51 protein-coding genes (2 of these 51 only partly in view) are annotated in these 57671 nt (G+C 55.7%); 43 read left to right on the forward strand and 8 right to left on the reverse strand.

Translation table 11 applies throughout. The features are described 5' to 3' along the window. The 17 genes from topA to brnQ all read left to right on the forward strand — a co-directional run. Positions 1–1270 carry the 3' portion of a type I DNA topoisomerase gene (topA, locus tag G340_RS0108305; RefSeq protein WP_020073187.1) on the forward strand. 812 nt of this gene lie to the left of the window's left edge, so 1270 of the gene's 2082 nt are visible here — the last part of the coding sequence; its start codon lies beyond the left edge, outside the window; its stop codon occupies positions 1268–1270. Beyond that, positions 1267–2613, forward strand: a complete 1347-nt coding sequence (trmFO, locus tag G340_RS16625; protein ID WP_020073188.1) for a methylenetetrahydrofolate--tRNA-(uracil(54)-C(5))-methyltransferase (FADH(2)-oxidizing) TrmFO — start codon at positions 1267–1269, stop codon at positions 2611–2613. Before topA ends, trmFO begins: the two co-directional genes overlap by 4 nt. Beyond that, the gene (plsX, locus tag G340_RS0108315) at positions 2597–3589 is read left to right on the forward strand and encodes a phosphate acyltransferase PlsX (protein WP_020073189.1); all 993 of its coding nucleotides are present in this window, start codon (positions 2597–2599) and stop codon (positions 3587–3589) included. Before trmFO ends, plsX begins: the two co-directional genes overlap by 17 nt. A gap of 39 nt (positions 3590–3628) precedes the next feature. Continuing rightward, a complete protein-coding gene (gene rnc, locus G340_RS0108320) occupies positions 3629–4318 on the forward strand; it encodes a ribonuclease III (protein WP_020073190.1) in 690 nt (229 codons plus the stop codon). Continuing rightward, positions 4315–5343 (forward strand): elongator complex protein 3, encoded by a 1029-nt coding sequence (locus G340_RS16630; RefSeq protein WP_020073191.1) that lies wholly within the window; start codon positions 4315–4317, stop codon positions 5341–5343. Before rnc ends, G340_RS16630 begins: the two co-directional genes overlap by 4 nt. Before the next feature lie 194 nt (positions 5344–5537). Next, the gene (gene smc / locus G340_RS0108330; RefSeq protein WP_020073192.1) at positions 5538–9113 is read left to right on the forward strand and encodes a chromosome segregation protein SMC; all 3576 of its coding nucleotides are present in this window, start codon (positions 5538–5540) and stop codon (positions 9111–9113) included. 115 nt (positions 9114–9228) lie between these two features. Beyond that, positions 9229–10146: a signal recognition particle-docking protein FtsY gene (gene ftsY / locus G340_RS0108335; protein ID WP_020073193.1), complete on the forward strand. Its 918-nt coding sequence runs from the start codon at positions 9229–9231 to the stop codon at positions 10144–10146. Next, entirely contained in the window at positions 10143–10727 is a 585-nt protein-coding gene (locus G340_RS0108340) for an XTP/dITP diphosphatase (protein WP_020073194.1), read from the forward strand. Before ftsY ends, G340_RS0108340 begins: the two co-directional genes overlap by 4 nt. A gap of 18 nt (positions 10728–10745) precedes the next feature. Then, positions 10746–11051: a YhbY family RNA-binding protein gene (locus G340_RS0108345; RefSeq protein WP_020073195.1), complete on the forward strand. Its 306-nt coding sequence runs from the start codon at positions 10746–10748 to the stop codon at positions 11049–11051. A gap of 110 nt (positions 11052–11161) precedes the next feature. Next, positions 11162–11791 (forward strand): nicotinate-nucleotide adenylyltransferase, encoded by a 630-nt coding sequence (gene nadD, locus G340_RS0108350; RefSeq protein WP_326522357.1) that lies wholly within the window; start codon positions 11162–11164, stop codon positions 11789–11791. Further along, positions 11784–12356: a bis(5'-nucleosyl)-tetraphosphatase (symmetrical) YqeK gene (gene yqeK / locus G340_RS0108355; protein ID WP_020073197.1), complete on the forward strand. Its 573-nt coding sequence runs from the start codon at positions 11784–11786 to the stop codon at positions 12354–12356. The genes nadD and yqeK overlap by 8 nt, the downstream gene beginning before the upstream one ends. Positions 12357–12393: 37 nt before the next feature. Beyond that, positions 12394–12753 carry a ribosome silencing factor gene (rsfS, locus tag G340_RS0108360; RefSeq protein WP_027103927.1) on the forward strand — a complete coding sequence of 120 codons (360 nt, stop codon included), beginning with the start codon at positions 12394–12396 and terminating at the stop codon, positions 12751–12753. Positions 12754–12765: 12 nt separating this feature from the next. Beyond that, positions 12766–15174, forward strand: a complete 2409-nt coding sequence (gene leuS, locus G340_RS0108365; RefSeq protein WP_020073199.1) for a leucine--tRNA ligase — start codon at positions 12766–12768, stop codon at positions 15172–15174. 374 nt (positions 15175–15548) lie between these two features. After that, positions 15549–16859, forward strand: coding sequence for an APC family permease (locus tag G340_RS0108375; RefSeq protein ID WP_020073201.1), 1311 nt, complete (start codon positions 15549–15551; stop codon positions 16857–16859). Positions 16860–17083: 224 nt separating this feature from the next. Continuing rightward, the gene (locus G340_RS16635; RefSeq protein ID WP_020073202.1) at positions 17084–17872 is read left to right on the forward strand and encodes an ADP-ribosylglycohydrolase family protein; all 789 of its coding nucleotides are present in this window, start codon (positions 17084–17086) and stop codon (positions 17870–17872) included. Positions 17873–17886: 14 nt separating this feature from the next. Beyond that, positions 17887–18354 carry a hypothetical protein gene (locus G340_RS0108385; RefSeq protein WP_020073203.1) on the forward strand — a complete coding sequence of 156 codons (468 nt, stop codon included), beginning with the start codon at positions 17887–17889 and terminating at the stop codon, positions 18352–18354. 95 nt (positions 18355–18449) lie between these two features. Beyond that, positions 18450–19814, forward strand: coding sequence for a branched-chain amino acid transport system II carrier protein (brnQ, locus tag G340_RS0108390; protein WP_027103928.1), 1365 nt, complete (start codon positions 18450–18452; stop codon positions 19812–19814). Between the two features lie 103 nt (positions 19815–19917). Here brnQ and G340_RS0108395 read toward each other — a convergent pair whose 3' ends face one another. After that, on the reverse strand, positions 19918–20790 hold the full coding sequence (locus G340_RS0108395; RefSeq protein ID WP_020073205.1) for a DegV family protein: 873 nt from the start codon (positions 20788–20790) through the stop codon (positions 19918–19920). A gap of 571 nt (positions 20791–21361) precedes the next feature. On the opposite strand from G340_RS0108395, the gene G340_RS0108400 reads away from it, so the two are divergent. The 4 genes from G340_RS0108400 (at position 21362) to G340_RS0108415 (ending at position 26367) form a co-directional block, all read left to right on the forward strand. Beyond that, positions 21362–21730: a GntR family transcriptional regulator gene (locus tag G340_RS0108400; protein ID WP_020073206.1), complete on the forward strand. Its 369-nt coding sequence runs from the start codon at positions 21362–21364 to the stop codon at positions 21728–21730. Further along, positions 21730–22428, forward strand: coding sequence for an ABC transporter ATP-binding protein (locus tag G340_RS0108405; RefSeq protein WP_020073207.1), 699 nt, complete (start codon positions 21730–21732; stop codon positions 22426–22428). The genes G340_RS0108400 and G340_RS0108405 overlap by 1 nt, the downstream gene beginning before the upstream one ends. Continuing rightward, positions 22422–23207, forward strand: a complete 786-nt coding sequence (locus G340_RS0108410) for a hypothetical protein (RefSeq protein ID WP_020073208.1) — start codon at positions 22422–22424, stop codon at positions 23205–23207. Before G340_RS0108405 ends, G340_RS0108410 begins: the two co-directional genes overlap by 7 nt. 271 nt (positions 23208–23478) lie before the next feature. Then, positions 23479–26367: an SH3 domain-containing protein gene (locus G340_RS0108415; RefSeq protein WP_020073209.1), complete on the forward strand. Its 2889-nt coding sequence runs from the start codon at positions 23479–23481 to the stop codon at positions 26365–26367. A 278-nt stretch (positions 26368–26645) separates the two neighbouring features. Here G340_RS0108415 and G340_RS0108420 read toward each other — a convergent pair whose 3' ends face one another. Next, complete coding sequence (locus G340_RS0108420; RefSeq protein WP_020073210.1) at positions 26646–27209, reverse strand: epoxyqueuosine reductase QueH; 564 nt, start codon at positions 27207–27209, stop codon at positions 26646–26648. Between the two features lie 165 nt (positions 27210–27374). Further along, entirely contained in the window at positions 27375–28907 is a 1533-nt protein-coding gene (locus G340_RS0108425) for a YifB family Mg chelatase-like AAA ATPase (protein ID WP_027103929.1), read from the reverse strand. A 218-nt stretch (positions 28908–29125) separates the two neighbouring features. On the opposite strand from G340_RS0108425, the gene G340_RS0108430 reads away from it, so the two are divergent. From G340_RS0108430 to G340_RS0108455, 6 genes are all read left to right on the forward strand, one after another. Beyond that, complete coding sequence (locus G340_RS0108430) at positions 29126–29737, forward strand: sigma-70 family RNA polymerase sigma factor (RefSeq protein WP_020073212.1); 612 nt, start codon at positions 29126–29128, stop codon at positions 29735–29737. A 104-nt stretch (positions 29738–29841) separates the two neighbouring features. Beyond that, positions 29842–30120, forward strand: coding sequence for a zinc-ribbon domain containing protein (locus G340_RS0108435; protein WP_009064159.1), 279 nt, complete (start codon positions 29842–29844; stop codon positions 30118–30120). A 127-nt stretch (positions 30121–30247) separates the two neighbouring features. Then, on the forward strand, positions 30248–30451 hold the full coding sequence (locus G340_RS0108440; protein ID WP_020073213.1) for a DUF1858 domain-containing protein: 204 nt from the start codon (positions 30248–30250) through the stop codon (positions 30449–30451). Between the two features lie 199 nt (positions 30452–30650). Then, positions 30651–31346 carry a class I SAM-dependent methyltransferase gene (locus tag G340_RS0108445; protein ID WP_020073214.1) on the forward strand — a complete coding sequence of 232 codons (696 nt, stop codon included), beginning with the start codon at positions 30651–30653 and terminating at the stop codon, positions 31344–31346. Then, the gene (locus tag G340_RS0108450; protein ID WP_020073215.1) at positions 31343–32119 is read left to right on the forward strand and encodes a Nif3-like dinuclear metal center hexameric protein; all 777 of its coding nucleotides are present in this window, start codon (positions 31343–31345) and stop codon (positions 32117–32119) included. Before G340_RS0108445 ends, G340_RS0108450 begins: the two co-directional genes overlap by 4 nt. A gap of 12 nt (positions 32120–32131) precedes the next feature. Continuing rightward, on the forward strand, positions 32132–33865 hold the full coding sequence (locus tag G340_RS0108455; protein ID WP_020073216.1) for an Rqc2 family fibronectin-binding protein: 1734 nt from the start codon (positions 32132–32134) through the stop codon (positions 33863–33865). Positions 33866–34018: 153 nt separating this feature from the next. Here G340_RS0108455 and G340_RS0108460 read toward each other — a convergent pair whose 3' ends face one another. The 4 genes from G340_RS0108460 to G340_RS0108475 all read right to left on the reverse strand — a co-directional run bounded on the left by G340_RS0108460 (position 34019) and on the right by G340_RS0108475 (position 38487). Further along, a complete protein-coding gene (locus tag G340_RS0108460) occupies positions 34019–35401 on the reverse strand; it encodes an MATE family efflux transporter (RefSeq protein ID WP_020073217.1) in 1383 nt (460 codons plus the stop codon). A gap of 573 nt (positions 35402–35974) precedes the next feature. Beyond that, positions 35975–36484 (reverse strand): hypothetical protein, encoded by a 510-nt coding sequence (locus tag G340_RS0108465; protein ID WP_020073218.1) that lies wholly within the window; start codon positions 36482–36484, stop codon positions 35975–35977. Further along, entirely contained in the window at positions 36456–38174 is a 1719-nt protein-coding gene (locus G340_RS0108470; RefSeq protein WP_020073219.1) for a recombinase family protein, read from the reverse strand. Before G340_RS0108470 ends, G340_RS0108465 begins: the two co-directional genes overlap by 29 nt. A 49-nt stretch (positions 38175–38223) precedes the next feature. Next, entirely contained in the window at positions 38224–38487 is a 264-nt protein-coding gene (locus G340_RS0108475) for a DUF6870 family protein (RefSeq protein ID WP_027103930.1), read from the reverse strand. Positions 38488–38790: 303 nt separating this feature from the next. Between G340_RS0108475 and cax the strand changes: the two genes are divergently transcribed. After that, on the forward strand, positions 38791–39855 hold the full coding sequence (cax, locus tag G340_RS0108480) for a calcium/proton exchanger (protein WP_027103931.1): 1065 nt from the start codon (positions 38791–38793) through the stop codon (positions 39853–39855). Positions 39856–40078: 223 nt separating this feature from the next. Next, complete coding sequence (locus G340_RS0108485) at positions 40079–40567, forward strand: prolyl-tRNA synthetase associated domain-containing protein (protein ID WP_020073222.1); 489 nt, start codon at positions 40079–40081, stop codon at positions 40565–40567. Between the two features lie 125 nt (positions 40568–40692). Here the strand turns inward: G340_RS0108485 and G340_RS0108490 are convergent, their stop codons facing one another. Then, entirely contained in the window at positions 40693–42756 is a 2064-nt protein-coding gene (locus G340_RS0108490) for a HelD family protein (RefSeq protein WP_020073223.1), read from the reverse strand. A gap of 592 nt (positions 42757–43348) precedes the next feature. On the opposite strand from G340_RS0108490, the gene G340_RS0108495 reads away from it, so the two are divergent. From G340_RS0108495 to G340_RS0108560, 14 genes are all read left to right on the forward strand, one after another. After that, positions 43349–44356 carry a LacI family DNA-binding transcriptional regulator gene (locus G340_RS0108495; protein ID WP_020073224.1) on the forward strand — a complete coding sequence of 336 codons (1008 nt, stop codon included), beginning with the start codon at positions 43349–43351 and terminating at the stop codon, positions 44354–44356. A gap of 24 nt (positions 44357–44380) precedes the next feature. After that, positions 44381–45379 carry an ABC transporter substrate-binding protein gene (locus tag G340_RS0108500; RefSeq protein WP_020073225.1) on the forward strand — a complete coding sequence of 333 codons (999 nt, stop codon included), beginning with the start codon at positions 44381–44383 and terminating at the stop codon, positions 45377–45379. A gap of 69 nt (positions 45380–45448) precedes the next feature. Then, positions 45449–46957: a sugar ABC transporter ATP-binding protein gene (locus tag G340_RS0108505; protein ID WP_020073226.1), complete on the forward strand. Its 1509-nt coding sequence runs from the start codon at positions 45449–45451 to the stop codon at positions 46955–46957. Continuing rightward, positions 46954–48000, forward strand: a complete 1047-nt coding sequence (locus tag G340_RS0108510) for an ABC transporter permease (RefSeq protein ID WP_020073227.1) — start codon at positions 46954–46956, stop codon at positions 47998–48000. The genes G340_RS0108505 and G340_RS0108510 overlap by 4 nt, the downstream gene beginning before the upstream one ends. Positions 48001–48048: 48 nt before the next feature. Beyond that, positions 48049–49104 (forward strand): Gfo/Idh/MocA family protein, encoded by a 1056-nt coding sequence (locus G340_RS0108515; RefSeq protein ID WP_020073228.1) that lies wholly within the window; start codon positions 48049–48051, stop codon positions 49102–49104. Continuing rightward, a complete protein-coding gene (locus tag G340_RS0108520; RefSeq protein WP_020073229.1) occupies positions 49101–50015 on the forward strand; it encodes a sugar phosphate isomerase/epimerase family protein in 915 nt (304 codons plus the stop codon). The genes G340_RS0108515 and G340_RS0108520 overlap by 4 nt, the downstream gene beginning before the upstream one ends. A gap of 136 nt (positions 50016–50151) precedes the next feature. Next, positions 50152–50970 carry a sugar phosphate isomerase/epimerase family protein gene (locus tag G340_RS0108525; RefSeq protein WP_326522371.1) on the forward strand — a complete coding sequence of 273 codons (819 nt, stop codon included), beginning with the start codon at positions 50152–50154 and terminating at the stop codon, positions 50968–50970. A 130-nt stretch (positions 50971–51100) separates the two neighbouring features. Beyond that, positions 51101–52078: a Gfo/Idh/MocA family protein gene (locus G340_RS0108535; RefSeq protein WP_020073232.1), complete on the forward strand. Its 978-nt coding sequence runs from the start codon at positions 51101–51103 to the stop codon at positions 52076–52078. Next, a complete protein-coding gene (locus G340_RS18465) occupies positions 52068–52367 on the forward strand; it encodes a hypothetical protein (protein WP_020073233.1) in 300 nt (99 codons plus the stop codon). Before G340_RS0108535 ends, G340_RS18465 begins: the two co-directional genes overlap by 11 nt. Positions 52368–53117: 750 nt before the next feature. Beyond that, the gene (locus G340_RS0108545; RefSeq protein WP_020073234.1) at positions 53118–53381 is read left to right on the forward strand and encodes a DUF6870 family protein; all 264 of its coding nucleotides are present in this window, start codon (positions 53118–53120) and stop codon (positions 53379–53381) included. A gap of 166 nt (positions 53382–53547) precedes the next feature. Then, the gene (locus G340_RS0108550; protein ID WP_020073235.1) at positions 53548–55215 is read left to right on the forward strand and encodes a recombinase family protein; all 1668 of its coding nucleotides are present in this window, start codon (positions 53548–53550) and stop codon (positions 55213–55215) included. A 1-nt stretch (position 55216) separates the two neighbouring features. Continuing rightward, positions 55217–56563: a recombinase family protein gene (locus tag G340_RS17105; RefSeq protein WP_020073236.1), complete on the forward strand. Its 1347-nt coding sequence runs from the start codon at positions 55217–55219 to the stop codon at positions 56561–56563. Continuing rightward, positions 56541–56888, forward strand: coding sequence for a hypothetical protein (locus tag G340_RS17250; RefSeq protein WP_020073237.1), 348 nt, complete (start codon positions 56541–56543; stop codon positions 56886–56888). Before G340_RS17105 ends, G340_RS17250 begins: the two co-directional genes overlap by 23 nt. Beyond that, positions 56885–57671: the start of a recombinase family protein gene (locus tag G340_RS0108560; RefSeq protein WP_020073238.1), read on the forward strand. The gene runs 827 nt beyond the window's last position; only the first 787 of its 1614 coding nucleotides appear in the window; it begins with the start codon at positions 56885–56887; the stop codon falls past the right edge of the window. The genes G340_RS17250 and G340_RS0108560 overlap by 4 nt, the downstream gene beginning before the upstream one ends.

Genomic DNA, 57671 nt, shown 5'->3' on the forward strand with positions numbered 1-57671 from the left:
GGCACGCCGCACGATGAAGGCGGCACAGGAGCTGTACGAGGGCGTTGAGATCGAGGGCATGGGCGCCATCGGTCTGATTACCTATATGAGAACGGACTCGCTGCGTATTTCGGAGGATGCGATCCACGACGCCACCGCCTATATTGAGGAGCGCTGGGGCAAAAAGTACCTGCCGGACGCTCCCCGCCACTTTAAAACAAAGGCCAACGCGCAGGACGGCCATGAGGCGATTCGCCCCTCCACTCCCAGCATTACGCCCGAGCAGGTAAAAGGCAGCCTGTCGAACGACCAGTACAGACTCTATAAGCTGATCTGGGAGCGCTTTATCGCCTGTCAGATGGCCAACTGCCTGCAAAGCACAACGCAGGCGGATATTACCGCCGGGGAGTACCTCTTTAAGGCCTCCGGCTATACCGTCACGTTCGACGGCTTCACCGTGCTGTACGAAGAGGGCAAGGATGAAGAAACCGAGCAGGGCGGCGCGCTGCCCGTGCTCACGCAGGACATGCCGCTGAAAAAGAAGGAGCTTGCTGGCAACCAGCACTTTACCCAGCCGCCACCGCGCTATACGGAGGCGTCGCTGATCAAGGCGCTGGAAGAAAACGGAATCGGCCGCCCGTCCACCTACGCCGCGACCATTTCCACCATCACGAGCCGCGAATACGTCGTGCGCGACGGAAAGGCGCTGCACCCCACCGAGCTGGGCGAGGTCACCACGCAGCTGATGCGTGAGCGCTTCCCGAAGATCGTCAACGTCAAATTCACCGCGCAGGTGGAAAAGGATCTGGACAGCGTTCAGAGCGGAGAAACCGACTGGGTGCAGACCCTGCACAATTTTTACAGCGATTTTGAAAAGACCCTGAAAAAGGCCAAAGAGGATATGGAAGGGGTCAAGATTCAGCTCAAAGAGGACGAAACCGACGTTATCTGCGAAAAATGCGGACGGAACATGGTGATTAAGATGGGGCGCTACGGCAAATTTTTGGCCTGCCCCGGGTATCCCGAGTGCAAAAACGTGAAGAAGCTCGTTGTGGAAAACGGCGCGGAGTGCCCCAAGTGCGGCGGCAAGGTGGTGGTCAAGAAAACCAAAAAGGGCCGCGTGTTCTACGGCTGCAGCGAATACCCCAACTGTGACTTTGTTTCGTGGGATGAGCCCACGATGGAGAAGTGCCCGCGGTGCGGCAAAACACTGCTGCGCAAAAAGGGAAAAACACCGAAGCTGTATTGCGTCACGCCCGACTGCGGCTATGAGAAACTGGAGGAGCAATGAAACTGTCTGTCATAGGGGCCGGTTTGGCCGGTTGTGAGGCGGCCTGGCAGATTGCATCCAGGGGAATCCAGGTGGATTTGTACGAAATGAAGCCGCTTCATTATACTCCCGCCCACAAAAATCCCGGCTTTGCGGAGCTGGTTTGCTCAAACTCCCTCAAGGCCGAGCGGATTTCGAGCGCCGCCGGTCTGCTGAAAGAAGAAATGCGCCGGCTGGGCTCTTTGCTGATGCAGTGTGCGGACAAGTCCCGCGTGCCGGCCGGCGGGGCGCTGGCGGTGGACCGCGACATCTTTTCCGCGCTCGTTACCGAGCAGATCCGCAGTCACCCCCTCATTCGCGTTCACGCGGAAGAGGTGCAGAGCATCCCGGACGGCGGCATCCGCGTGGTCGCCACCGGGCCGCTCACGGCGCAAGCCCTTGCCGATGATATCGCGATCTTCTGCGCCGGCAGCCTCAGCTTTTACGACGCGGCCGCGCCCATCGTAACGGCGGAAAGCCTCGACATGGACGCGTGCTTTTCCGCCTCGCGGTATGATAAGGGCGGCGACGACGCGTATCTGAACTGCCCGATGAACAAAGAGGAATACGACCGCTTTTACGACGCGCTGGTATCCGCCGAGCGCGCACCGGTGCACGGCTTTGACGTGGCCGACCCCAAGGTGTACGAGGGCTGCATGCCGGTAGAGGTGATGGCCGGGCGCGGGCGCGACACGCTGCGGTTCGGGCCGCTCAAGCCGGTTGGCCTGCGCGACCCCAAAACGGGGCACCGCCCCTGGGCGGTGGTTCAGCTTCGCCGCGAGAACGCCGCCGCCACCCTGTATAATCTGGTTGGCTTTCAGACCAACCTGAAATTCTCGGAGCAGAAACGGGTGTTCGGGCTGATCCCCGCGCTGAAAAATGCCGATTTTGTCCGCTACGGTGTAATGCACCGCAACACGTTTGTCAATTCGCCGAAGATTCTGTATCCCGATTTCAGCCTGAAAGCGGACCCGAATCTGTTCTTCGCGGGCCAGCTTACCGGAATGGAGGGCTACATGGAGTCCGCGGCCTCGGGCCTGATGGCCGGTTGGAACGCCGCACAGCGCCTGCTGGAGCGGGAGACCGTGGTTCTGCCGCACGAAACGATGATCGGCGCGCTGTGCCGGTACCTGGTGGAATGCGATCCGGCGCATTTTCAGCCCATGGGGGCGAATTTCGGCATTCTTCCGCCCCTTGGGGAGCAAATTCGCGATAAAAGAGTGCGGTACGAGGCATTGGCGCAGCGATCTTTGGACATGCTTCTACCGTATACCAAGAGAGATGCTGCTGTGATGGGAGGTTTTTCCGATGAAAATCATTGTTGATGCGTTCGGAGGCGACAATGCGCCGCTCGAAATCCTGAAGGGCTGTGAGGCCGCCGTAAAAAGTCTGGACATCGATATCATTCTCACGGGCCGGGAAGAGGAAATCCAAAAGGTTGCCGAAGAAAACGAGATTTCTTTGGAGCGCATGGAAATTGTGGATACCCCTCAGGTGCTCACAATGGAGGATCATGCGGGCGCGATCATGAAGGAAAAGAACGATTCCTCCATGGCGGAGGGCCTGCGCCTTGTCGCCCAGGGGAAGGGCGACGCCTTTGTGTCCGCGGGCAACAGCGGCGCGCTGGTGGTTGGCGCCACCATGATCGTCAAGCGGATCAAGGGGATCAAACGCGTTGCGTTCGCCCCCATGGTACCCGGCAGCAAGGGCTTCTTTATGCTCATCGACAGCGGCGCCAATGTGGACTGCCGCCCCGAAATGCTTTTGCAGTTCGGCATCATGGGCTCCATTTACCTCGATAAGGTGATCGGCGTGAAAAAACCCCGCGTCGCGCTCGCGAATGTCGGCACGGAGGACCATAAGGGCGGCGAGCTGCAGCATGCGGCGTTTGCCATGCTCAGGGATTCCAGCCTGAACTTTATCGGCAACATCGAGGCGCGCGACATTTCAAATGACGGCGCGGACGTTGTTGTGGCGGACGGCTTTACCGGCAACATCATTCTGAAAATGTACGAGGGCGTCGTCTCGATGGTCATGGGCAAGTTTAAGGAAGTATTCACCAAAAATTCCAAAAACAAATTGGCGACGGCTTTGCTGCTGGGCGACATGACCGCGCTGAAAAAATCCATGGATTACAATGAATACGGCGGCGCGCCGGTAATCGGCGCGGCAAAGCCGGTGTTCAAGGTGCACGGCAGCGCAAAGGCGCGCACGGTAGAAAGCGCCCTGCGCCTGACCAAGGCATATGTGGAAAAAAATGTGACGCAAGAAATCAGCCGCGCCGTCTCCGAACAGGAGTAGGCCGGCGTCTTTAGGTATCATAGGGGAAGGAGTGCGTGTATGCAAAAGCCGAATTTAAAAGATTTAGAAGAAAAACTGCAGTATCATTTTCACAACCCACAATATCTGATTACCGCTATGACCCATTCCTCTTATGCGAATGAGGTAAAATCGGCCGGTCACAGCAACGAGCGCCTGGAGTTTTTGGGCGATTCCGTACTGAGCATCGTGGTGGCGGATTACCTGTTTAAGCACTGCCCGAATCTGCCGGAAGGCGAGCTGACCAAAAACCGTGCAGCGCTGGTGTGTGAAAAGGCGCTTTGCGGATTTTCCCGCCAGCTGGGGGTCGGGGAATATCTTCTGCTCAGCCGCGGCGAGCAGAATTCCGGCGGGCGCCAGCGGCCGTCGATTCTCGCGGACGCGTTCGAGGCCCTGATCGCCGCCATCTATCTGGATGCCGGACTGGAAAAGGCGAGGGAATTCATCCTGCGCTTTGTTCTGCCGGTTCTGCAAACCACCCGGCCCAAAGCGTTTAAGGATTATAAAACCGCTTTGCAGGAAATTATCCAGCAGAATCCCGAAGAGCAGCTCGAGTATGTGCTCATCGGCGAAAGCGGCCCTGACCACGACAAGCACTTTACCGTTGAGGTGTGTCTTAACAGCAACGTGATCGGCAAGGGCGGCGGACGCAGCAAAAAAGAGGCGGAGCAGCAGGCTGCCCGCGAAGCGCTGGAGCTGATGGGCTATTGAAGCACGCAAACGTGGCGATTTTTGTTCCCCACGCGGGCTGCCCGCAGCGCTGCTCTTTCTGCAGCCAGCACAGCATCACGGGCCAGGAACGCCTCCCCACGCCGGGGGAGGTGCGCGAAACCCTGAAAACAGCCGAAGAAAATCTGAAAGAAAAAAGCCGTTTCGCAGAAATCGCTTTTTTCGGCGGCAGCTTCACAGCAATCGACCGTGGCGACATGCTCGCTCTGCTGGAAGCCGCCGCTCCTTCTGTCAGGGATGGGGTCTTCTCAGGAATCCGTATTTCCACCCGGCCCGATGCGATTGACGCAAAGGTGCTGGAACTGCTCTCCCGGTACGGGGTGACGACGATTGAGCTCGGCGCGCAGAGCATGAACGACGTCGTGCTGCGGCAAAACCGGCGCGGCCATACGGCGCGGCAGGTGCGGCAGGCGTCGGAGCTGATTCGGAGCGCGGGCTTTTCTCTCGGCCTTCAGATGATGACGGGCCTTTGGGGCGACACCGCCGCGGGCGCGATGCAGACGGCGTGTGATCTTGCCGGGCTCAAACCCGACTGTGTGCGGATTTACCCCACCGTTGTGATGAAGGGCACGGAGCTGGCTCTAAGGTACCGGTCGGGCGAATATGTTCCGATGGCTCTGCAAGAAACGGTGGAGCTGTGCTGTGATCTGCTCGAGTTCTTTGGAGAACATTCCATCCCGGTGATCCGCCTGGGGCTTCACAGCTCGCCCGAAATGCAGCGAGACCGCGTTGCGGGGCCATGGCACCCGGCGTTCCGCGAGCTTTGCGAAAGCAGGCTTTTTCTGCGCCGGCTTCTTGCCTTTCTGGAGCGGGAGCAAATTTTGCCGGGGCGTGTCGAGATTCATGTTTCTCCGCAGTGGGTTTCCAAAGCGGTGGGGCAGAGCAGGTGCAATCTGCTGGAGCTCTCCCGGCGGGGGTATCAGGCGCGCGTGGTGCCGGATTCGTCGATGGGCCCATCCGAATTTCTGGCGTTTTCTCCCGATAACCGGCTCCCGGCGAAAGCGTGAACACAAGAAGGAAAAGCCGCTTTGAAAAGGCCGCCGGTTTCTCCCTCGCTGCAGGCGGAGAAGAAATCGATCAGGCCGTTTAAAATGAATTGAGTATACTCCCCCTGCTCCGCCGCAGGCGAAGCAAAATCAGCGGGCGTTGGGCCGCTGTTTTGGGGAAAGCTCAGGATCAATCCGAAAGCAGGTGAACACGAGTGCTGTTAAAGTCTTTGGAGCTTCAGGGCTTTAAGACCTTTCCCGATAAAACGGTGCTGCATTTTAACCGCGGCATCACCGCCGTGGTGGGGCCGAACGGCAGCGGAAAAAGCAACGTCAGCGACGCCATCCGCTGGGTGCTGGGCGAGCAGTCTGCCCGTGTGCTCCGCTGCTCGAAAATGGAGGACGTGATTTTCGGCGGAACCCCGGCGCGCAAGGCGCAGGGCTACGCGGAGGTCACTCTCACCTTTGACAACACCGACCGCCAGCTTCAGTTCGACAGCGATCAGGTCGCCGTTACCCGCCGATATTACCGCTCGGGGGACAGCGAGTACCTGCTCAACAAAAACACCGTGCGCCTGCGCGACATTCACGAGCTGTTTATGGATACCGGCATGGGGCGCGACGGCTATTCGATGATCGGGCAGGGCAAGATCGACAGCATTGTGGCCGCCCGCAGCGAAGACCGCCGCGAGATTTTTGAGGAAGCCGCGGGAATCTCCCGCTTTCGGTACCGAAAAGGCGAATCGGAGCGTCGGCTACAGCAGGCACAGGAAAATCTGGTGCGCCTGCACGACATTTTCTCCGAGCTCGAAGCCCGGGTTGGCCCCCTGCGTGAGCAGGCGGAAAAGGCCAACCAGTATTTGAAATTCGCCGAGGAAAAGCGGACGCTCGAAATTGGCCTGTGGCTGAATACACTCGGGCGCTCCGGTCAGATTCTGCGCGACTACGAAGACAAGCTTCTTCTGGCCCGCGGCCAGCAGGAAGAAATCGACAAGCGTGCCGCGGAGCTGGAAAAGCAGATTGAAGAAAACTACCGGGCGGTCAACGCCTGTACCGCCCGCATGGACGAGGCGAGAACGCTCGCTTCCGCCAAAGAGGAGGAAGCCGCCCGAAAGGACGGCGAGGCGGCCGTTTTAGAGAACGACCGAGAACATAACCGGCAGAATCAGGAAAGAATTCTGCACGAGCTGGAAAACTCCTCCCTTTCCGATGAAGACCTGCGGAAAGAGATCGAAGAAAAAAAGCGCGGGATCGAGGAAAAAGATCAATTTGTACTGAGCCGGCAGGAGGAGGTCGCCGGCGTATCCAAACGGCTGGAGGAGCTGCGCGGCTCGATGGAGCAGTATTCCGGCCAGATGGAGGAGCAGACCCGCCGCCTGACACAGCTGACGGCGGATGCTTCGCAGGCAAAAATCCGCGAGATGACGGCGGTTACCGCCATTTCTGAAATCGAGCTGCGCCGCGCCGCCGTGCAGCAGGCCCTGCAGTCGCGGGAGCGGCAGAAGCAGGAGCTGGAGTCGGAGGAGCGCGAATGCGCCGCCCTGCTGCAAAAAGCGGAGGATACCATCGCCGCGCTGACCAACACGGCGCGCGGCTTTGAAATGCGGCTGGATTCCCGGCAGAAGCGCCTGGAGGTAGCCCGCGGAAAAAGTGAGAGGCTCCGGCTGGACGCCGGGGAGCAGGCTCGGCGCGTGAAGCTGCTGGAGGAGATGGAGCGAAATCTCGAGGGCTTTGCACACAGTGTCAAAACGGTGATGAAGGAGGTCGGGCATGGCAGCCTGACCGGAATCCACGGCCCGGTTTCGCGTCTGCTGCGGGTTCCCGCCGAGTACGCCACCGCAGTGGAAACGGCTCTGGGGGCCGCCATGCAGAATATCGTGGTGGAAACCGAGCAGGACGCAAAGCGGGCGATCACCCTCTTAAAACAAAAGGATTCAGGGCGCGCCACCTTCCTGCCGATCTCGACGATTCACGGGAATCTTCTGCAGGAGCAGGGGCTTTCCGACTGCTCGGGATTCGTCGGCGTCGCGTTCTCCGTTTGCGGGTGCGACTCAAAGTACGAGGGCGTCATGCGCTCACTGCTTGGGCGCATCGTGATTGCGGAAGACCTCGACAGCGCCGTCGCGATTGCAAAGCGCTTTTCCTACCGGTTCCGCGTGGTTACGCTGGACGGTCAGGTGGTCAATACGGGCGGTTCGCTCACCGGCGGTTCTCTGGCGAAAAACGCCGGGCTGTTGAGCCGTACGGCGCAGATGGAGCAGGCCAAAAAACAGGCCGCGGCGCTGGCGCAGAAGGCGGAGGAGGCCGAGGCCGCGCTCAAAGCGGCGCAGGCGGAGTTTTCCGCCGCGCAGGCTTCGCTCTCCGCCGCGCAGGCCGAGCTGAGCACGGCCAAAGAGGACCGTGTGAATCTGCAGGCCGAATACGGGCGGATGCGCGCCGAGCGGCAGTCGCTGGAAAGCGGCGCAAAAGAGCTGGCGGCGGAGCAGGAAAAAGCCGGGCAGAGGCTTCTGGAACTGCGGCAGCAGAAGGAGCAGGCCTTGCGCGACGCCGAAGCGCTGGAGGAGCAGATTACCGCCCTTCGCCAAAGCGTGAGCCGGATGACCGGCGACCGCGAGGAGCTGGACAAACGCTGCCGGGCTTTGACGGACGCTTTGCAGGAGGCGCGCATGACGGCACTCTCCGCCGAAAAGGAAAAGGAAGCCCTCGCCGCCGCCGCGCAGGAATTGGAGAACCGCCGCCTGAATTACGCCGGGCTGGCGGAGCGCCTGAATCAGGAGCTTACGCAGCTTCGCGAAAACGACCGCGCGCTCGAGCGGCAGGCACAGCAGCTTCGGCTTCAGGCAACGGAGCTGCGGGCTGCCGCAGCCGCTTCCCGCGAGAGCGTGGAGGGCATTGCCAAACAGCGGGCCGATTTGGAAACGCAGGCCGCGCGCCTGAGGGCGGAGGAGCGCGAGCAGTCCTCCGCGCGAGACACCATCGGGCAGGAGATGGCCCGGCTGGAGGAGCGGCGCGCCAACATACAAAAGGAATACGATGAAATTATTTCCCGTTTGTGGGAAGAATACGAACTGACCCGGCGGGAGGCCGAAGAGATCAGCCCGCGCCTGGAGGACGTTTCTACCGCGAAAAAACGCCTGAACGAGCTCAAGGGCAGAATCAAAGCGCTCGGCACGGTGAATGTGGCCGCGGTGGAGGAATACAAAGAGGTCTCGCAGCGGTATGAATTCCTGAAAGAGCAGATCAAAGACGTGGAGAAATCCCGCGATGAGCTGCGGCGCCTGATCGGCGAGCTGACCCAGAAAATGCAGGAGCTGTTTTTGCAGCGGTTTGAAAAAATCCGGCAGAATTTTTCTGAAACATTCCGCTCGCTGTTTGGCGGCGGTACTGCCCAGCTGACATTAAGCCAGCCGGAGGATGTGCTCACCTCGGGAATCGAAATTTCCGTTCAGCCGCCGGGCAAGATCGTCACGCATCTGGAGTCGCTTTCAGGTGGCGAAAAGGCGCTGGTGGCCATCGCGCTGTATTTCGCCATCATGAAGGTAAATCCGCCGCCGTTCTGCGTGCTGGATGAAATCGAGGCCGCGCTCGACGACGTGAATGTGGGTCGCTTTGCCGGCTACCTGCGCGGCATGAACCAGAACACGCAGTTTATCATCATCACGCACCGCCGCGGCACCATGGAAGAAGCGGATGTGCTGTACGGCGTCACCATGCAGGACGAGGGCGTTTCAAAGCTGCTGGAGCTGCGCGCCTCCGAAATAGAGCAGAAGCTTGGAATCAGGCAGAGATAACGGGTTCCATTGAAAGCAATTTTATATGAGATTAATTGCGCCTTTCCCCGTCGCAGGCGGGGGAAGAAACCAATAAATTGTTTTAGCAGAAAGCCGGAATATAAAGGAGTTTGCGATGGGATTTTTTGATAAGATCAAAGAAGGACTGAAAAAAACACGCGACAGCATCACCGGGCAAATCGATTCGATGCTCAACAGCTTTACGAAAATCGACGAAGAGCTGTTTGAAGAGCTCGAGGAGCTGCTCATCATGGGGGATGTCGGCGCCGCCACCTCCGCCAAAATCTGCGAGGAGCTGCGCGTCCGCGTGAAAAAGAACGGCGTGACCGATCCCGCCGAGGTGCGCGGTCTGCTGCAGGGAATCGTGTCTGAAATGCTCAGCGGCGGCGAGGAGCTGCGGCTTACAACCAAGCCGTCCGTGATCCTGATCATCGGCGTGAACGGCGTGGGCAAAACGACCACCATCGGCAAGCTTGCCGCAAAGCTTTCGCGCGAGGGCAAAAAGGTCATCCTCGGCGCGGCGGATACGTTCCGCGCCGCGGCGATCGACCAGCTGCAGGTATGGGCGGACCGCGCCGATGTGCCGATGGTTAAGCACGCGGAGGGCTCCGACCCCGCGGCCGTGGTGTTCGACACCATCGCGGCAGCCAAGGCGCGCGGTATGGATGTTGTGATCTGCGATACCGCCGGGCGTCTGCACAATAAAAAGCACCTGATGGACGAGCTGTCGAAGATCAGCCGCATTATCGACCGCGAGCTGCCGGACTGCGACAAAGAGGTTCTGCTCGTGCTCGACGCCACCACCGGGCAGAACGCCGTGAACCAGGCGAGGGAGTTCCAGAACGCGGCGGGTCTGACCGGCATTGTGCTCACAAAGCTCGACGGCACGGCGCGCGGCGGCGTGGTGCTGCCCATCCGGCAGGAGCTTCATCTGCCCGTCAAGCTGATCGGCCTTGGCGAAAAAATAGACGATTTGCAGCCGTTTGAGGCGGACGAGTTCGCCGCGGCTCTGTTTGAGAGGGAAGCGAAATGACATTTGTAATCGCGACACATAACGCAAAAAAGCTGAAAGAGCTCGAAAGAATCCTGGAGCCCCTGGGCTTTGACGCCGTCATTCGGGAAGATTTGCCCGAGGTGGAGGAAACCGGCACCACCTTTGCCGAAAACGCTCTGCTCAAAGCGGAATCCGCCATGAGGGCGACCGGCATGCCAGCGATTGCGGACGACTCCGGCCTTGTGGTGGATGCGCTCGGCGGCGCGCCCGGCGTTTACTCCGCACGCTACGCGGGCGAGGGCGCGACCGACCGGCAGCGATACGAAAAGCTGCTGGAGGCGCTCCGCGGGGTTCCCGCGGAGCAGCGCACGGCGCGGTTTGTCAGCGCGGTCTGCTGTATATTCCCGGATGGAAAGATCCTTACGGCGCAGGGCGCCTGCGAGGGCTCCATCGCGTTCGGGCCGAAGGGTGAGGGCGGCTTTGGCTACGACCCGATTTTCCTTGTGGGGGAGCGCTCCTATGCGGAGATGACCGCCGAAGAAAAAGACGGTATCAGCCACCGCGGCCGTGCGCTTGCAAAATTGGCGCGGGAGCTGGAAAACTGGAAGAAAAATGGTTAAAATAAAGGAGTATATTGCATGATCACAAGTAAGCAGCGGGCGTTTCTGCGCTCTATGGCGAATCCGCTCGACACGATTCTCATGATTGGAAAAGACGGCATGAGCGCCGATATCATAAGGCAGGCAGACGACGCGCTCACCGCCCGCGAGCTGATCAAGGGCAAGGTGCTGGAAACCGCGGGGATCACCGCGCGTCAGGCGGCGGACGAGCTGGCGGCTCCTCTTTCGGCCGAGGTGGTGCAGGTCATCGGCGGAAAGTTTGTTCTGTACCGCAAAAATCAGAAGGAACCGAAAATCATTCTGCCGAAGCCCGCGAAAAAATAATGGAACAAAGTGAATTCCGTACGCATTTACGGTACAAAAACACGAAAAATAAATTTCTTTCTTCCGCCGGGAACGGGGAGGAGAGAGAAAACCGGTGCGTTTGCCTCGATTTGGAAACGGGAGGGCCCATGAGAAAGCTGGCGATGTTCGGCGGAACCTTCAACCCGATTCATAACGGGCACCTGCATTTGGTGCAGGGCTTTCGTGAGCGTCTGGGGCTCGACCGCGTGCTGCTCATTCCCTCCCGCGTGCCGCCCCATAAGGCGGCGGCCGATCTGGCGGACGCGAAGGATCGGCTCGAGATGTGCCGTCTGGCGGCGCAGCCGTACGGCCTTGAGGTGTCGGATGCCGAGCTTCTGCGGCAGGGCCCGAGCTATACGGTAGACACCCTGCGGCAGCTGCACCGGGAAAACCCGGGCGCAGAGCTGTACCTTTTGATGGGGGCGGATATGTTTTTGACGCTGGAGCACTGGTACCAGAGCGGGGAGCTGTTCCGTCTGGCCCGCATGTGCGCGGCGCCGCGGGACGAAAACGGCCGCGGCGAGCTTTTGGCCTATGCAGAACGCATCGAGAGCCTTGGCGCAAAAACGCATGTGGAGGAGCTTTCGCTTCTTCCCGTTTCCTCCACGCTGGTGCGCGGGCGCATCGCGCGGGGCCTTCCCATTGCCGGGCTGGTTCCGAAGGCCGTGGAGGCGTATATCACGGCGCATCATTTATACGGGGGGATTTCCAATGGATGAAAAGCAGTATGAAGAAATTGTTCGCGGCCGCTTGTCCGAAAAGCGCTTTCAGCACAGCAGGAATGTTGCAAAGGCGGCGCAGGAGCTGGCGGCTCTGAATGGGGTCGATCCTCAAAAAGCCAGGCTGGCCGGGATCCTTCACGACATCATGAAGGAGGCGCCGCCCGAAGAGCAGTTGAAAATCATGGACGATTCTGGTATAATGCTCACAGATGTGGAGCGCTCCGCGCCGAAGCTGTGGCACGCCATGGCGGGCGCGGCTTATTTGCGGGATGTTCTGGGCATTGACGATCAGGAGATTCTGGATGCCGTGCGGTACCATACCACAGGGCGCGCCCATATGTCTTTGTTGGAAAAGATCGTGTTCGTGGCGGATTTTATTTCGGACGAACGGGATTACGAGGGCGTGCGGGAGCTGCGCGAGGCGGCTCGCCACGGTTTGCAGGATGCGGTAATGGCCGGGTTGATTTTCACAATTCAGGATTTATCGCAGAATCAAAAGCCGATACACCCTGACAGTTTCGACGCGTATAACGCAGAGGTTCTTGCCCGCGGCAATCAATAAAATACATTAAAATTTCAATAGAAATGGTGGTTACCAGATGACATCATTAGAGCTGGCCCAAAGGGCTGCAGTGATTTTAGACAATAAGAAAGCCAATGAGCTGAAGGTGCTTGGAATTAGGGAGCTGTCTGTATTGGCAGATTATTTCGTTCTGGCAACCGGTACCAGCAATACACACGTTAAGGCATTGGCCGACGCGGTAGAGGTTCAGCTCAAGGAAGAGGGGACTATGCCCGACCATGTGGAAGGGTACCGTTCCAATTCCTGGATTCTTCTGGATTACGGTCATGTCGTCATACACGTTTTTACCGCAGAAGCACGCCGGTTTTATGATCTGGATCGCCTGTGGCAGGACGCGGAAAATATAGAGCTCAACTTTTTGAGCGAAGCGGAATGAGGGGGAGCACCAGTGAAATACGAACATAAACCGATTGAAGAACGGTGGCAGAAAAAATGGGAGGAAGCAGGCGTTTTTCATGCGTCTGCGTCTACGGACAAGCCGAAATTCTACGCGCTGATTGAATTTCCTTATCCCTCCGGGCAGGGCCTGCATGTCGGGCATCCCCGCTCCTATACGGCGCTGGATATCGTTTCGCGCCGACGCAGATTGATGGGTTATAATGTTCTGTATCCCATCGGCTGGGATGCGTTCGGTCTGCCGACCGAAAACTTCGCGATCAAAAATCACGTGCATCCGGCGATTGTAACCCAGAAAAATATTGCCCGTTTCAGGCAGCAGCTGCAGGCGCTGGGCCTTTCCTTCGACTGGTCCCGCGAAATCAATACCACAGACCCATCCTATTACAAGTGGACGCAGTGGATCTTTTTGCAGATGTTCCGGCGCGGGCTTGCCTATAAAAAAGAAATGTCCGTCAACTGGTGCACCTCGTGCAAATGCGTTCTGGCCAACGAAGAGGTGGTGAACGGCGTCTGCGAGCGCTGCGGCAGCGAGGTTGTGCACAAGGTCAAATCCCAGTGGATGCTGAAAATCACCGAGTACGCCCAGCGTTTGGTGGATGATCTCGATCTGGTGGATTACCCCGAGCGCGTCAAGGCGCAGCAGAGAAACTGGATCGGCCGTTCCACCGGCGCCGAGGTTCGCTTTCGGACCAGCCACGGGGAAGAGCTGACCGTTTATACCACCCGGCCCGACACGCTCTACGGCGCGACCTACATGGTTCTCTCTCCGGAGCATCCGTACCTCGAAACCTGGGCTGACAGCCTGCGCAATCTGGATGAAATCCGCGCTTACCAGCAGGAGGCTTCCAAAAAGTCCGACTTTGAGCGCACCGAGGTGGCCAAGGAGAAAACCGGTGTGCGCCTGGACGGCGTGACCGCGACGAACCCGCTGACCGGGAAGGAAATTCCGATCTTTATTTCCGATTATGTTCTCGTGTCCTACGGCACCGGCGCGATTATGGCGGTGCCCGGCCACGATACCCGCGACTGGGAATTCGCGAAAAAGTTCAATTTGCCGATCATCGAGGTTGTACAGGGCGGCAACGTGGAACAGGAAGCGTTTACCGACTGCGAAACCGGCGTGATGGTCAATTCCGGCATCCTGAACGGCCTGACCGTTGAGGAAGCGAAGAAGAAGATCATCGCGTATTTGGCGGAGCAGGGCATCGGCGAGCAGAAGGTCAACTTCAAGCTCCGCGACTGGGTGTTCTCGCGCCAGCGTTACTGGGGCGAGCCGATCCCGATCGTTCACTGCGACAAATGCGGCTTTGTGGCTCTGCCGGAAAGCGAGCTGCCGCTGACTCTGCCGGAGGTCAAATCCTACGAGCCGACCGACAACGGCGAATCCCCGCTGGCGCATATGACAGACTGGGTCAACACCACCTGCCCGCACTGCGGCGGCCCCGCCAGGCGCGAAACGGATACCATGCCCCAGTGGGCGGGCTCCTCCTGGTACTTTCTGCGCTATATGGATCCCCACAACGACAAGGCGCTGGCCGGCAAAGAGGCGCTCGAATACTGGTCGCCGGTCGATTGGTATAACGGCGGCATGGAGCACACCACGCTTCACCTGCTGTACAGCCGCTTTTGGCACAAATTTCTGTATGACATCGGCGTGGTTCCCACGCCCGAGCCGTACGCCAAGCGCACCAGCCATGGCATGATTCTGGGGGAGAACGGCGAAAAGATGAGTAAATCCCGCGGCAACGTCGTCAATCCGGATGAAATTGTGAACGAGTACGGCGCGGACACCATGCGCCTGTATGAAATGTTCATCGGCGACTTTGAAAAGGCCGCCCCGTGGAACACCGCGAGCATCAAGGGCAGCCGCCGCTTTTTGGAGCGCTACTACGCGCTGACGGAGCGCCTGGTGCCGGGAGATCAGATCACTCCCGCGCTGGAGCGGCCGTTCCACAAGACGATCAAAAAGGTCGGCGAGGATATAGAAAACCTGAAATTCAACACGGCGATCGCGTCGCTGATGGCTTTGATCAACGATATTTCCGACGCCGGCTCCATCAACCGTGAGGAGCTGCGCGTCTTTACCCTGCTGCTCAATCCCTTTGCCCCCCATGTAACGGAAGAGGTGTGGGCGCAGGCGAAGCTCGGCACCGGGCTTGTGGCGGAGCAGAGCTGGCCGGAGTACGACGAGGAAAAATGCAAAGAGAGCATGGTGGAAATCGCCCTTCAGGTCAGCGGTAAGGTGCGCGACCGCATTGAAATTCCCGTGGAATATACCAAGGAGCAGGCGATTCAGGCGGCGAAGGATCAGCCGAAGATTGCCGCGGAGCTTTCCGGCAAGCAGATTGTAAAAGAGATCTACGTGCCGGGCAAGCTGGTCAATCTTGTGGCCAAATAAAGAGCTCGGGCCGCCGGGCGGGCTGCGCAGCCACGGCGCGGGGAACCGCTTTTGTGCCGCGTGTACCCGCAGGGATGGCGTGCGCCCGCAGGAGCGTCACGTTTGCAGGCACATACCCCAAAGCACGTTCGCTTGCTTTTGCAGATTGTTCAGCAGCACCAGGGCCGCTTGTGCGGCCGGGGTGCTGCTGTTGCTTTGCCGGTCTCACCCGCAGCGCAGGATTCTTTTCAAAAAAATCCTTTTCTATTCTTTGTGCAGCGTGTATAATAGTACAGAATCGCAGGACAGGGGCTGCTGCGGCAGAAGGCGATCCCATGCGTCCTGCGGCGCCACATCAGTTAAATTTGGAGCATAGTGAGGATTGTGGAACAATTATGGAAAAAAGCACATTGAAAAAATCGGTCACCGTTGTGGAAGCAATGGCGATTGTTGTGGGAATGATCATCGGCTCGGGCATCTTTTTAAAGCCCGGCGTTGTTCTGGGGAATGCGGGCAGCCCCGCCATGAGTATCGCGGCCTGGATCGCGGGCGGTATCATCACGCTGGCTTCCGCGCTGTCTGTTGCGGAAATCGCGTCGGCCATCCCGAAGTCCGGCGGATTGTATACGTATCTGGAAGAGCTGTACGACGAAAGGGCCGGCTTTTTGCTGGGCTGGGTGCAGACAGTGATTTCCTACCCGGCCTCCGTTGCGGCGCAGGCCATCGCGTTTTCGATTTATGCCGCTTATTTTATTCCGATCAGCGGCGTGCAGCAAAAGCTTTTGGCTGCGGGCGTTCTGATCTTTATTCTGGTCATGAACATTTTGTCCACCAAGTGCGGCGGCGTTATTCAGACTCTGGCAACGGTCGGCAAGCTGATCCCGATTGTCGCGATCATCGGCGTCGGCCTGCTTTCCCCGAGTATTCCCGGCTTTGCGGGCTCTGCGCAGGAGGCGCTGCAGGGCGCGGGCTTTGGCGCTGCGATTCTGGGCACTCTGTGGGCCTACGACGGCTGGATCGGCGTTACCAATATGGCCGGTGAGCTGAAGAACCCTTCTAAAACACTGCCGAAGGTCATCTCTGTCGGCGTGTTGTTTGTCATCGTGGTCTACGCGCTGTTTAACCTTGCTGTTTTCCGCGCGCTCCCGCTCAGCCAGATCGTGGCCTCCGCCACGCCCGGCGCAGACGCGGCGAATGTTCTGTTTGGCGAAGGCGGCGCCGCCTTTATTACCGCGGGCATCATGGTTTCGGTATTCGGCGCTCTGAACGGCTATTTGATGACGGCTGCGCGCGTGCCCCAGGCCATGGGTGAAAGAGGGCAGCTCCCGTTTTCCGCAATTTTGGGCGCGGTTCATCCGAAGCTGCGCACCCCCGCCAACGCTCTGATTTTCCAGAGCATTTTGGCGCTTGTGTATATTTTCTCCGGCACGTTTAATACTCTCACCGACATGCTGGTGTTTGTTCTGTGGATTTTCTTTACCATGGGCGTTTTGGGCGTGTTTATCCTGCGCAAAAGGCATCGCCCGGAGGAGGGGAAATACCGGGTTCCGCTGTATCCCGTCACCCCCATCATCGGTGCGGTGGGCGGCGTTTATATTTTGATCAGCACACTGGTCGACGCCCCGGCTCGTTCCGTGATCGGGATTGCGATTACCCTGTTGGGGTTGCCGGTGTACCAGTGGATGAAGAAGAAAAAGCGGCAATAGGCAAAGGGCGGCGCGCATCTCTGTCAGGTGCGCGCCGTGTCTGCCAGCTGACGCGGCAGCGTCGGTTTTAGAGAGTGACCCGCTTCTTCCTCCGCCGCGGGCAAGGGAAGAAAGCCGTACCCGCAAAGAATGGATTGGACTGAATTGATTCAGAAAGATGGAAAGAAAGCCAGATTGGCTGCCTGGCTTTCCTGTCCAAATTTATTGTAATAGGGGGGAGTGCTGTGGACGGAGCTCTTCTGGGAGATATTGCCGGCTCCCGTTATGAATTCAGCAAGCCGAAAGGGTTTAATTACAAGACCGTCCCTCTGTTTGAGAACAGCTGCTTTTATACGGACGACACCGTGATGACGGTCGCGACCAAATATGCGATTTTAAATAAAATCCCCTATCGCGACGCTTACGTCATGTTTGGAAAGCGCTACCCATACGTTGGGTATGGGCCGATGTTCAAGGAATGGATCTACGACCACCTGCACGCTCCTTACCGCAGCTACGGCAACGGCTCCGCCATGCGGGTGAGCTTTGTGGGCGAATATTTTGAAACTCTCGAAGAGGTGGAGCGCGAGGCGAAGAAGAGCGCCGAGTGCAGCCACAACCACCCCAAGGGAATCACTGGGGCGCAGGCGGTGGCGGTCAGTGTGTTTCTGGCGCGAAACGGCTTTTCCAAGCGCGAAATCAAAAAGCAGATCACGGCCCGCTACGGGTACTCTCTGAATCGCCGCCTGCTGCTGTACCGACCCTTTTCCAAGTTCGACATGAGCTGCGAGGGCTCGGTTCCGCTTGCCATCCGCTGCTTTCTGGAGAGCGACTCCTGGGAGAGCAGCATTCGCAACGTGCTGAGCGTCACCTGCGACACCGACACGGTGGCCTGCATCACCGGCGCGATTGCCGAGGCGTATTATAAAGATACCGGCTTTGACAATGCCCGGCTGCTCAGGGAATATTTGTTTGACCCCGCTGTTTCTGAGGGGGAACAGCTGCTATACCGCTGGGCAACCGCAGAAAAATAGAAGGAGGATCGTGAGTGATTATCTACACCTACCAATCTGTGAGAGTGCTGCGGATTTTGAAATCCGGCGAAATTTACCGTGCGCACCCCAGCCAGAAATACGGGCGGGCGTACGACTGCCTGATCGATATGCTGGGGCTGCACTGTGAGTGCCCGATTTTCGGCAATCTGAGGTTCCACCGGAAGAATACAGGCGGTAGCACATCCAGCAGCGTCAAGCTGATTTTGAAGGTGCCGAAGGAAAACGTCTGGCTCACGGAGTATTCCGAATGGGCGGACTTTTTGTATATGGTTCAGTTTACCTCACCCAAAGATTACTATGACCTGATCGCGGGAGAGGTGGACAACATCACCCGGGAAAAGCTGCACAGAACAATTGAATCTTTAAAGCTGCAGCGCAGCCCCTGGGCGTATCGGGTTCCGCAGGCGATTCTGGAGGAAATCCGGCCGGAATGGCTGGCGGAATATAAAGTAAAGCTGTAACAGGCCAGGGGAATTTGAGCTGCGCTGCGGGCCGCGCGATTGCCGCGGCCCCGCTTTCGCACGAAATGAATGAGAATGGGGAAGAGGAAAGAAACATGGATAAAAAGCTGTCTTTTTCATCCTATCTGCTGGTTGGCTCCATGCTGTTTGGGCTGTTTTTCGGGGCCGGCAATTTGATTTTTCCGGTTCATATGGGCCAGATGGCCGGTGCGTCAACACCGCTGGCCGCAGTCGGTTTTCTGGTAACGGCAATCGGCCTGCCGTTTCTCGGCGTGATCGCCGTGGGAATCTCCGGCAGCTCGGGTTTGTTTGATCTTGCGGGGCGGGTGCACCCTGTTTACGGCTACGTGATGACGATCCTGCTGTACATGACCATCGGCCCGTTCTTTGCGCTGCCCCGTACCGCGACGGTGTCGTTTGAAATCGGCCTTGTTCCCTTTCTCCCGCAGTCGATGCAGCGGGTGGGGCTGGCCCTGTTCACGGTGGTGTTTTTCGCCGCTGCACTGGCGTTTTCGCTGCGCCCCAACAAGCTTTTGGTTTGGGTGGGGAAGGTTCTGAATCCCCTGTTTCTGGCGGTGCTCGCAGTTTTGATTATTCTGAGTGTTGTTTCGCCGATGGGCGCCGTCTCCCAGATTCCGGTGGCGGAGTCTTACGCCGCATCCCCGTTTTTCAAGGGCTTTCTCGAGGGCTACAATACCATGGATGCGCTCGCGTCGCTGGCGTTTGGAATCATTGTGGTGAACAGCCTGAAGGAGCTGGGCGTGGGCAGCCCTCGCGGCGTCGCGCTGGCTACCGTCCGCTCGGGCGCGGTCAGCGTGCTGCTGATGGGCATGATCTATGCCTTTCTGGCGTATATGGGCGCTTCCAGCGCCGGGCAGTTTGCCGTTTCTGAAAACGGCGGCATTGCGCTGGCCCAAATCGCCCGGTACTATCTCGGGACGAGCGGGAACGTCCTTTTGGCGGTGATTGTGACGGTGGCCTGCCTGAAAACGGCGATCGGCCTGATCACGGCCTGCTCGCAGACCTTTTGTGAGCTGTTTCCGAACCGCTTGAGCTATCGCACCTACACCGTTCTCTTTACGCTGGTTTCGCTTTTGGTCGCCAACGTCGGCCTGACGCAGATCATCTCTCTGTCGATCCCGGTGCTGATGTTTCTGTACCCGCTGGCGATTTCGCTGATTCTGCTGGGAATTTTAAGCCCGCTGTTTCACAATCGGCGCTGTGTGTACCTGATTCCCACTGTTTTTACACTGTTTGCCGGTGTGGGCGATTTTCTGAACGCCCTGCCGCGGCAGGTGACGGCGCAGCCGGCTGTGCAGGCGGTTTTGGGCGTTTACCGCGAATCGCTGCCCTTCTTCTCTTTGGGGATGGGCTGGGTGATCCCGCTTGCGGCGGGCCTTGTGCTCGGCTTTGTGGTCTATCAGCTTACCAAACAAAAGAAAGCCGGACGAAGTGCCTGATTGCTTGGAGCTGATGCAAAACGGCTTCTCAAAAATATCAAAAAACATGCGTCTTGACTGGGTTTTTCAACCCGATCAAGACGCATGTTTCATTTTTACACAATCAGCGATGAACGCCCAGGAAAAACAGCGCGACGGTTCCGGGGCCGGAATGGGCGCCGATGACCGGGCCGACATAGTTGATGACGACTCCCTTTACCGAAAAACGCCGGAGTATCTCGTTGCGTACCCATTCGGCATCCTCCAGACAGTCGCCGTGGCTGATGTAGATCATTTGTTTTTCCGGGTCGACCACGGTCTCTTCCATCTGATCAACCAGAGCGTTCAGCGAGGCCTTGCGCCCGCGCGCCTTTCCCACGTTGATCAGGTGGCCCTCGTCGTCCACGTGCAGAACAGGCTTAATGCCGAGCACCGTGCCGATTAAAGCCGTGGCGGAGGAAACCCGGCCGCCCCTCTTTAGATGGTTCAGATCGTCTACGGTAAACCAGTGGCAGAGCTTGAGCTTGTTTTCTTCGAGCCAGTCGCGCACCTGATCAATGCTTTTGCCGCTCTTTCGCAGCTCCACCGCATGCTGAATCAGCAGGCCCTGCCCCAAAGAGGCGCACAGGCTGTCTACGGTATAAAGCTTTCGCTCCGGGTATTGCGCGATCAGCTCCTGCGCCGCAAGGTGCCCCGCGTTATATGTGTTGCTCAGGCCGGAGGAAAACAGGATGCACAGCACATCCTTCCCCTGCTTCAGCAGGGCCTCCATTTTCTCCTGAAAGGTCTCCATATTGACCGCGGAGGTGGTGCAAACCGCCTCCTGACGAAGCTGGTCGTAAAAATCATGAAAGCTGATGCTTTTCCCATCCAGGTCGTTTAAATATTCCTGGTCCCCCAGATGAACCGAAAGGGGAAGAACCTCCAGTCCCCATTCACGCGCAAGGTCACCGGGAAGATCACAGCAGGAATCCGTGAGAATTACAAAATCATTCATGGAAAAAATCCCTCATTTCCAATTCTTCGCTTTCTTTCCACAAAAACAGATTGCCTGATTTTGGGATGTTCCATCCTCAATTCCCAAACGGGCTCATTCAAAGGCTCCGGGCATCGGTATCACCGAGCCGATGATTCAATGCTCTCTCAGCCGCCCAAAGCTTTGCTTTAATGTGCGGCGTGAGGTTATTATATCATCCGTTGTACAGTAAATCATAGATTCCGTAAAACTGTCGGTATTACCGAGCCGATGATTCAATGCTCTCTCAGCCGCCCAAAGCTTTGCTTTAATGTGCGGCGTGAGGTTATTATATCATCCGTTGTACAGTAAATCATAGATTCCGTAAAACTGTCGGTATTACCGAGCCGATGATTCAATGCTCTCTCAGCCGCCCAAAGCTTTGCTTTGGTGTGCGGCGTGAGGTTATTATAGCATAGCCTGCCAATTTTTGCAAATTGTCTGCTATGGTAGCGCTGAAAAAAATCCGAAAGAATCGCTTGACAAACAGAACACAACATTGTATTATTGTATTAATCCACTAGTACAATCATACAAACGGAGGTGAAGATGAATGAACTGGGATCTGAAGTCCGATAGACCCATTTATTTTCAGTTGATAGAACAGATTGAACTGAGAATTATTTCCGGCATATATCCGCTGGGGAGCCGGCTGCCGTCGGTGCGCGATATGGCAACGGAAGCGGCGGTAAACCCCAATACGATGCAAAGGGCGCTTGCCGAGCTGGAAAATCAGGGGCTTTTATATTCACAAAGAACAAGCGGACGGTTTGTTACGGAAGATGAGGAGGTTATCAAAACCATGAAATATTCTCTTGCGCAAAACATTATCAAGGAATTTATGGAGAAAATGCGTTCTCTTGGCTACGATTTCCGGCAGACCATCACACTGCTTGAACAGATAGAGGAGGAGAAGAAATAATGGAACCGATATTACAGTGCAAAAACCTGACGAAGGTTTTCCCCGGTAAGGTTGCGCTGTCCGGAGTGAATTTAGAGGTGAACCGCGGCAGAATTGTCGGCCTGCTTGGGCCGAACGGCAGCGGGAAAAGCACGCTGATCAAAATGTGCAACGGGCTTTTAACTCCCACGAACGGCGAGCTTTTGGTTGACGGGAATGCCCCGGGGATTGAAACAAAAAGGATTGTTTCGTATTTGCCGGAGCGCACCTACCTGAACGACTGGATGACGGTGCGGAATCTTGTGGATTTCTTTGATGATTTTTACACGGATTTTGATAAGGCGAAGGCATATGATATGTTTCAGCGGCTGGATATTAAAAGCGACGCCAGACTGAAGACCATGTCGAAGGGAACCAAGGAAAAGGTTCAGCTGATTCTGGTAATGAGCCGCAACGCCTCGCTGTACCTGCTAGATGAACCGATCGGCGGCGTAGACCCGGCAGCCCGCGATTACATTCTGAACACGATTATCTCGAATTACAGCGAGAACGCGACCGTTATGATTTCTACCCACCTGATCAGCGATGTGGAGAGGATTCTGGACGATATTATTTTCATCAATCAGGGATCGATCGCGCTGGTTTCCTCGGTGGAAGAAATCCGCGAGAAAAACAATAAGTCTGTGGATGAATTGTTCCGGGAGGTGTTTCGATGCTAGGGCGTTTGCTGAAATACGAAATCAAGTCGACGGCTCGCATTTACCTGCCTTTGTATTTGCTGCTGTTTTTGACGGCGGTCATCAATAAGTTTTTCCTTTCCGTGAATTCAGAGAATCTGGGAATTCCCATGGCGATTTCCATGACGGCGTATGTAACCATTATTGTGGCCATTGTTGTGATCACACTGGTGATAACGATTCAGCGCTTTTACAAGAATCTTCTGCAGGATGAAGGCTACCTGATGTTTACCCTGCCAGTCAGCGTGGATGCCAATATCCTCAGCAAGCTGCTGGCGGCGGTGCTTTGGAATATTGCAAGCACGGTGATTTCGTTCTTCTCCGTACTCGTGCTGTCGGTCGACCGCGACATGATGGGCGCACTTGTTGAGAGCTGGAGGGAGTTTCAGACTTTTCTGGCCGCACAGGATTTCGCGGTGCATTGGATTATCTTCCAGAGCATTGTGCTGATATTGCTGTCTCTGGTGGCTGGAATTTTGAATCTGTACGTGGCGATGGCAATCGGGCATCTGGTGCAAAAGCACCGGGTTGCCGCCTCTCTGGGGGCATTTTTCCTGATCGGATTGGTAGAACAGATTGCCTTCACCTTATTTATTGAACTTGCCGCCAAGAGCAACTGGTTCTATTTCCTGCATGGAATGAATCCGGTCGATCAGGCACAGTGGCTTCTTACGGCAGCGATCATTGTGGTTGCGGTTCTCGGCGCAATCTACTATTTCGCCACCAAATATATTCTGAAGAACAAGCTGAATCTCGAATAACGCGCAGTCCGGTTCCCCTCCCCTCCGCGGGAGGGGAATTTTTTTGTGTTTTCAGCCGGAAAAACGCGATGGTCAATTCTGGTAGAATTCTTAAGTTTTTTCTGTTTTGGTTGCGAAAGGGCTAACCATGCGGTATAATCGAGAAGAAAGTGGCATTTTGCCACAATTTGTCTGTCTAAAATGATTCAGATTGTTGAATCGCAGGGCGCGAAAAAGCGCATAGGAATGAATGGTTGAAAAAGGAAGAATTTGAATCGGAGAGGGATTGAAAATGAAGCGAATGAGGCCGTCTGTAACCAAACGTTTTTTTTCGGCAGTACTTTCCGCTGCGGTAACCACCGCGGCGTTTGTCAATATGATGCCGGTGGTAATGGCCGCGCAGGCTACTACAACAGATAAGCTGAACATCAGATCCGGGCCGGGAACCAGCTACCAGATCGTAAAGACGATCGAGAAAGGAACCAAGGTGGAAACGCTTGATGCCGGGAGCTCCGGGTGGTACAAGATCAAGCTTGCCGACGGAACGCAGGGGTATTGCAGCTCGCAGTATGTACGGGTTGCGTCTTCCGGCAGTTCGGGCGGCGCCGGAAGCTCCGCGCCTGCCGGCGGGTCGTCTTCCGCCTACGGCACGTTAACGCTCGATACCCGCAGCTACACCATGGCCCCGGGAAATATTTATGATTTTCGGGCAAAGGTAGAGGGCATGGGCCTGACGCAGGCCGATGTAAAGGTGTATTCCTCCCGCACCGGCATCGCCGCCGTCACCCGTGTGGCGGGAACGGACAAATACCGGGTCACCGCCAGGGGAGAGGGCGTTTGCTATGTGGTGGCGGAGGTTGCCGGAGTGCATGCCTCCATTAAAATTACGGTGCAAAAGGGAGTCAAGGCTTGGGGAGAATCCACCCGTTCCATCTCCCTTCTGGGGAATCACCCGGGCAGGCCGTCCGGCGGGGATTCCTCCTCCGGCGGGCAGACCGGCGCGATTACGCTCGATACGAAAAGTTATCAGTTTGCCTCCGTCGGCAAAGTCTATCAGTTTTTGGCAAAGGGAATCGCAAAGGGCAGCAGCCCCACGGTCACTTCCTCCAATCCGTCGGCTGTCAGCGTTTCTTTGAAGAACGCCAACGATCCCCGCGGGTATTTATATGAAATCAAGGCGGTTTCGGCAGGCTCGGCCGTGATTACCGTCAGCAGCGGGAGCGCTTCCGCACAATTGACCGCTGCCGTGCCGGGTTCGGGCGGCTCCGGCGGCCAGACCGGCGCGTTTGCGCTGGATACGTCGAGCTATGCCTTTTCCTCCGTCGGCGGTGTGTATCAGTTTCTGGCAAAGGGGCTTGCAAGCGGCAGCAGCCCGACAGCCACCTCCTCCAATCCGTCGGTCGTCAGCGTTTCCCTGAAAAACGCTCATGATCCCCGTGGGTATTTATATGAGATCAAAGCGGTTTCGGCGGGTTCCGCGGTGATCACTGTTACCAGCGGCAGCTATTCCGCCTTTTTGACGGCGAGCGTGCCAAGCTCCGGCGGCTCGGGCGGAGGAAGCACCGAAATCACGGGGGCCAGAACCACAACCGCCGTGAATCTGCGCAGTGAGCCGAATACCAACTGCTCGGTGCTGGTAACGCTGAAGCCCGGCGCGGTCGTGGCGGTTCTGGACACCACTTCCTATCCCGACTGGACGAAGGTGAGAACGGCCGAAGGAAAAACAGGGTACCTTTACAACGACTACATAGAGTATTTGTACGGCAACGACGGCACCCAGATTTCCGGCCTGACGCTCTCGAACACCTCGGGGACGATTCCAAAGGGAAAAAGCTATTATGTGAAAGCTTCGGTATCCCCCACGGGTGCCGATGTGACATGGACCTCAAGCAACACCGGCGTTGCGACCGTCAACAATGGATTTATTTACGGCAATCAGCCCGGCAGCGCGGTCATCACCGCAAAGTCGGGTTCCAAAACGGCAACCTGCCGTGTAACCGTGACGGCGGCGGAGCCGGTGAAAACAGCATATACCACCCCCAATGTGGCCGGAATCGGCCAGCAGGTGGAGCTGGTGGCGGTAACGGATAACACCCGTTCTTCCGTGCGTTTTGTGGTCTCTATGAACGACGGCACGAAAAAGACGCTCGATGTTGGAAGTTACACGACAGAGACCTCCACCAACGGCAATCTGGCTCCGAACTACACCCGCGTTTGGAAAACAGCGGTCACGTTCTCTTCCCCGGGCACCTACCCGGTAGCGGTTTATTCCTCCACGGGTTCCGGCTACAGCAGCACGGGGGTGACCACCAGCAGCTTTGTCGTCAGCACGCAGGAGAAAACCTCCTCCACGCGCGAAAACCGCCGGGTGAGTGACGAAATGCTTGCGCTGATCGGCAAGTGGGAGGGTTACAGAGCGGCTGTTTATCCCGATACGCTGGCGGGCAATATCCCGACCATCGGCTATGGGCAAACCTTTGGCGCAGGCGCGCTCTTCTACAACAACCAGACAAAAACGGAGGCCTGGGCACAGCTGCTCAATTCCGTTAACGGCTCCTACACGCAGGCGGTCAATACCTTCCTCGCAAATAACAACATCAAAGCCAATCAGCAGAACTTCGACGCGATGGTCAGCTTCTCTTACAATGTGGGAGCAGGCTACTGGAGCGGTACCAGCGCGTTTGATATCCGCGAGATTATGCTCAACTCCGTGGTTCCCCCAACGGTTCCCGCGGGCGGGCTTTCCGCGTCGGCTACTTTGAATTTTGATCTGTTCCCTTCCGCAAGTTCGGCGGGCGGGCGGCTGACGGAAGTAGCGGCCTCCACATTCCTGCAGGTGCTGCAAATTTCGGTCGATGCTTCCACAAAATCGGTTTGGTATCAGGTGCAGACGCCGGATGGAACCGTGGGCTGGGCGCGCTCCGGAGCGATCCGGTTCAGCGACGCGGCGAGCATGCAGCGCGATTTGAGCTATACCGACTCCCACGCGATCGCAACGGAGTGGCTGCGCTGGAACCAGGCGGGCGGCAAGGTTTACGCGGGCCTTGTGTACCGCCGTCTGGGAGAAACCAAGGTATTCTCCTTCGGCAACTATACAGAGGCGGACAGCGCCAATGCCAATTACAAACGGAACACCTACGGCTACACATATCCGGTCTCCGCACAGCCGTACGAGCAATAAATCCAATCAATCAGACAGCCCTGCCGGAGAAATCCGACAGGGCTGTCTTTAGGATTGTAAAAAGGAAAAGTGCTGCGATTGCGGTATTCTTCCGTAGTTTATGAAAAATACGGTTTACCGTAATCGTTCCGCTGAATGATTTACTGTGCTGCAAAGTGATTTAAAACCAGCCTGAATCGAATCCGCGATCAGGATACCGGCAATCACAATAGCTGCAGCGATGAAGAAACTGCCGATTGCTGTCCAATCATTTTTTATTCATGTTACTCCTTTGAGATTCAAAGCGTCTGCACGGCCTCTTTCTTTTTCTTCGGTTTTTTACGGTAGCGGTCCTCCTCGCTGAAAACGCAGCCGCAGTATTTTTGCATGTACAATCCTTTTTCCCTTGCCTTTTCCTGTCCTTCGCGAAAATAGGGGCGGAAATCGCGGTACAGAAACTCCACACCGTATTTTTCGGCGCTTCGCTCCATGGTCTCCCGCAGCAGCTCGTGGTTCTGGTAAGGGCTGATGAGCAGGGTAGAGGTAAAGCTGTCAAAGCCGTGCTCCGCGGCGTAGGCTGCGGCGGCCTCGGCCCGCACGGAATAACAGTAGCCGCAGCGGCGGTCAAAATCGGGAGAAACGTTGCGGATAAACTCGCGCAGGCCATAGTCCCCCGCCAGTATCAGCTCCATCTCAATGTCCTTCGCGTGCTGAATCAGCGCATCCCTGCGACTTCTGTACTCCGTATAGGGGTGGATGTTCGGGTTGAACCAAAAGCCGACGGGCTCAATGCCTTCGCTGCGCAGGGTTTCAATGCACATGATGGAACAGGGGGCGCAGCAGATATGCAAGAGTGTTTTCATGATCGTCACCTGGTTTTTCTGAAAATATGGGGCATACCGGTGCCCGGATGCTATCTATTATACACCCATACGGCGGCTGAATCAATCTTGTTTCCCGCGCAGAATCTTCTGTCATAGCGCTTTCGCTCCGATCGGCAATGAATCCGAGCGTTTGTTTTGGGTTTTTCAGGGCGCGCTCCAGTATTTTCGATCCAGCGCACGGTATTGCACCGCTTCGGCCGCGTGGCGCGGCTCAATGGTGTCGCAGTCGTCCAGATCCGCAATGGTGCGGGAGATTTTCAGCACCCGGTCAAACGCTCTGGCCGAAAGGCCCATGCGCTCAAACGCCGTTTTGAGCAGCGTCTGCGCGCCAGGGCTCAGGCGGCACACCTCATGCAGCAAGTCCGGGGTGATGCGGGCGTTGCAGGTGATACCCGTTCCGCGAAAGCGCCGGTTCTGGCGTTCCCTTGCCGCGTTGACCCTTTCCCGGATTTTTGCGGAGCTCTCTGCCTTGTCGCTCGAAGAGAGCACGTCAAATTCCACCGGAGGAACCTCCACGTGCAGATCCAGGCGATCGAGAAGGGGACCGGATATTTTGCCAAGGTAACGGTCCACCGCGCCCGGCGAGCAGACGCAGGCTCTGGTGGGGTGCCCGAAATAGCCGCAGGGGCAGGGGTTCATCGCGGCCACCAGCATGATCGAGCTGGGGTAGGTGACGCTGCCGCTGACCCGCGAGATGGTGACGGTTCCATCCTCCAGCGGCTGGCGCAGAATCTCCATGGTGTCGCGGTGGAATTCAGGCAGCTCATCCAGAAAGAGCACGCCGTTGTGCGCAAGCGAGATTTCCCCGGGGCGCACGACCGAACCCCCGCCCGAAAGCCCCGCCGGGGAGATCGTGTGGTGCGGCGCGCGGAAGGGCCGTTCCCACATCAGGGTGCTTCCCCCGGGGAGCGTGCCGGCCACGGAATAGATCTGGGTGGTGGTAATGGCTTCCTCCAGAGTCATGTCCGGCAGAATCGACGGTACGCGCTTTGCGAGCATGCTTTTCCCCGAGCCGGGCGGGCCGATCAACAGCACGTTGTGGCTCCCGCTGGCCGCGATTTCCAAAGCGCGTTTGGCGGCTTCCTGCCCGCGCACCTCCGAAAAATCAGGCAGGGGCAAGGCAGCGCTTCTGCCGGAAAACGGATCGGATACGCACGGGGAGATCGGGCGCCGCCCTGTCAGGTGCATCACCAGAGAACGGATGTCCGCCACGGGGTAAACCCGGAGTCCCTCCACCACGGCGCCCTCCGGCGCGTTTTCCGCGGGAACGAAAAAGTCGGTGATCCCGGCCTGCTTTGCGGCCAGCGCCATGGGCAGAATCCCCTTTACGGGCCGCACCTCGCCGGAGAGCGACAGTTCCCCCACCATGGCGCTGTGCTCCATGTTTCCCTCCAGCTGGCCGGAGGCATACAGCAGCGCGGCCAGCACCGGCAGATCGTAAATCGGCCCCTCTTTGCGCTTGTCGGCGGGGGCAAGGTTTACCGTGATTTTTGATACCGGGTAGGTAAATCCGCAGTTTTTCAGCGCAGCCCGAACCCTGTCGCGCGATTCCTTCACCGCGGCGTCAGGCAAGCCAACTACCTCAAAAGAGGGAAGGCCGTTGGAAAGATCGGCCTCCACCTTTACCATAAATGCATTCATTCCATGTAGCCCAAGGCTGTGAAGAAAGGATACCAATAAAATCCCCCCTAAATCTGTTCCTTATTATACCGAAATTTTTTTGCTTTTTCCATAAAATGGGAAATAAATGCACGCTAAAAATGAAAATAATTGTCATAAAAAAGGATATTTTGTGCGTGTAATACTATTTTAACAAGGATATATGAAAAAATTTTGTAATTTTTATTGACTTTACTAATAGGATCGGGTAAAATGAATTTTGTAGAGAATCGCTGATGTCTGAGGTGCTTATTTTGTTTGATCTATTGCCGGAACTTTCCGATCAGCAAGTGGCAGAGCTTGTGAACGAGGGGAACACAGACGCCTTTGTTGAACTGACGGCCCGTTACATGGGGCTGATTCGAGGGAAAGCTTCCGCTTTCCGTGGGGCGCCCATCGAGACCGAGGACTTGTGTCAGGAGGGTCTGCTGGGGCTGCTTCACGCGGCGCACAGCTATAAAGCCAGTGGTTCCGCCAGTTTTAAGACATACGCAGGGGTTTGCATTTACCATCAGATGGTAACGGCGTGCCGGTCGGCACTCAGCCGGAAAAATCTTCCTTTACATAATTTCGTTTCTTTTTACGATGCGGAGCAGGACGAGAGCTGGACAGCCTCGGTTCTGTCCGACCAGATTGCCAATCCGGAAACATTGTTGATTGACAGAGAAAACCTCGAGGGGCTCAGGGCCCGCATCAATCAGAGCTTGTCTAAAATGGAGCAGGAAGTGCTGTTTTTATATTTAAATGGCTGTACGTACCAGGAGATCGCGCACAAGCAGGCTGTATCTGTGAAGGCGGTGGATAATGCGATTCAGCGGGTGCGAAAAAAACTGAAAAACCCATTTTAGAATCTCTATGCCCGGGTAGCTTACGTAGAGCGTTGGTAATCAAAGGAGTCGGTGCGAATCCGTCTAAGGGCAAATATCTTTAATTCAAAGCGAGGTAAAATCAAATGTACGAGGACAAGACTCTCACATGCAAGGAATGCGGCGCGGAATTTGTGTTTACTGCCGGCGAGCAGGAGTTTTATGCGGCAAAAGGCTTCGTAAATGAGCCCCAGCGCTGCAAGAGCTGCCGCGATGCCCGCAAGAACGCAGCCAAACCGGAACGTGAAATGTTTGTGGCCACCTGCGCTTCCTGCGGAAAAGAAGCGAAGGTTCCGTTTAAGCCCCGTGAGGATCGCCCGGTTTACTGCAGCGAATGCTTTGCGAAGATGAGAGAAGAAGGCTGATAAAAGCGAGCGGTTAACGCCCTTGCGCTCTGCGCGGGGGCGTTATTTTTGTGTATGCGGACAGGGATTGATTTTTTTACTTGTGGGTATTATAATAAAAAAGAATTCAAAAACGGAGGAAGTTCCCATGACAAAAATTACGAAGGATACCGTCATCGGCGATATTCTCGATTTAGATGAATCCACCGCGCCTTTCTTTTTGGAGATGGGCATGCACTGCCTAGGCTGCCCGGCCTCCCGCGGAGAATCAATTCAGGAAGCCTGCATGGTGCACGGAGTAGACCCCGACGCGCTTGTTGAAAAGCTGAACGCCCATCTCGGCGCGAAATAAACAGACAGGCCAAATGCCGCCCGGCAGTTATTTTGCCCGGGCGGTTCTTTTATCCGGTGAAACCGCCCGTATGTACGCGTCATGTGACGCGTACGGCGATTCCTGTCGCGGGCGCGGGCGGAGGAGAAATCGGACGCATGTAAAAAGCGGCAAAAACAGTACAGGGCCTTACTTGGCCGGAACATAGGGGAGGAATTGTGTGAGCAGACCGTTATTTCAGCTGGACCCAAGGCTGCGGCTCTGCGCGGATTTTGTGCGGCCGGGGGCCAGAATGGCCGATATCGGCACAGACCACGCCCATCTGCCCGTCTGGCTCGAAAAGCAGGGGCGCATCCGGTCGGCGGTGGCCGCGGACGTCCGCACCGGGCCGCTGGCCAAAGCGGAGGAGAATCTGAAACGCTACCAAACGGAGCACATTTCGGTGCGCTTGTCGGACGGCCTTGCGAAAATCCTGCCGGAAGAAGCGGAGGATATTGTCATTGCAGGCATGGGCGGCGAGCTGATCGCCAAAATTCTATCCGGCGCGCCGTGGGTCAGGCAGGAGGAACGCCGCCTGATTCTGCAGCCGATGACCTGTGCGCCGGAGCTTCGGGACTATCTGCGGCAAAACGGGTTTGCCGTACTAAGGGAGGAAGCGGTGGAGTCCCGCGGGCATGTGTACAGTGTAATGCTGGTGTGCTGGCGACCCGGGCAGCCGCGCACGGGGGAGCTGTACCCTTATATCGGGATGCTTCGCCCCGAAACTGCCGCGGCCCGTACTTATATTCAAAAACAGAGCGCCGCGCTGCGGGTGCGCGGAAACGGACTGTGTGCAAAAGACCCCGTCGAGGCGCGGCGGCTTCTGCGCGTGGCAGATCAACTGGAACATCTGATTCCAAAGGAGGATTTGAGATGAAAATGGTTACCGCCGGCGATATTTATGATTTTTTGAATGTATGCGCTCCCTTTGAAACGGCGATGAGCTTTGACAATGCCGGTTTTCTCGTGGGCGAACGGCAGGCTCCTGTTTCGGCCGTGCTGCTGGCGCTCGATATTACGCCCAAGGTGGTGGGGGAAGCGGCCCGGCTGGGAGCCGAGCTGATCATCAGCCATCATCCGGTCATCTTTCAGCCGCTGCGCCGTATGGGCCCGCGGGATGTGCCGTATCTTCTGGCACAGCACGGCATCGGGGCAATCTGCGCCCATACCAATCTCGATCTCGCGCCGGGCGGCGTGAACACCTGCCTGGCGGAGGCGTTGGGTCTCAGCGATATCCGCGGGCTCAAGCCGTATGGGGCAAATGGGCTGTGGGAAGGCCTCGTCGGCACGCTGCCGCGCGGCGATTCCCCGTTGGAATTTGCGCAGTATGTGAAAACGGCCCTGGGCTGCGGCGGGCTGAAATATGTGGACGGCGGAAAGCCCGTGCGAACGGTCGCCTTGTGCGGCGGTGCGGGCGCCGATCTTCTGGAGGATGCGGCGCAGGCCGGCGCGGATGCATTTGTCACGGCGGACACCAAGCATCATCAGCTGCTTTTGGCAAAGCAGCTCGGCGTCACGCTGGTGGACGCCGGCCATTTCAACACGGAGGACGTTGTGATTCTGCCGCTCAAGGCAAATCTGCAGGAACAGTTCCCAACCGTGCATTTTCAAAAATCAGAGGTATTGTGCGATCCCGCACAGTACCTGTAAGGGGGTGCCCCAATGGCTTTGGACGGGGCTTTTTTAAGACATTTGTCGCGGGAGCTGGAGCAGGCGCAGGGGGCCAGGGTGGAGAAAATCTACCAGCCCAATCGGGAAGAGATGGTCTTTCTGCTGCGTACCAGAGCGGCGCAGTTCAAGCTTTTGATTTCTGCCCGCGCCAACAGCGCCCGGATTCATTTTACGCGGTTTGTACCGGAAAACCCAAAGCAGCCGCCCATGCTGTGCATGCTGATGCGCAAGCGCCTTTCCGGCGCCAAGCTGGTGCAGATCCGCCAGCCGCAGCTGGAACGCCTGCTCTTTCTGGATTTTGAAGCCGTCAACGAGCTGGGCGACCTTGTGCGCCTGACCGTGGTTTCCGAGATCATGGGGCGGTACAGCAATATCATTCTGGTAGACGAAGCAGGGCGGATCGTCGATGCGCTCAAGCGGGTCGATGACGAAATGAGCTCGGAGCGGCTGGTGCTCCCGGCCCTGTGGTACGAGCTGCCGCCGGCGCAGGGAAAGCTGTGCCTGCTGGAAACGCAGCCGCAGCAGGTGCTGAATGCGCTGCTGGCCCAAGCAAAGGAGATGGAGCTCTCGAAGGGGCTGCTGTCTGTTTTGCAGGGGGTGTCGCCCATTGTCTGCCGCGAGCTGCAGCACCGCGTCGGCCACGGGGAGCAGGTAATGGTTCACGGGATGACCGATGCGCAAAGGGAACGCCTGCTGTTCTTTTTGGGCCGTCTCAAGCAGGAGGTGGAGGAGTGCTCCGGTGTGCCGCACCTTGTTCTGGGAACGGATAAAAAGCCGATGGACTTTTCGTTTCTCCGCCCGGAGCAGTACGGCAGCTCTGCCGTTGTGCGGGAGCATGCGAGCTTTTCGGAGCTTTTGGACGCTTTTTACGGGGAGCGCGACCGCATTGACCGCATGCGGGTTCGGGAGCAGGATTTGCTCCGGCACCTGACGACGATCTCCGACCGGCTGAGCAGAAAAATCAACGCCCAGCGCGGCGAGCTGGCACAGTGTGCCGAACGGGAGCATCTGCGCGTCTGCGGAGATTTGCTCAACGCCAATTTGTACCAGCTTGAGCCGGGTCTCTCCAGCGTGGAGCTGGAGAATTTTTACGAGGAATCCCTGCCGAAGCTTCGCATCCGGCTGGATCCGCGGCTCACGCCCTCCCAGAACGCCCAGAAGTATTATAGGGATTACCGCAAGGCGCGTACGGCTGAGGAAAAGCTGACGGAGCAGATCGCGCAGGCCCAGCAGGAGCTTTTGTATCTCGACACGGTTCTGGAAGAGCTGAGCCGTGCGGAAACGGAGCGCGACCTGATCGAGATTCGCCAGGAGCTGCAGGAGCAGGGCTATATCAAAGCGCCCAAGGGGAGCAAGCAGCGCCCGGCGGCGGCTGCCGCGCCGATGGAATTCACCGTTTCCGACGGGTTCCGGGTGCTGGTGGGCCGAAACAACAGGCAGAACGACCGTTTGACGCTCAAGCTTGCCAATAACAACGACATCTGGTTTCACACCAAGAACATTCCCGGTTCGCACACCATTCTGGTAACGGACGGCAGAACGCCCACGGAGAGCGCCCTGCTGGACGCTGCGCGTCTTGCGGCCGCGCACAGCAAGGGGAAATCCTCCTCTCAGGTGCCGGTGGATTACACACAGGTACGCCACGTGCACAAGCCGGCGGGGGCGAAGCCGGGCATGGTCATCTACGAAAACTACCGCACAATGTATGTAACGCCGGAAGAATAAAAAGCCACGGCCGCCCACAATAGGGTTGCCGTGGCTTTTGCTTTGCGGCTTTAGCGGCCGCAGGGCCGGTGTTGCGACTGAGCCTTTAATGCATCGTAAGGCGCGCGCCGGTACCATACGTTGAACGCGCGGTTTTGATTTTGAATCGAGCTTTCATGAAATTCGGCTTTCGGCGATTTCGTCGGCGGCGGTATCGCCTGTTTGCAGGGCGGCGTTCTCCAATCGTTTCGCCCGCTGTACCAATATCTGCGAAATGGTCAGGTGGCATAGTTCGCCGAGAAAGAAAGCGAGATAAAGGCCCCTTCCCGCAAACAGAAAGACGGACACAACCAGAAAAATCTGTATAAAGCCCATGCACCGCAGCAGAGAGATTACGGAAGAAAAGGCGTTCTGCTCCGTTGTTTGAAAGAACAGGATGTTCATCATTGTGATTCCAATGGGGATATACGCCAACGGATAAAAGCGGAGCATGTGGCCGGTCAGCGCGGTCAGTTCAGGATTCCCCGCGCGGAACAGAGAAACAATTCCACTGCTGAACAGAAGGCAGAGGGAGACCAATATGACCGGGGTGAGGAAATTGGTGCGCAGCCCAAGGCGGTAGATATGCGTAAAAGCCCGTTTGTTTCCCTGGCCGTGGTAAAGGCTCATCAGCGGCTGCGCGCCTTGCGTAACGCCGATTAAAATCATATTGATGATCGCGCAGACGTAGCCGACAATGGAATACGCTGTCACGCCGAGCGTGCCCACAACATAAATGATCGCAAGGTTAAATGAGAACGTGACGGCCGGCAGGCTGAACTCGATCAGAAAGGTGGCAAAGCCGTTGCTTACAATTCGTTTGATATCCGAAAAGTGAAAGATCGGCTTTCGGATCCGAAGCGAGCCCTTTTTACCGGCAAAGTGGGCCACATAAAAGGAAAGCTCCACCAGCATTCCGATGCCGTTTGTGATGGCGGCCGCCTCGACCCCATAGTGAAGGACAAGGATATATATGACATCGAGAACGGCGTTGATGATGGCGCCGGTGGAAGTCGCCGCCATCACGAGTCTGGGTGCGTTGTCATTGCGCACAAAAACAGAAAGCGTGCACACGATCATTTGAAACAGGAAAAACGCCGACATCCATTTCATATAGGCCTCTGTGGAGGGCAGCAGCGCCTCGTTGGCTCCCGCGAGCACAACCAGCTGCTCCCGCAGAAAGAACCCCGGAAGAGCCGTCATGATGCCGACGGCAAAGGCAAGCGTCATGCACTGGCAGAAAATATTGTTTGCCTTGGCCAAATCGCCCTGTCCTTTGTAAAAAGAGTACACATTGGCGCCGCCCACCGCAATCAGCATCGCCAGAGCGATGACGATCATGCCGAATGGAAAGACAATATTGATCGCGGCAAGTGCGATTTCCCCAATACCCTGCCCGACAATGATCCCATCCAGCACAGTGTAAAGTGCCTGAACGACCATACCGATCACGGCGGGAATGACGTATTTGACAAACTGTTTGTTGATTGGTTTTAGATCTGTGTTTTGAGTACCCATATTGACCCTTGCCTTCCCAAAATAAGTCTGATGTCAAACAATAAGCCGGTTCCATAAGGATGTAAGCTTTGCCGTCCCTCCGCCTGCCGCAGAAAAAAGCCAGACAAAATACCGGGAATTCCCCGACATCTTATCTGGCCTTGTTTTCGCCAAAAGCCCTCCGATGACACTCTCAAATCTTAAATGAATCTGAGTTCAATATGAAGAATGAATAACAGAAGAAAAGCGCAAAGCGTTTCTGTACAAGATAAAATAAGCAACAAAAATTCAGGAGCAATGGTCCGCGTTTTCCACGAACACCGAAAAAGACCGGCTTGGCGCTTCGAGTTCCCTCAGGCGTCGAATACATTACCCATATTCTCCTCGATTATAGCATCGACTCCAAAAATAGTCAACAATGCCCGGCGTGCGGATGAGGCTGTGTTTTACGCTTGTATGAGAGGTACTCCATAAAGAGGGATTGATGAGAAAGTAAAAGGTGACGCCTCCGAAAAAAATTTCGGAGGCGTCCTGTTCTCTTATTTTTCCGTCTCGGCAATCATTTTTAACGTGAATCACACGTCTTCGCGCGGATTACGTGAGACCAATGACGGCCAGATTTGCCTGAATCGCTGTGGTGCCGTAAAAAGCCGTAGCGGCGCTGTTGTTAAACAGAGAAAATGTGGTTGGAACTGTGGTAACGGTCAGCAAAGCACTTCCGTTCAGATGCACAGTGGTTTGCGGGGACGGGGAAGAAGCAAGAACAGATGGGACAATACTGCCGCTCAATACCCGAATGCCAAAGTTTACGGTAAGTGCCACTTCGGCACCATCGGTATTTACCCACCATGAAATAAAATAATTGCCCGGCTGCAAAATCGAGAAGATTCCGGTTCCGGTATCATAGGTGATATTTGTGGACACCGCATTGATCGGAGTATCAAACACCACGTTAGCACTATCGGCGATAGTTCCGCCGCTGCTCCCCTGAAGCTGAACCTGCAGGCCGTCCAGAACGGCTACTGCGTCGGCCCCTGTGGGCCCGGTTGGTCCGGTCGGCCCGGTCGGGCCGTTCTTATTCAGAAAACCATTGCTTTTTTTCATTAGCGGGGGTTGGTTCACTTGCCTCCGAGCGACAGCTTTTTTCTATGAATTCCTCCGTCCGGCGTATCTCGTCGCCGTGCCTCAGCTTGATGCGGATACTGCCGTTTTCAAACACCAGAATATGGTCAACCAGTTCAATCAAAAGATCCCTTGTCAGCTCACTGAAATTTTCGGATTTCCTATAAGCCGTCAAGGTGGGATTTTCTGTGTGGGGGTTCTTTTCGAGCGCCGCCCGTTCCGCCGTCAGATTTTCAACAGCGGCGCTGATGCGCTCGGTTTGCCGCCCATAGGCTTCGTACATCTGTTGGTAGTCCCCCTGCGTGAGGTTTCCATCCTTCCAGTCCTGATAAAGCGACTGCTTGTAGCGCGTCACTTTGGCAAGCTCCTTTTCCCTTGCGGCGATCAGGCCGTCCAGTTTGTTTGTCGGGCTTTTTTTCGGTGGGGCTCCGTCTACGCGGGCCAGAACCTGTGCGTTGGCGTCGGCCATATATACCTGCTGCCGAATCACGTGCAAAACCGCCGCTTCCAGCAGGCTGTGCCTAATGGAGTGCTTGGTGCAGGCAGCCTTGGACTGCTCCTTGTAAGTGCGGCAAAAGTAGTAGACATTGCCCTTGACCTCGCTTCTGCACATGGATTTGCCGCAATCCGCGCAGCGCAGAAAGCCGCTGAACAGATAAAGCTTCTTTTCCCCGGGGGCAGCTCGTGTATCGCGCTTTAACAGTTCCTGCACCTGAGCAAACGCTTCCCGGCCGATGATGGGCTCGTGGGTGTTTTCAACGATAAACCATTCGTCTTCGGGAACAGCGTCCTGAATATGGATTTTATAGCTCCGTACCCGGTAGCGGCCCTGTACCATGTCGCCGACATAAAGGCGGTTTTTCAGCATTTGTGTGACGGTTTTTGCGTTCCACAGCGGCTTGTTTTCGGCGTTGGGATTTTTGTATTTCAGGCCCTTGCTCCGCTTGTACAGGGAGGGGCACAATACGCCGCGCACGTTCAACGTCTGCACAATGGCATTTTTGCTCATCCCGTCCAGAAACCACGCAAAGATGTCCCGCACAACCGCGGCGGCCTCTTCGTCAACCACCAGCGCGTTTTTATCCTCCGGGTTCTTCTTGTACCCGTAGGCGGCAAAGGAACCGATGTGCAGCCCCTTTTCCCGTTTTTTGTCAAAGACCCTGCGCACGTTTTCAGACGTATCCTTTGCGTGGCTTTCGTTCAGAACCCCCTGTACGGGAACACCGATATTCGTTGCGCCGCAGGGGTCTTTGTACGTGTCGATCGGCTGCTGGTAGAGAGAGACGAACCGCACCTGACGGGTGACGAACCAATCTTCCAGATAATAGCCCTGGTCGGCGTGGTTCCTGAAGCTGCGGGCCAGATTTTTGACCACGACACAATTGATCTTCCCGGCCTCGATGAATCGGAGCAGTCTTTGAAAATCCGGGCGCTCCTCATCGGTGGTGCCGCTGACTCCGTCGTCGATGAATTCATCTACCAACACGTACTGGTCGTCGTCGAATTGATTCCGAAGCCAGTCCGTCAAAATAAGCCGCTGATTCTGAACGCTTTCGGATTCGTCGTTTCCCCGGGAGTCCTCACGGGACAGCCGGATGTAAAACCCGACATACCAGGTTTTGCTTTTGCCTGTTTTCGGCGTGATCTCATACCGGGCTTTCGGCCTTGCCATAGCTCCTCCTTTCCCGCAGCTTTTATGCCGTCGCTAATTGAAAAGGAGGCTACAGGCCGTTTTTCTTGCGAAGCAGAAAGTTCGTCAGCAGCTCGCAAAGCGCCGGGCCGTTATCGGCAAACTCCACCTGAACGCCCAACTCGCCATATCGAAAGCAGTATGGATTTTTTGTTCTTTCTATCACAAGCTCTATACGCTCCCGCCTGGAAAGGCTGTTGTCGAACCGGAATCCCCGCACGTCCGCAAGCGTATTCTTGTCGGCTGCTCGAATATCTGCGCCTTGCATGGCGTTTAACTGCTCTAACGTCGTCATAATCATGCTTCCCTCCCTTGATGCGGGCATGATTATCTGTATGCTCCTTTCGGATTGTCCTATGAAAAGGTGGGAAAGGCCGAGCCCGCGCCGGAGCCGCGTTCAAGCTTTTGGCCGCGGGTGCGGGCAAGCGTGCCGCTCCATCTGCCGGCGGATATTTCCGTAACAAAATCAAAAAATCTGTATAAAATAAAGTGTTTGATCAGTTTGGCGCGGGCCGCCCGTATTCCCGATCGGAAAAGTATTTTGCCGAATCTGCGCGTTCAAACAGGGCCGCCCGACCGCCCAAAAAGGAGAATGACGATGAAGTATTTGTATTGGCTGCTGGTTTTTATCCCGATCACTCTTGTCGCAAGGCTTGGATTTCATTTAAGCGATGGAATCGTATTCTGCCTCTGCTGCGTCAGCATCATTCCTCTGGCCGCCGTGCTGGGGGACGCGACCGAACAGATCAGCCTGTACACCGGCCCAAAGGTCGGCGGCTTTCTGAACGCCACCATGGGGAACGTGCCGGAAATCCTGATCTGCGGGTTCGCCGTCAAGGCGGGAATGTTTTCGCTGGTGCTCACAAGCCTGGCGGGGTCCATGCTCGGCAACATTCTGCTTGTGATGGGAATGAGTATTTTTGTGGGGGGGTTAAAATATAAAATCATGCCCGTCAGCAAGAACATTGTCAAAAACAATTTTGACCTGCTCGGCTTTGCGCTTTTCAGCATCGTTGTCCCGTTTTTCTTCAAATTCGGGAGCAGAGGCGGGGAGGACCCCGACGCGGTAAAGAAATTCAGCCTTGCGCTGGCAATTGTAATGCTTGTGCTGTACATACTGGGGCTGATTTTCTCCTTGATTACGCACAGGGATATCTTTCTGGAGGATGCCGACGACGGTGAGGAAGAGGAAAAACCGGAATGGTCCTTGCGAAAGGGCGTCGTCATTATGGCGGCGGCGGCGGTAGCCGTGGCGGTGATGAGTGAAATTCTGGTCAGCACCGTGCAGGGCGCCGCAAAGCAGTTCGGTTTGGGGGAAGCGTTCATCGGCATCATCCTGATCCCCATTCTGGGGAATGTGGCGGAGCATGCTTCCGCGTGTCTTATGGCAATCAAGGGAAAAATCAATATCAGTATCGAGATCGCGGTCGGTTCCAGCATGCAGATTGCGCTGTTCGTCACGCCGCTCATGGTCATCTGGAGCGCGATCCTTGGGAATACGATGGAATATGTCTATACCTCGATGGAACTGCTCGGGATTGTGATCAGCGTCATTCTCACCGCCACGGTGTTTATGGATCACAAGGTTAACTGGCTGGAGGGCGCGGAGCTCATGGTGGCTTATATTGTTCTGGCCGGGGCCTTTCTGGTGTTCGGTACCTAAACGCAGCAAGGAGCCGTTCGCCCTCTCCGCTCCCGTTCTGCGGCCGGGTGCTGTTCCAATAACAAAACGGGCCCCTGATCCGCAGAGCTGTGCGGATCAGGGGCCTTACTGCAATTGCGTCCTCACCTGCCCGTTCCGGCGGCAAAAAGCGGTTTGGAAAGGCGGCGATTTGTTGTATAATAACATTATAAGACGATATCAACCGATGGGAGAGGAAGGAAAAATGTTGGATAAAAAAGGGTTATACGATCTACTCGATCAATACGGAATGGCTTATGAGGCCTTTGAGCATCCCGCCGTTTATAGCATTGAAGAAATGGACGCCCTGAACCTGCCGCACAGCGAGCGGGTCGCAAAAAATCTTTTTCTGCGTGACGATAAAAAGCAGCATTATTATCTCGTTACCGTGCCGGGCCATAAAACCGTCAATTTGAGAAGCCTGCGTGAACAAATCGCCAGCCGCAAGCTGACCTTTGCCAGCGAGGAGTCGCTCCGGGAACTGCTGATGCTGGAAAAAGGACATGTCACCCCGCTCGGGGTGTTGAATAACGCGGAGAAAAATGTGATTGTGATATTTGATCGAAGCCTGCAGAACCGGCAGATCGGCATTCACCCCATGGAAAACACCGCAACCATTTTTATGGCCTTTGAGGATGTCGAGAAACTAATACAGAATCACGGAAATCCCATTGTGAAATGCGACTTTGAGTAACAGCCGATTTGTTCCATGGAACCCGGCGGATGTGACACGGAGGCGCACGGGGCGAACGAATTTTCAGCCCGTTTCAAAGGGTACGGCAGCTTGCTGTTGGAATCACATCGGGAGCAAAGCCGGGCTTAGCAGCCTTGCAAAAACTCTGTTTTTCTGCCGCAGCAGGTTAAATCCAGTTGGTGCATGGCTCTTGTGCAGGCAATGTACAAAAGGCTTCGATCCAACGGCGTGTGATACAGCTCGTCGGAGTTGTCGGGGACGATCACCTGATCAAACTCGAGCCCCTTGGACATGTGCACGGAGGTAACGACGATGCCGTTCTGAAATTCGCTGCTGCCGAAATCCAGCAAGACCATCGAGTCCCCCTCGGTGTGCAGCTGCTCAAACAGCAGCTGTGCCTGCCGCTGCGATTTGCACAGAATCCCCAACGAGGCGTGTTCGGACTGCCTGAACCGCTCTGTCAAAGCACGAATCGCGTCCAGCTGCTCGCTTTGGGTCCGGTATTCCGTGATGCTGGGTGCGGCACCGTGCCGCTCAATGGGGATCAGCTTTTTGTTTTCTAAAATCTTCTGGGCAAATCTGGTGATTTCGATGGTAGAGCGGTAGCTTCTGTGCAGCTCCATACAGTCGCACCCCGAAAAGTACGGCCGGATTTTTTCTGCGGAGGAGGAGCTGTAAGGGTTCACGCTTTGGTAGCTGTCGCCTAAAATGGTCATCTTACACGAAAACAGCTTTGCCAGAACCGCGTATTGAATCGGCGTATAATCCTGCATTTCATCCACCAGCAGGTGCTTGATGCTCTTGTATTCCTGCTCCTCTCCTTCAAAATAGAGCTTGGTATACAGAAAGGGATACACGTCGCAGAATTCAAATTCGTTTTTGCCGATCAGGCGGAACAAGTTCTCCTGACCGATGGAGCGGTAAAAATTCCGGTACAGCGCCAGTACGTCGCTGAATTGAAACATTTTTTGAATGCCGCTTCTGATTTGGCGGATCACCGCGGCGTCCATCTTTTGGTTGGTATCTCTTTTGTGCCTTTCGATCAGGTCGTCCGCCATTTTGCGCAGCCGCGGTCTGATCGGCAGCTTTTTCAAAGCGCGGTAATGCAAAAGCAGTTTTCCTCTGGAAACGAAAAAATTCCCGAATGAAAGATCGGTTGGCACAAAACCGGTTTTATCGGCGGATTCCAAATACGATTGCAGCTGCTCCACAAAGAGATTTGTCGCCTTAAACTGGATTCTGGCTATGGTTTCGGCGTCTCCGTCGGCCAATAGGCTTTCTACCTGCTCCGAAAAAGTCTGGTACCGATACTTTTTACCAAGCATGTCCGTTGCGATATCGTCAAAGCCGATTTCCGACATGTTTTCCTCTCCAAGCTCCGGCAGAACATTCGAGATGTAGTTTCCGAATACCTTGTTGGGGGAAATGATGAGAATGTTTTTCGACGTCAGTGTGTCTTTGAAACGATACAGCAAAAACGCGACCCGATGCAGCGCTATGGAGGTTTTTCCCGAGCCCGCCGCGCCCTGTATGATCAGCACTTTTGCGGCCTCGTTGCGAATGATGGCGTTTTGCTCCCGTTGAATGGTGGCCACAATATTTTTCATCTTGTCGTCGGAATTGCGGCTCAGCTCCTTTTGCAGAATCTCGTCGCCGATATTCAGGGAGCTTTCGATCATATACTCCATTTGAGTGCGTCGGATTCTGTATTGCCGCTTTAACGTCATCACTCCGTCGATTTTTCCGGCGGGAGCCGTGTAAAAGGCCGGGCCGGTTTCAAAATCATAAAACATGCTGGAGACAGGCGCGCGCCAGTCGAAAATGACGCTGCGCAAGGTGGCAGGATCGGCAAAGGCGTGCACTCCGATATAGAACGCATTTCCCTGTTCTTCGTCTGCCCGGACGAAATCGATTCTCCCGAAATAGGGGGATTGAATGAGCTTTTCGAGCTTTTCTCTTTCTCTTACGGCCTTCTCCCCAAAGGTGACGCTGTCGTAAACGGCCGTTCTGTTCGCCGCTTTTTCCGCAGAATCAAGCTGGGCCAGATTTTCGTAGATATACCGTTTGGTTTCCAGTATCTCTTTGGAGTAGTCGTCAATTTTTTGATTGATTTGTTCCAGTTCCGCCCGCAGCTTCCCCTGAACCACGCTCAAATATGTTCTTTCATCGCTTTCAGTTTGGTGTAACATATTGGTCTCCCTGATTTTTTTTCTTGAACTCATACTATTCAGTATAGGGGAAAATAAAAAAAATACCAGACTTTTTATTTTGGCATGATTTTGTATCTGAACGGCCGACCCTCAAAAGATTTAAAATTTTCTGTTTTTGCCATTTTCAATGGAGTCTTAATTGGACCGATCTCAATTATTGAATATTCAGGCATCCACGCACCGCCGCCGGGTTTTCTTCCGAAATGCCAGAAATCGGCCTTGGAATAGAATGGCTGCTTATGCCGCCAAAGATTCATGGGCGGCCGGTCACATGTTCGGCAGAAGCGGTTTTGCACTTGAAGGGAGAGAATCATAAACCGTATTTATGTGTAAACCATTACACAAAAATGAGCAAATTCAGAATAGTTCAGAAGGAAAAGCGACTCATCGGAAATTATAAAATAAAAATATTATAATTTATTGACAATTTTTGTGAAATCTGTTATATCTAAATTAGCAAATTCTAAAAAAGCAAAGAGCGGTTCTGGCAATTTTGTGTAATCGATTACATATATAAGGTATAGAAAGTAAAAGAAGCGCATCCATCCGGGTGGGAAAAGGGGAAGTTTACTTGAGCACGATCGAAGAGGTAGCACAGGAATCGGGCGTTTCTGTTGCCACGGTGTCGCGGGTCATCAACCGCAACGGAAGGGTAAGCGCGGTCACCAGGCAGAAGGTGCTGGCGGCCATCGCAAAGCTGAATTATCACCCCAACGCGTGGGGGCGCAGTCTGCGCAAGGGGCAGAGCAGAATCCTGCTGATCCTCGTGCCGAATATCACAAACCCTTATTATTCGCCCATCGTACACGGGATTGAAGATATCGCGCGGCACAATCGGTACCAGACCATGCTGTGCATCACGGACGGAATCCAGATTCATACCAACAGCTATTTTGAGCTTTTACATAACGGCAACGCCGACGGCGTCATCCTCATGGATGTCAGAAAGGACGACAGGGAGGTCTCGGAGCTCGCAAAGGGCTTCCCCATTGTACAGTGCTGCGAATACTGCAGCGACGAAAGCGTGGGGCATGTTTCCATCGACAATTTTAAGGCGGCCTACGATATGACTCATTTTCTATGCGCTGTCGGGCACCGGAAAATCGGATTGATCGGCGCGGCCAATTCGTTTATTTCCACGCAGCAGAGGCGCATGGGCTACGAAAAGGCGCTTTCCGAAAACGGGGTCGCCGTAGAGCCGCGATACGTCACTACCGCGGCGGGCGACTACAACTTTTCCTCGGGCGTGCAGGCGGCGCGTACCCTGCTCTCTCTGCCGGAGCGGCCGACCGCTCTGTTCTGTATTTCAGACGTTCTCGCGCTCGGTGCGCTCCGCGCGGCAAAGGAAATGGGCCTGCGCGTGCCGGAGGATCTTTCGGTGGCGGGGTTCGACGATGTGGAATACGCCACCATGTTCCTCCCTATGCTGACCACCGTAAGCCAGCCCTGCTATCAGCTTGGCAAAACCTCCTGCGAGCTGCTGCTCGAGCAGCTGGGCGGGCTTCCTCCGCGCTCCGTGTTTTTGGAGCACAAAATTGTTCTGCGCGATTCATCGGCAGGATTGCCGAAAAATTCATAAATCGCAAACTAAAGGAGGAGCATCATGAAAAAACTACTGGCATTTGTTCTGGCGGCAGCCATGTCCCTGTCTTTGGCCGCCTGCGGTGGAAGCACCGCCACAAGTTCCGCGCCCGCGTCCGGTGCGGCGTCGGGGTCTGCGGCACCCGCTTCGACTGAGGCGGAGAAGTACAAGGTCGGCATTCTGGCCCCGGCGGTCACCCACGGCTGGGTTGCGGCAGTGGCCTACCATGCGGAGGCCCGCTGCAAGGAGCTGGCGGACAAAGTGGACTACAAGCTGTACACCAGCAACAACGCGGATGAAATGACTTCTCAGCTGGACGATTTGATGACGTGGGGTGCAAAGGCCGTCGTCGCGTTCCCACAGTGGGAGGGCATGGAGGTGCCCATCAAGAAAGCGGTTGATGCGGGCATTACCGTTGTGAACTTCGACATCGCCATCAATGTGGACGGCGTGTATCGCGTCTCCGGCGACAATGAGGGCATGGGCGTGGAGGGCGCCAAGTATATTGTGGATAAGATCGGCAAGACCGGCAATGTCGTAATTCTCGACGTTCCCACCTCCGGCTCTGTGGCGGAGCTGCGCAAGAAGGGCTTTACCGAAACCGTCGCGAAGCTGGCTCCCGAGCTCAAGCTGTCTACCTACGCCACCAAGTTCACTCGCGAAGACGGCCTGAAGGACTTTGCGGATATTCTGACCAAGAACCCGAAGATCGACGCCGTTTATTCCATGGATGACGAAACCTCCATCGGCGCGTTGCAGGCCATCAAAGAGGCGGGCCGCACCGACATTAAGGTGATTACCGGCGGCGGCGGAGCGCAGGAATACTTCAACATGATGCCGCAGAATGAGAACATCTGGATTGAGTCCGCGCTGTACAGCCCCGCCATGGTGCGCGACGCCGTGGACGTAGCGGTGAACGTGCTCGACGGCAAAACCGAAGAAAAGGTCAAGATTATTCCCACCACGATTGTGGATCGCACCAACTGTGCAAAGTTTAAGGACGACAAATCTCCCTATTGATTTTCAGCAGCGGGAAAAGAGGCTATGGCTGCGCCATAGCCTCTTCTGAAAAAGAAACGGAGTGATGGAATGACACTCGAAATGCAGGACATCTGTAAATCCTTCGGCGTTGTGCGCGTGTTAAAGAATGTTGATTTTTCCGTAAGAGGTGGAGAAATCCGCGCGCTGATCGGCGAAAACGGCGCCGGAAAATCCACACTGATGAACCTTCTGGGCGGGGTGCTGCAGCCCGATTCCGGCAGAATGCTGCTGGACGGGAATCCGGTATCGTTTCGGAACCCGGCGGAATCGCTCTCGGCAGGCATCGCCTTTATCCATCAGGAGCTCAACCTGATCAACGATCTTACCATTTACGAAAATATGTTCATCGGCAGAGAACTCAAAAAGAAAAACGGCCTTCTGGATGCGGACGCAATGCGGCGGCAGACACAGGAGATATTTGATAAAATGGATTTTCATCTCAACCCCATGACCATGGTGAGGGATCTGGACGCCTCGTATAAGCAGATTGTAGAAATCTTTCGGGCGCTGATGAGGAACGCCTCCATCATCATCATGGATGAACCCACCGTGTCCCTCACCGACTCGGAGGTGGAGCGGGTGTTCGATATGATGCGCACGCTGAAACAGCACGGAGTCGGCATTGTGTTTATTTCTCACAAGCTGGGGGAGGTCATGACCATCTGCGACCGCTTTACCGTGCTGCGCGACGGCGTGATGGTGAAGGACGGCCTGATTTCGGAAACCTCCACCCACGACCTTGCGCATCACATGGTGGGGCACGAGCTCCACATTGAATCGGCACGGCGCGATTACGAGAGGGAACGCGAGATTCTGCGCGTGGAAAACCTTTCCGACGAAACCGCCTTCCGCGGCGTTTCCTTCGCGGTGCACGCCGGGGAGGTGCTGGGTGTCACCGGGCTTTTGGGGGATGGGCGTAGCGAGCTGTTTCAGACGATTTTCGGAGTCCGGGGGAATTACGAAGGGCAGATTTATGTGGAAGGGGAACCGGTACATATCAGCAGCGCCATGCAGTCCCGGCGGCTGGGGATCGGCTATGTGCCCCGCAACCGGAAGGAAAACGGCATTCTCAGGGATATGAGCATACTGGAGAACGGCTCCATTGTCACGCTGCCGGAATACCAGCACCGCGGGCTGATTGACCGCGTGCGGCAAAATCTGGATTTCGACCGTCAGGTCGAGCAGCTGCACATTAAGCTGGGGAAAAAATCGGATCTCATCACCAGCCTTTCGGGCGGCAACCAGCAGAAAGTGGTGCTGGCGAAATGGCTGAACGCAAACCCGAAAATTCTGGTGCTCGACAACCCCACGCAGGGGGTGGATGTGGGCGCGAAGGAAGAAATCTATCACATCATTTTAAAGCTTGCCGGTGCGGGCGTCGCCATTGTGGTTCTGTCGAGCGAAGTGCAGGAGATCATCCGGCTGTGTGATCGGGCACTGGTGATGTACCATGGCCGCGTGCTCGGGGAGGTTTGCGGCGATACCATGAACGAGCGCGACATCATGCGCCTTGCCACCGGAGGAACTTCAGCAGAAATAGGGGGAGAAAACGAATGAAGGAAACGGCTGCAATCAAACGGGAAGGATTCTTGCCCTGGTTTCGCCGCCTGTGGACGACATACCCGCTGTTCAGTACGGGCATCGCCCTTTTGGTCATGGTGGTTCTGCAGACGCTTGCGCTCGGCTTTGAATTCGACTCTTTCGGCGCGTGGTTCTCCACCTGGCTGCGCAACTGGATCAATATTCTGCGCAATAACGCCAGCGTCGGCATTATCGCGCTCGGCATGACCTTTGTCATCGTGTCCGGCGGCATCGATCTTTCCGTCGGCTCCTCTCTGGTTGCGGTCGGCGCCATCGTGATGATGCTGATTGACTCCGGCCCCAGGGGATTTCTGTACTCCATGGGGATTTCTGGCCCGGCGGTGTACGTGATTGCCATTCTGGTCGGCGTTTTGGCCGGCTGGCTGTTCGGGGAGCTCAACGGAGTGCTGGTCACCAGCGGTAAAATCCCGCCGTTCATCGTCACACTCGGCACCATGAAGATTTTTCGCAGTGTAACACAGCAGTATATGCAGGGCGGCTCCCCGTCCGTTCCCGGCGGCTTTCTGGAGATCGCGAATGTGAGCATCGGCGGGCAGATGCTCATGCCGATCGTTTACTGGCTGCTGATCTCCGCCGTGCTGCACATTGTCTCGCAGCGCACCACCTTTGGCCGGTATGTGGTGGCGGTTGGCTCGAACGAGCGCGCGGCAAAGCTTTCGGGCATTCCCGTCAACCGCGTCAAGCGCCGCGTTTACGCACTGATGGGGATGCTGGTCGCGCTTTCCGCTATGCTGCAGGTTTCGCGCATCGGCTCCATGGATTACGCGAACGCGGGCAGCGGCTACGAGATGGACGCCATCGCGGCGGCGATCGTCGGCGGTACCAGCATGGCCGGCGGGCGAGGCTCGATTCTGGGCACCGTGCTCGGCATGCTGATCATCTCCGTAATGAACAATCTGCTCAACCTGATGGGCGTTCCGCCGTTTCTGCGGGAGGCGTGCAAGGGCGTTATTGTCATCGGCGCCGTCCTGCTGCAAAAAAAGGAATCTACCTCCTGAGCGGACCATGCTGCCGAATAAACTGAACGGAAGAAAGGGGACTTACTTGTGTACAAAGTTGGGATCATCGGATGCGGAAAAATCGCACAGGTACGCCATATACCGGAGTATCTCGCCAATCCCGAAACGGAAATCGCCGGGTATTTCGACCTTAACACACAGCGTGCGCAGGAGCTTGCAAAGGCGCACGGGGGCAGGGTGTATGCCACTTATCAGGAGATGCTGGGCGACCCCGCCGTCGACGCGGTCAGCGTCTGCACCGTCAACACGACCCATGCGGAGATTGCGGCTGCGGCTCTGCGCGCCGGCAAACATGTCCTTTGTGAAAAGCCCATGGCCTCCACGCTCGAAGAATGCGAAGCCATGGTTGCCGCCGCGCGTGAAAGCGGCAGGCTGCTGATGATCGGCCACAACCAGGAGCTGGCCCGGGCACACGTTCTGGCAAAGCAGCTGCTGGAGGAGGGCGCGATCGGAAAGCTGCTCACCTTCCGCACCACCTTTGGCCACGGCGGGCCGGAAACCTGGAGCGTTGATGCCGGAAACAGCACATGGTTTTTTGATAAGAAGCGCGCGAGCATGGGCGCGATGGCCGATCTCGGCATCCATAAAACAGACCTGATCCAGTTTTTGTCGGGCCGAAAGGTGGTGGAAGTCACCGCCCGGCTCGCCACGCTGGACAAAACGGACGCTTCGGGGAATCTCATCGGCGTGGACGACAATGCCGTCTGCATTTACCGGCTCAGCGGCGGCGCCATCGGCACGATGACGGCCAGCTGGACGTATTACGGGGCGGAGGATAATTCCACCATCCTTTACGGAACAAACGGAATCCTGCGCATTTATGACGATCCCGAATATGCCGTTCGGCTGATCAGGCCCAATGGAGAAACCGTTTTGTACCGGGTGGATCAAATCCAGACCAACGACAACCAGACCAGCTCCGGCGTGATCGATCGGTTTGCCGCCTGCCTCGGCGGGGAGGACCCGGGCCATCTTTCCGGGGAGGCGGCGCTCAACGCCATGCGCGCGGTGTTCGCCTGCATCGAATCCTCACAGACCGGGCGCACGGTCGCAGTTGACCAAAAGGAGAGTGAAAACGGATGAAGCTTGGGTTTATCAGCGCTATTTTAGACCAGATGTCGTTTGAAGAAATGATCGATACCGCGGCGGGGCTTGGGTTCTCCTGCGTGGAGGTCGCCTGCTGGCCCCGCGGAAAGGCCGAGCGGCGCTATGCCGGGGTCAGCCATATCGATGTCGGCGCCCTGACCGACAAAGAGGCCGGGCGAATTTTGGATTACTGCAAGGCCCGCAGGGTAGAGATTTCGTCGCTGGCGTATTACCCGAACACCATGGACGGCAACCCGGAAAAGCGCGCCGCGAATATCGCGCACCTGAAACAGGTGATTGCGGCCAGTCACCGCCTCGGTGTAAATCTGGTCACCACCTTTGTGGGGCGCGACCAGACCAAAACCGTGGAAGAAAATCTGGAGCTGTTCCGGGAGATTTGGCCGCCGATTGTACAGGAGGCGGAAGCGCTCGGCGTTTGCATCGCCATTGAAAACTGCCCGATGCTCTTTGGGCCGGATCAGTGGCCCGGCGGGCAGAATCTGGCCAGCACACCGGCGATCTGGCGCAAGCTGTTCCAGATAATCCCCAGCCCGAATTTCGGGCTGAACTACGATCCCAGCCATTTTGTCTGGCAGATGATGGACTATATCGCGCCCCTGTATGAATTTAAGAACCGGATCTTTCATGTCCATTTTAAAGACATCAAGTTGCTGCCCGACCGTCTGCGTGAGGTCGGCACAATGGCGTATCCGCTGGAATATATGGTGCCAAAGCTCCCCGGCCTTGGCGACGTGGATTGGGGAAACTATGTCTCCGCCCTGACCGACATCGGCTATAACGGGTACGCCTGTATTGAGATTGAGGATAAAGCATTTGAAGGCAGCCGGGAGGGAGTTCTGAACAGTCTGAAAATTTCAAAGCGGTACATGGAGCAATTCGTCATTTGATATGACCATTCGACTGGAATGTGAAAACCGGTTATTTCTCTCTCGCCGAAGGCGGAGAGAAATAACCGCTATGATCCGACATCTAATTGAAAATGAGTATGACAGCCGGGGCTTGCCGGATTCTGTTTTGGGAGGGATGGTTTTGCAGCGTATTATCATCGCAAATTCCAACTGTTACCACGGATTTTCTCTGGAGGAAGCCATTGCGGGCATTCAAAAGGCGGGCTTCCATTATATTGAGCTGACCGCGACAAAGGGCTGGACGGAGCATGTTTTTCCCTCTATGTCTTTTTCGCGGCTGTGCAAGGTGCAGGATGAGCTGCAAAAAGCGGGCCTGACCCCAGTTTCGATGAGCGGCCACTGCAATTTGATGGATCCGCAGCGCCTTCCCGACTTTGTGGAGAATATCCGCCTGGCCGCCTTTTTCGGCTGCCAATACATCGTTTCCTCGGTGGGCGAAGCGCACCTGAAGGATAATGCGGTCGCCTCCAACCGGGAGCTGGTGGAAAACATCCGCGGCCTTCTGCCGCTGCTCGAAAAGCACGCGATGAAGCTGGCGCTGGAGGTTCACGGGGAACACGGCAGCGGAAAAATCGTGAAGGAAGTGACGGGCGCGGTGGCGTCCCCGCTCGTTTGTGTCAACTACGACACGGCGAACGCCATCTTTTACGGCGGGGTCGATCTTGCGCAGGATCTGGAGGATTGCATGGACAGCATCGGGTATATGCATGTGAAGGATAAGGCCGGGGAACGCACGGAATGGAACTTCCCCGCGCTCGGGAAAGGTGATGTGGATTTTCCGATGATTTTTGAAAAGCTTGATCTTGCAGGCAATAACTGCCCGCTGAGCGTGGAAATCGAGTTCACGCAGGACGGCCCCAAGGATTTGGCGGCGGTCGATGAAGCGATGCGTGCGTCTGCGGAGTACCTGACCGCGCACGGTTTTTCGCTGTAATGCGTATCTCCAATAAGATACAGGATCACGGCGGATATTTTTCCCCTGCCGGAGGCGGGGAAGAAATGCCTGATTTTCACTTTTTTGTTCAAAAATATTAGTATAAGGGGTCGGAAAGGAGCCAAAACAGATGATGCGAATCGGAATGGTCGGCGCCGGGGGCATGGGAACGGTGCATTACAGCAATTATGCGCATATTCCGCACTGCCGGGTGGCCGCCCTGGTCGGCAAATCCCCGCAGGATCAGGAACGCGCCGCGGCATGGGGCCTGAAAATGTACGAATCCATCACCGAAATGGTACACAGTGAGGAAATCGATTTGGTGGACATCTGCACGCCCACGTTTCTGCACAAGCAGCAGGTGCTGGAAAGTTTGGAGCTCGGCAAGCACACCATTGTGGAAAAGCCGGCTGCGCTGCACAAAAACGACGTGGAGGAGATGTTTGCCCTCGCCGCGCGAAAGGGGGTACAGCTTTATGTCGCACAGGTGCTGCAGTTTACCAACGAAACCGCAGTTCTGCGCAGTCTGGTGCAGAGCGGCGAGTACGGGCCGGCGCTGGACGGCTATTTTGAACGCCTTTCCGCGTGCCCGCGCTGGGTGCAGAACAGCTGGCTGTTCAATGCGGAAAAAAGCGGTCTGATCCCGTTTGATTTGCATGTGCACGATCTGGATTTGATCGTCAGCCTGTTCGGCGAGCCAGAGGAATCCTCGTTTACCTGCTGTGCGGGGACGGGCCGCGGCTTTGCGGAGCAGTACCGCTTTCAGTACCGGTTCGGGAAGCTGAACGTCTGCGCGGAAGCAGCGTGGTTCCACGCCAATTTGCCGTTTACGGCGCGCTGGCGCGTTTATTTCGAGAATGCCGTCGTCGTAAACGACGGCGCCGGCGTTATCGCTTACCCCTTTGATGCCGAGCCCCGCGTGTTCGATACGGAGGAAAAAATAAAAATCCCGACGGGGATCAACGTGCCGCCCACCGGCTGGTACTTAACGGAGCTTCTGCATTTTCTCCGCTGTGCGGAGCAAAATGAGCCATCTCCGCTGGTAAGGCCCGAACAGGTGGCAGCCGTGACCGGGATTCTGGAAAAAATGCTGGCATATGCTCTTTGATGAAGGCGGCAGAATATTTCTGCGCATGATAGCAGGTTCATTCGCGGAACAAATCAATCAAAAATCGGAGCTCCCCCAAAACAGCTCCGCAAAAAGCTGGGGCATCCATCCCAAAGGGATCGGCGGCCCCGGCTTTTTGTTTTATACTGCGGCACGGCTTACCGCGCTGTGCCAACCGCTTTTAGGGGCTGATCCGCTTTTTCTGTTTCCAGCGGGAGCAGTTCCTTTTTTCTACACGCGCCGCCTAAGAGGCGGCGTTTTGCATAAAGCAGCGGTTTACTTAATATAACTGGCCCGGTCGGCCCAGTGGGCCCGGTAGGCCCGACCAGACCGTCGGCACCGGTGGGCCCGGTAGGCCCGGTCGGCCCGGTAGGCCCGGTCGGCCCGACCAGACCGTCGGCACCGGTGGGACCGGTGGGCCCGGTAGGCCCGACCAGACCGTCGGCACCGGTGGGCCCGGTGGGCCCGGTCGGCCCGGCCAGACCATCGGCACCGGTGGGCCCGGTGGGCCCGGTAGGCCCGGTCAGACCGTCGGCGCCGGTCGGCCCGGTGGGGCCCTGTGCCCCGGTGGCTCCCGTTGCGCCGGTGGGCCCGGTGGGTGACTCTGTTATAATAGGACTAAGTAAGGAAACGCTGCTGTTTCAAAGATTTTTTGCTTACGTCAATGACAGCACTGGCGAGAGAAGATCTATATATCCCCCCTCAACGCGGCGTGGCTGACGCTCCCGGCTCTCAACTCGGTGCCGGAATATGGGAATGAAGTGATTGTATTGCGTGTACTCATCAGCTCCGCCGATGGATCGGCCGGGTCATCCGCGGGGAGAGACGCCTGCGCGTTCTCTCTTTTGCGCAGCCGCGCGGGGCGCCGGTACGGGAATGATACTGGCGGCGCTGCCCGATCTGACGGTGACTGACCGGCTTTCAGGCGAGCGCTGTTTCGCCCGGCCAAAGAAGGGCAACGAATATTTTGAATAGGACAATCGGCAGATTTCATATACTCCCAATAGGAGCGTCATTTGTATGGATGGGAGGGAAGACTGTGGGAAACTCTGATTTCTCCCAAGTGGATTTTTCGGCATTCAAACAGGTGGATGTGAAAACGGTCGACCCGGACACGCTGGTTGACATAAACGATATAACGGTCGATACCAAGCTGCCCCGGGAAGAGCGGATATTAGATTTTATCCGTCAAATAAAAAATCCATATTGCTACCGGTGCGGCAAGGTGGTTGTCAAAATCAGCTTCAACGATACCGACGCCACGCTGGAGGACAGAATGGAAAGCTTATTGAGGATGATGTGAAATGGATGATCTTTTGGGGCGGAGCTCGGCCGCATAGGTACGGAAAAGCAGTTGTCTTGCCTGAAAGCTCCCTGAGATGGGTGCCGCAATAGCGGATGCATATTGGCAAGCTCCCCTTGATTCAGTCAGGTTTTGCTTTTGACCTTATCAATCGGGAGGCTTCGCCATGCCGTTCAGCGAGGGAGCAATCATCTATCATGCTGCCGGGTATTTGCGTTTGTCCAAGGAGGACGGCGACAAAACGGAAAGCGACAGCATTTCTAATCAAAGAGATTTGATAGCCAATTTTGTAAAGTCAACGCCTGAAATCCGTCTCTGTTCGGAACGAATCGATGACGGATTCAGTGGCGTTGACTTTCATCGTCCTGCCTTTCATCTGATGATGGAGGACGTAAAAGCCGGACGAATCAACTGTATCATTGTCAAAGACCTGTCCCGCTTCGGCAGAAACTACATCGAGGCAGGGCGGTATATTGAGCGGATTTTTCCATTCTTAGGTGTGCGCTTCATTGCCATTAACGACGGCTACGACAGCGCAAAGGAAAGAACGCAGTCAGACGAAATCATCATTCCTTTCAAGAACCTCATCAACGATGCGTATTGCAGAGATATTTCCGTGAAAATCAGGAGCCAGCTTGATATCAAGCGCAAGAAGGGCGAATTCCTCGGCGCTTTTGCCGTATATGGCTATTTGAAGTCGGAGGAAGCGAAACATCAACTGGTCATTGACCCCTATGCCGCTGAGATTGTACGGGATATTTTTGCGTGGAAGCTGGAGGGACTCAGTCAGCAGGGGATCGCCGACAGGCTCAATGACATCGGCGAGCCGTCCCCCTTGGAATACAAGCGGTTTTTGGGAATGAATTTTGCGACCGGCTTTCAGGTAAACCCCAAGGCAAAATGGACTGCTGTGGCGATCGGCCGGATTCTCAAAAACCCCGTCTATGCAGGGCATCTTGTGCAGGGAAAGGAAAGCACTCCCAACTATAAAATCAAACAGCGGGTTCTCAAACCGGAGAATCAATGGATTCGGGTGGAGAACACCCATAAGCCGATTATTGCACAGGAGGTGTTCGATACGGTGAGCCGTGTGCTTATGCAGGATACCCGCATCGCGCCGGACGAAGAAACGGTCTACCCATTCTCCGGCCTGATTTTCTGTGCAGACTGTAGGAGCGGCATGGTGCGAAAGACCGTGCCCGCGGGCGGTAAGCGTTACGCCTATTATTACTGCTCCAAAAACAAAGCCGGGTGCGGCTGCACCACCCACTGCATCAGTGAGCGGATACTCGAAAAGGCGGTTCTGAAAGCGGTTCAAAATCATATCGCTTCGATTCTGAATGTGGAGCGGATTCTGCGAACGATCGACACACTGCCCATGCAGCGGGAGGAAATCCGAAAGATTGACACCCAGCTTCTGATGAAGCAGGAGGAAATCCAAAAGTACAAAACTCTCAGAGCGTCTGTTTACGAGGACTTGAAAAGCGGTGTGCTCGATGCGGAGGAATACCGGGAATTCATGGGCATCTATGGGAAAAAGTGTGAGGAAGCACAGCAGGCCGCCGAACGACTGAAGCAGAACAAAAGCACGATCCTTGCAGGGAAAGAGGCAAACAGCATTTGGGTGGAAGCCTTTAAAAAAAACCGGAATATCGCCGGGCTTTCCCGAAAGCTGGTGGTTTCCCTGATCGAGTGGATTCATGTTTATCCCGGCAGCCGGGTGGAAATCCGGTTCCGGTATCAAAGTGAATATGAACGGGCGCAGCTCTTTGCGGAAAACGCTGAAAAACAGATCGCGGAACCCTCTCAGATTGCAAGGCGGGAGGTGGTGTAATATGGCCAGAATCAGCAGAAAAGCGACAGAACCTCCCGACCAAACCGCCCTGGAGCCGCTATGGAACACCTGTATCTATGGGAGGCTGTCTTTTGAAGATGACCGAAAAAAGGGAAGCGATTCCATCGGCAATCAGATTGCCATGCTGGAACGCTACATTGAAGAAAGGCCCTATTTAAAGCTCATATCTGTTTTTCAGGATATCAATCAAACGGGAACGAGCTTTGAGCGCCCCGGCTTTCATGAGATGATGGAAGCAGTCAGGAGCGGGAAAATCAACTGCATTATCGTGAAAGACCTTTCCCGTTTCGGAAGAAATTACATTGAAACCGGAGCCTACCTTGAGAAAATACTGCCGTTTTTTCATGTGCGCTTCATTTCTGTAAACGACGGCTATGACAGCCTGAATCCCAACAATCAGGACGATGGCTATGTTGTCCCGCTGAAGAACCTGATTCATGACGTGTATGCCAGAGACATCTCGCAAAAGACGAAATCGGGGCTTTCCGTCAAGAGAAATAAAGGGGAATTTACCGGGTGTGTCGCGGCCTACGGCTACCGAAAAGGAGATGGCGGCAAGCTGGTGGTCGATGAAGAAACGGCGCCCGTTGTGCGCAACATTTTTGAGTGGGCAAGGGGCGGTATGGGGGATCTGCGCATTGCGCGGAGGCTGAATGAATTGGGGATTCCCTCCCCAAGCCGGTATCGCTACGCAAAGGGAATTTTAAAAAGCGAGCGTTACGCCGGCATGCGGTATTGGTATCAAAGCGCTGTTCGCAGAATTTTGGTCAACCCGGTCTACCTTGGTCACATGGTTCAGGGTAAAACCAAATCCGACCTGTGGGGCAAGGGCGGCTACGTGAATATGCCGCGGGAGCAGTGGGTAGAAATCCGGCATACGCATGAACCGCTGGTTGACGAAGAAACCTTTCTGGCAGTGCGGCAAATAAAACAGGAACGGGAATTCCTTGTGGAGAATAGAAAGAAACCGCAGGAGACGGGCGTTCTGCAAGGGCTGGTTTTCTGCGGGGACTGCAAGCGAAGAATGAAGCGCCGCAAAATGCTCGAAGCAAACGGCACGGCGTTCAATTGCTTTACCTGCGCCACTTACGAGGATATTTCCCAAAACGACTGTACGAAAAAGCGGATGGATGAGCCGGAGCTGTTACTCATTCTCTATGCGGTCATTTGCAGGCAGATGGATCTTACCGTTTCCATCGAACGGCTGGTATCGAAGCTCAATGGGCCGAAAAGCCTCAGCCGGCATCAAAATGCGCTTGCCGAGGAGCTCGCCAAAACAAAAAAAAAAGCTGTCCAGACTGTCCATGCTCAGGAGCTGTCTCTATGAGGACTACAAGGCAAAGCTCCTTGACGAAGCGGAGTATCTCTTTGCAAAATCCAGGTATGAGGAAGAAGAAGGCGCTTTGCAAAGCTGCCTTGACGAGCTGTTTGCTCAAAAGCACAGGCTGGAGGCCACGCCCCAAAAGCCATGGCCCGCAGCTTTGAAAAAATGGCGGAAGAGTAAGACGATAACGACAGAAATGGCTGCCGAATTGATCGAACGGGTGGAAATATACGGCGATAAAACCGTATCCATCTGCTTTCGGTACAGGGATGAATTTGAAAATCTGCTCCGCCAGATCGAGGCAGACGGAAAGGCGGGGAGCATATGAGCAAAAATCTCCTTGCCCGGTATATCCGTCTGTCGAGGGAGGACGAAAAGGAAAGCGAGAGCAACAGCATTGCGAACCAGCGGGAGCTTCTGAAAAATTTTGTAGAAAGCTCCCCCGACCTTTCACAGTATGAGGCGGTTGAATTCTGCGACGACGGTTACAGCGGCACAAATTTTGACCGTCCGGGTGTGATCGCCCTGCTGGAGGAAGTGCGTGCGGGGAACATACGCTGTATTCTTGTGAAAGACCTTTCCCGTTTCGGAAGAAACTATATTGAGGTTGGCGATTATCTGGAGCAGATATTCCCCTTTTTGGGGGTTCGGTTTATCTCGGTAAACGACCGATTTGACAGCAGTGATTTTGAAGGCACGACCGGCGGGCTGGATGTTGGCTTTCGCAATTTGATTTATGCCCTATACAGCAAAGACTTGTCACAAAAGGTGCGGAGCGCGAAGAAAACCCGCATGGAAAAGGGCGAGTTTATCGGCAGCCATGCCCCTTACGGCTATGCAAAATCGCCGGAAAACCGCAAACAGCTGGTGATTGACGAAACCGCCGCCGCCACAGTCCGGCGCATCTTTGCCATGGCGCACGAGGGCAAAAACGCGGTTCGGATCGCAGCCGCTCTGAATGCGGAAAACATTCCAACTCCCTGTGCCCATCAGAGGCTGATGGGCTGTGACCGCAAATACAACGTGATCGGGGGCAAAAACCACTGGCATAATACCACGGTCCTGACCATTCTCCACGACGAACGCTACACAGGGAAAATGGTAAGCGGGA

Origin of the sequence: Faecalispora sporosphaeroides DSM 1294 (assembly GCA_000383295.1) — a bacterium.
Lineage (GTDB): Bacteria > Bacillota > Clostridia > Oscillospirales > Acutalibacteraceae > Faecalispora > Faecalispora sporosphaeroides.

Excerpts from the sequence above, each read along its gene's own strand:
- trmFO (WP_020073188.1), top strand. The coding sequence starts at position 1,267 with ATGAAACTGTCTGTCATAGGGGCCGGTTTGGCCGGTTGTGAGGCGGCC.
- plsX (WP_020073189.1), top strand. The coding sequence starts at position 2,597 with ATGAAAATCATTGTTGATGCGTTCGGAGGCGACAATGCGCCGCTCGAA.
- rnc (WP_020073190.1), top strand. The coding sequence starts at position 3,629 with ATGCAAAAGCCGAATTTAAAAGATTTAGAAGAAAAACTGCAGTATCAT.
- ftsY (WP_020073193.1), top strand. The coding sequence starts at position 9,229 with ATGGGATTTTTTGATAAGATCAAAGAAGGACTGAAAAAAACACGCGAC.
- G340_RS0108340 (WP_020073194.1), top strand. The coding sequence starts at position 10,143 with ATGACATTTGTAATCGCGACACATAACGCAAAAAAGCTGAAAGAGCTC.
- G340_RS0108345 (WP_020073195.1), top strand. The coding sequence starts at position 10,746 with ATGATCACAAGTAAGCAGCGGGCGTTTCTGCGCTCTATGGCGAATCCG.
- yqeK (WP_020073197.1), top strand. The coding sequence starts at position 11,784 with ATGGATGAAAAGCAGTATGAAGAAATTGTTCGCGGCCGCTTGTCCGAA.
- rsfS (WP_027103927.1), top strand. The coding sequence starts at position 12,394 with ATGACATCATTAGAGCTGGCCCAAAGGGCTGCAGTGATTTTAGACAAT.
- G340_RS0108375 (WP_020073201.1), top strand. The coding sequence starts at position 15,549 with ATGGAAAAAAGCACATTGAAAAAATCGGTCACCGTTGTGGAAGCAATG.
- brnQ (WP_027103928.1), top strand. The coding sequence starts at position 18,450 with ATGGATAAAAAGCTGTCTTTTTCATCCTATCTGCTGGTTGGCTCCATG.
- G340_RS0108395 (WP_020073205.1), bottom strand. The coding sequence starts at position 20,790 with ATGAATGATTTTGTAATTCTCACGGATTCCTGCTGTGATCTTCCCGGT.
- G340_RS0108400 (WP_020073206.1), top strand. The coding sequence starts at position 21,362 with ATGAACTGGGATCTGAAGTCCGATAGACCCATTTATTTTCAGTTGATA.
- G340_RS0108405 (WP_020073207.1), top strand. The coding sequence starts at position 21,730 with ATGGAACCGATATTACAGTGCAAAAACCTGACGAAGGTTTTCCCCGGT.
- G340_RS0108410 (WP_020073208.1), top strand. The coding sequence starts at position 22,422 with ATGCTAGGGCGTTTGCTGAAATACGAAATCAAGTCGACGGCTCGCATT.
- G340_RS0108415 (WP_020073209.1), top strand. The coding sequence starts at position 23,479 with ATGAAGCGAATGAGGCCGTCTGTAACCAAACGTTTTTTTTCGGCAGTA.
- G340_RS0108420 (WP_020073210.1), bottom strand. The coding sequence starts at position 27,209 with ATGAAAACACTCTTGCATATCTGCTGCGCCCCCTGTTCCATCATGTGC.
- G340_RS0108430 (WP_020073212.1), top strand. The coding sequence starts at position 29,126 with ATGTCTGAGGTGCTTATTTTGTTTGATCTATTGCCGGAACTTTCCGAT.
- G340_RS0108435 (WP_009064159.1), top strand. The coding sequence starts at position 29,842 with ATGTACGAGGACAAGACTCTCACATGCAAGGAATGCGGCGCGGAATTT.
- G340_RS0108440 (WP_020073213.1), top strand. The coding sequence starts at position 30,248 with ATGACAAAAATTACGAAGGATACCGTCATCGGCGATATTCTCGATTTA.
- G340_RS0108450 (WP_020073215.1), top strand. The coding sequence starts at position 31,343 with ATGAAAATGGTTACCGCCGGCGATATTTATGATTTTTTGAATGTATGC.
- G340_RS0108455 (WP_020073216.1), top strand. The coding sequence starts at position 32,132 with ATGGCTTTGGACGGGGCTTTTTTAAGACATTTGTCGCGGGAGCTGGAG.
- G340_RS0108460 (WP_020073217.1), bottom strand. The coding sequence starts at position 35,401 with ATGGGTACTCAAAACACAGATCTAAAACCAATCAACAAACAGTTTGTC.
- G340_RS0108465 (WP_020073218.1), bottom strand. The coding sequence starts at position 36,484 with ATGAAAAAAAGCAATGGTTTTCTGAATAAGAACGGCCCGACCGGGCCG.
- G340_RS0108470 (WP_020073219.1), bottom strand. The coding sequence starts at position 38,174 with ATGGCAAGGCCGAAAGCCCGGTATGAGATCACGCCGAAAACAGGCAAA.
- G340_RS0108475 (WP_027103930.1), bottom strand. The coding sequence starts at position 38,487 with ATGACGACGTTAGAGCAGTTAAACGCCATGCAAGGCGCAGATATTCGA.
- cax (WP_027103931.1), top strand. The coding sequence starts at position 38,791 with ATGAAGTATTTGTATTGGCTGCTGGTTTTTATCCCGATCACTCTTGTC.
- G340_RS0108485 (WP_020073222.1), top strand. The coding sequence starts at position 40,079 with ATGTTGGATAAAAAAGGGTTATACGATCTACTCGATCAATACGGAATG.
- G340_RS0108490 (WP_020073223.1), bottom strand. The coding sequence starts at position 42,756 with ATGTTACACCAAACTGAAAGCGATGAAAGAACATATTTGAGCGTGGTT.
- G340_RS0108500 (WP_020073225.1), top strand. The coding sequence starts at position 44,381 with ATGAAAAAACTACTGGCATTTGTTCTGGCGGCAGCCATGTCCCTGTCT.
- G340_RS0108505 (WP_020073226.1), top strand. The coding sequence starts at position 45,449 with ATGACACTCGAAATGCAGGACATCTGTAAATCCTTCGGCGTTGTGCGC.
- G340_RS0108510 (WP_020073227.1), top strand. The coding sequence starts at position 46,954 with ATGAAGGAAACGGCTGCAATCAAACGGGAAGGATTCTTGCCCTGGTTT.
- G340_RS0108520 (WP_020073229.1), top strand. The coding sequence starts at position 49,101 with ATGAAGCTTGGGTTTATCAGCGCTATTTTAGACCAGATGTCGTTTGAA.
- G340_RS0108525 (WP_326522371.1), top strand. The coding sequence starts at position 50,152 with ATGGTTTTGCAGCGTATTATCATCGCAAATTCCAACTGTTACCACGGA.
- G340_RS0108535 (WP_020073232.1), top strand. The coding sequence starts at position 51,101 with ATGATGCGAATCGGAATGGTCGGCGCCGGGGGCATGGGAACGGTGCAT.
- G340_RS18465 (WP_020073233.1), top strand. The coding sequence starts at position 52,068 with ATGCTCTTTGATGAAGGCGGCAGAATATTTCTGCGCATGATAGCAGGT.
- G340_RS0108550 (WP_020073235.1), top strand. The coding sequence starts at position 53,548 with ATGCCGTTCAGCGAGGGAGCAATCATCTATCATGCTGCCGGGTATTTG.
- G340_RS17105 (WP_020073236.1), top strand. The coding sequence starts at position 55,217 with ATGGCCAGAATCAGCAGAAAAGCGACAGAACCTCCCGACCAAACCGCC.
- G340_RS17250 (WP_020073237.1), top strand. The coding sequence starts at position 56,541 with ATGCTCAGGAGCTGTCTCTATGAGGACTACAAGGCAAAGCTCCTTGAC.